The 57,671-nt window shown below is 47.4% G+C and carries 56 protein-coding genes and 1 tRNA gene (1 of these 57 only partly in view); 37 read left to right on the top strand and 20 right to left on the bottom strand.

Features of this window, described 5'->3' with window-relative positions:
• The 15 genes from CHK_RS01715 to CHK_RS01645 all read left to right on the top strand — a co-directional run.
• On the top strand, positions 1–100 hold the 3' end of the coding sequence (locus tag CHK_RS01715) for a DUF3290 family protein (RefSeq protein WP_046442266.1). The gene continues 395 nt to the left of window position 1, outside the view; only the last 100 of its 495 coding nucleotides appear in the window; its start codon lies beyond the left edge, outside the window; its stop codon occupies positions 98–100.
• A gap of 14 nt (positions 101–114) precedes the next feature.
• On the top strand, positions 115–744 hold the full coding sequence (locus tag CHK_RS01710; protein ID WP_046442265.1) for a YetF domain-containing protein: 630 nt from the start codon (positions 115–117) through the stop codon (positions 742–744).
• Positions 745–783: 39 nt separating this feature from the next.
• Positions 784–2,520: a GTPase HflX gene (gene hflX, locus CHK_RS01705; protein WP_046442264.1), complete on the top strand. Its 1,737-nt coding sequence runs from the start codon at positions 784–786 to the stop codon at positions 2,518–2,520.
• A gap of 176 nt (positions 2,521–2,696) precedes the next feature.
• Positions 2,697–3,170: a hypothetical protein gene (locus tag CHK_RS01700; RefSeq protein WP_046442263.1), complete on the top strand. Its 474-nt coding sequence runs from the start codon at positions 2,697–2,699 to the stop codon at positions 3,168–3,170.
• On the top strand, positions 3,167–4,582 hold the full coding sequence (locus tag CHK_RS01695) for an aminotransferase class I/II-fold pyridoxal phosphate-dependent enzyme (RefSeq protein WP_046442261.1): 1,416 nt from the start codon (positions 3,167–3,169) through the stop codon (positions 4,580–4,582). The genes CHK_RS01700 and CHK_RS01695 overlap by 4 nt, the downstream gene beginning before the upstream one ends.
• Positions 4,583–4,588: 6 nt before the next feature.
• Positions 4,589–5,251: a dTMP kinase gene (tmk, locus tag CHK_RS01690; protein ID WP_242844858.1), complete on the top strand. Its 663-nt coding sequence runs from the start codon at positions 4,589–4,591 to the stop codon at positions 5,249–5,251.
• Positions 5,244–6,188 (top strand): DNA polymerase III subunit, encoded by a 945-nt coding sequence (locus CHK_RS01685; protein WP_046442260.1) that lies wholly within the window; start codon positions 5,244–5,246, stop codon positions 6,186–6,188. Before tmk ends, CHK_RS01685 begins: the two co-directional genes overlap by 8 nt.
• Positions 6,185–7,069 carry a PSP1 domain-containing protein gene (locus tag CHK_RS01680; protein ID WP_046442259.1) on the top strand — a complete coding sequence of 295 codons (885 nt, stop codon included), beginning with the start codon at positions 6,185–6,187 and terminating at the stop codon, positions 7,067–7,069. The genes CHK_RS01685 and CHK_RS01680 overlap by 4 nt, the downstream gene beginning before the upstream one ends.
• A gap of 93 nt (positions 7,070–7,162) precedes the next feature.
• Positions 7,163–7,306 carry an indolepyruvate ferredoxin oxidoreductase subunit alpha gene (locus CHK_RS01675; RefSeq protein ID WP_242844860.1) on the top strand — a complete coding sequence of 48 codons (144 nt, stop codon included), beginning with the start codon at positions 7,163–7,165 and terminating at the stop codon, positions 7,304–7,306.
• Between the two features lie 106 nt (positions 7,307–7,412).
• Positions 7,413–8,162: a tRNA1(Val) (adenine(37)-N6)-methyltransferase gene (locus CHK_RS01670; protein WP_160295569.1), complete on the top strand. Its 750-nt coding sequence runs from the start codon at positions 7,413–7,415 to the stop codon at positions 8,160–8,162.
• Complete coding sequence (gene rsmI, locus CHK_RS01665) at positions 8,149–8,985, top strand: 16S rRNA (cytidine(1402)-2'-O)-methyltransferase (RefSeq protein WP_046442256.1); 837 nt, start codon at positions 8,149–8,151, stop codon at positions 8,983–8,985. Before CHK_RS01670 ends, rsmI begins: the two co-directional genes overlap by 14 nt.
• Before the next feature lie 129 nt (positions 8,986–9,114).
• Positions 9,115–9,831 carry a 2-phosphosulfolactate phosphatase gene (locus CHK_RS01660; protein WP_046442255.1) on the top strand — a complete coding sequence of 239 codons (717 nt, stop codon included), beginning with the start codon at positions 9,115–9,117 and terminating at the stop codon, positions 9,829–9,831.
• A 120-nt stretch (positions 9,832–9,951) separates the two neighbouring features.
• Positions 9,952–11,904: a methionine--tRNA ligase gene (metG, locus tag CHK_RS01655; protein ID WP_330379169.1), complete on the top strand. Its 1,953-nt coding sequence runs from the start codon at positions 9,952–9,954 to the stop codon at positions 11,902–11,904.
• A 4-nt stretch (positions 11,905–11,908) separates the two neighbouring features.
• Positions 11,909–12,685 (top strand): TatD family hydrolase, encoded by a 777-nt coding sequence (locus CHK_RS01650; protein WP_330379168.1) that lies wholly within the window; start codon positions 11,909–11,911, stop codon positions 12,683–12,685.
• A gap of 60 nt (positions 12,686–12,745) precedes the next feature.
• Positions 12,746–13,330, top strand: a complete 585-nt coding sequence (locus CHK_RS01645; RefSeq protein ID WP_046442253.1) for a TatD family nuclease-associated radical SAM protein — start codon at positions 12,746–12,748, stop codon at positions 13,328–13,330.
• A gap of 48 nt (positions 13,331–13,378) precedes the next feature.
• Here the strand turns inward: CHK_RS01645 and CHK_RS01640 are convergent, their stop codons facing one another.
• The 7 genes from CHK_RS01640 to CHK_RS01610 form a co-directional block, all read right to left on the bottom strand.
• Positions 13,379–14,386, bottom strand: a complete 1,008-nt coding sequence (locus CHK_RS01640; protein ID WP_046442252.1) for an aldo/keto reductase — start codon at positions 14,384–14,386, stop codon at positions 13,379–13,381.
• Positions 14,387–14,538: 152 nt separating this feature from the next.
• The gene (locus tag CHK_RS01635; protein WP_046442250.1) at positions 14,539–15,231 is read right to left on the bottom strand and encodes a hypothetical protein; all 693 of its coding nucleotides are present in this window, start codon (positions 15,229–15,231) and stop codon (positions 14,539–14,541) included.
• Between the two features lie 17 nt (positions 15,232–15,248).
• Positions 15,249–16,088: an ABC transporter ATP-binding protein gene (locus tag CHK_RS01630; RefSeq protein WP_046442249.1), complete on the bottom strand. Its 840-nt coding sequence runs from the start codon at positions 16,086–16,088 to the stop codon at positions 15,249–15,251.
• Positions 16,085–16,453, bottom strand: a complete 369-nt coding sequence (locus CHK_RS01625; RefSeq protein WP_046442248.1) for a GntR family transcriptional regulator — start codon at positions 16,451–16,453, stop codon at positions 16,085–16,087. Before CHK_RS01625 ends, CHK_RS01630 begins: the two co-directional genes overlap by 4 nt.
• A 143-nt stretch (positions 16,454–16,596) precedes the next feature.
• Positions 16,597–17,010: an EamA family transporter gene (locus CHK_RS01620; protein WP_046442301.1), complete on the bottom strand. Its 414-nt coding sequence runs from the start codon at positions 17,008–17,010 to the stop codon at positions 16,597–16,599.
• A gap of 94 nt (positions 17,011–17,104) precedes the next feature.
• On the bottom strand, positions 17,105–17,560 hold the full coding sequence (locus CHK_RS01615) for a GNAT family N-acetyltransferase (RefSeq protein ID WP_046442247.1): 456 nt from the start codon (positions 17,558–17,560) through the stop codon (positions 17,105–17,107).
• Between the two features lie 104 nt (positions 17,561–17,664).
• Entirely contained in the window at positions 17,665–18,450 is a 786-nt protein-coding gene (locus CHK_RS01610; RefSeq protein WP_235811554.1) for a JAB domain-containing protein, read from the bottom strand.
• Positions 18,451–18,602: 152 nt separating this feature from the next.
• Here CHK_RS01610 and pepV point away from each other — a divergent pair, with 152 nt between their 5' ends.
• On the top strand, positions 18,603–19,988 hold the full coding sequence (gene pepV / locus CHK_RS01605) for a dipeptidase PepV (protein WP_046442245.1): 1,386 nt from the start codon (positions 18,603–18,605) through the stop codon (positions 19,986–19,988).
• A 22-nt stretch (positions 19,989–20,010) separates the two neighbouring features.
• On the top strand, positions 20,011–21,807 hold the full coding sequence (locus CHK_RS01600; protein ID WP_046442243.1) for an alanine--tRNA ligase: 1,797 nt from the start codon (positions 20,011–20,013) through the stop codon (positions 21,805–21,807).
• A 59-nt stretch (positions 21,808–21,866) separates the two neighbouring features.
• Here the strand turns inward: CHK_RS01600 and CHK_RS01595 are convergent, their stop codons facing one another.
• From CHK_RS01595 to CHK_RS01585, 3 genes are all read right to left on the bottom strand, one after another.
• Positions 21,867–22,535, bottom strand: coding sequence for an HAD family hydrolase (locus CHK_RS01595; protein ID WP_046442242.1), 669 nt, complete (start codon positions 22,533–22,535; stop codon positions 21,867–21,869).
• 95 nt (positions 22,536–22,630) lie between these two features.
• Complete coding sequence (gene lepB, locus CHK_RS15440; protein WP_052740150.1) at positions 22,631–23,668, bottom strand: signal peptidase I; 1,038 nt, start codon at positions 23,666–23,668, stop codon at positions 22,631–22,633.
• Positions 23,649–23,849, bottom strand: a complete 201-nt coding sequence (locus CHK_RS01585; protein ID WP_046442241.1) for a DUF951 domain-containing protein — start codon at positions 23,847–23,849, stop codon at positions 23,649–23,651. The genes lepB and CHK_RS01585 overlap by 20 nt, the downstream gene beginning before the upstream one ends.
• A gap of 60 nt (positions 23,850–23,909) precedes the next feature.
• Between CHK_RS01585 and CHK_RS16465 the strand changes: the two genes are divergently transcribed.
• The 4 genes from CHK_RS16465 (at position 23,910) to CHK_RS01570 (ending at position 28,314) form a co-directional block, all read left to right on the top strand.
• The gene (locus tag CHK_RS16465) at positions 23,910–24,149 is read left to right on the top strand and encodes a hypothetical protein (protein WP_160295568.1); all 240 of its coding nucleotides are present in this window, start codon (positions 23,910–23,912) and stop codon (positions 24,147–24,149) included.
• The gene (locus tag CHK_RS01580) at positions 24,124–25,065 is read left to right on the top strand and encodes a magnesium transporter CorA family protein (protein ID WP_046442240.1); all 942 of its coding nucleotides are present in this window, start codon (positions 24,124–24,126) and stop codon (positions 25,063–25,065) included. Before CHK_RS16465 ends, CHK_RS01580 begins: the two co-directional genes overlap by 26 nt.
• Before the next feature lie 374 nt (positions 25,066–25,439).
• The gene (locus CHK_RS01575) at positions 25,440–26,729 is read left to right on the top strand and encodes a UDP-N-acetylglucosamine 1-carboxyvinyltransferase (RefSeq protein ID WP_046442238.1); all 1,290 of its coding nucleotides are present in this window, start codon (positions 25,440–25,442) and stop codon (positions 26,727–26,729) included.
• 229 nt (positions 26,730–26,958) lie between these two features.
• Positions 26,959–28,314: a hemolysin family protein gene (locus CHK_RS01570; protein ID WP_200896512.1), complete on the top strand. Its 1,356-nt coding sequence runs from the start codon at positions 26,959–26,961 to the stop codon at positions 28,312–28,314.
• A 198-nt stretch (positions 28,315–28,512) separates the two neighbouring features.
• On the opposite strand, the gene CHK_RS01565 is transcribed toward CHK_RS01570, so the two are convergent.
• The 3 genes from CHK_RS01565 to pdxR form a co-directional block, all read right to left on the bottom strand.
• Positions 28,513–28,962, bottom strand: a complete 450-nt coding sequence (locus tag CHK_RS01565; protein ID WP_046442236.1) for a MarR family winged helix-turn-helix transcriptional regulator — start codon at positions 28,960–28,962, stop codon at positions 28,513–28,515.
• Positions 28,949–30,241, bottom strand: coding sequence for an MATE family efflux transporter (locus tag CHK_RS01560; RefSeq protein WP_276324929.1), 1,293 nt, complete (start codon positions 30,239–30,241; stop codon positions 28,949–28,951). Before CHK_RS01560 ends, CHK_RS01565 begins: the two co-directional genes overlap by 14 nt.
• Positions 30,242–30,393: 152 nt before the next feature.
• Complete coding sequence (gene pdxR / locus CHK_RS01555) at positions 30,394–31,797, bottom strand: MocR-like pyridoxine biosynthesis transcription factor PdxR (protein ID WP_046442234.1); 1,404 nt, start codon at positions 31,795–31,797, stop codon at positions 30,394–30,396.
• Positions 31,798–31,912: 115 nt separating this feature from the next.
• Here pdxR and pdxS point away from each other — a divergent pair, with 115 nt between their 5' ends.
• The gene (pdxS, locus tag CHK_RS01550) at positions 31,913–32,788 is read left to right on the top strand and encodes a pyridoxal 5'-phosphate synthase lyase subunit PdxS (RefSeq protein ID WP_046442233.1); all 876 of its coding nucleotides are present in this window, start codon (positions 31,913–31,915) and stop codon (positions 32,786–32,788) included.
• Position 32,789: 1 nt separating this feature from the next.
• Positions 32,790–33,392: a pyridoxal 5'-phosphate synthase glutaminase subunit PdxT gene (gene pdxT / locus CHK_RS01545; RefSeq protein ID WP_046442232.1), complete on the top strand. Its 603-nt coding sequence runs from the start codon at positions 32,790–32,792 to the stop codon at positions 33,390–33,392.
• 81 nt (positions 33,393–33,473) lie between these two features.
• Here pdxT and CHK_RS01540 read toward each other — a convergent pair whose 3' ends face one another.
• Positions 33,474–34,385 carry a serine O-acetyltransferase gene (locus CHK_RS01540; RefSeq protein ID WP_046442231.1) on the bottom strand — a complete coding sequence of 304 codons (912 nt, stop codon included), beginning with the start codon at positions 34,383–34,385 and terminating at the stop codon, positions 33,474–33,476.
• 270 nt (positions 34,386–34,655) lie between these two features.
• Between CHK_RS01540 and metA the strand changes: the two genes are divergently transcribed.
• The 5 genes from metA to CHK_RS01515 are packed head-to-tail and all read left to right on the top strand — an operon-like array spanning position 34,656 to position 39,162.
• Positions 34,656–35,582, top strand: a complete 927-nt coding sequence (metA, locus tag CHK_RS01535) for a homoserine O-acetyltransferase MetA (protein ID WP_046442230.1) — start codon at positions 34,656–34,658, stop codon at positions 35,580–35,582.
• A 5-nt stretch (positions 35,583–35,587) separates the two neighbouring features.
• Positions 35,588–36,502, top strand: coding sequence for a cysteine synthase A (gene cysK / locus CHK_RS01530; RefSeq protein WP_046442228.1), 915 nt, complete (start codon positions 35,588–35,590; stop codon positions 36,500–36,502).
• 25 nt (positions 36,503–36,527) lie between these two features.
• Positions 36,528–36,959, top strand: coding sequence for an RbsD/FucU family protein (locus CHK_RS01525; protein WP_046442227.1), 432 nt, complete (start codon positions 36,528–36,530; stop codon positions 36,957–36,959).
• Positions 36,960–36,981: 22 nt separating this feature from the next.
• Entirely contained in the window at positions 36,982–38,067 is a 1,086-nt protein-coding gene (locus CHK_RS01520) for an iron-containing alcohol dehydrogenase family protein (RefSeq protein ID WP_046442226.1), read from the top strand.
• Positions 38,068–38,076: 9 nt separating this feature from the next.
• The gene (locus CHK_RS01515) at positions 38,077–39,162 is read left to right on the top strand and encodes a hypothetical protein (RefSeq protein ID WP_046442225.1); all 1,086 of its coding nucleotides are present in this window, start codon (positions 38,077–38,079) and stop codon (positions 39,160–39,162) included.
• 67 nt (positions 39,163–39,229) lie between these two features.
• Here the strand turns inward: CHK_RS01515 and CHK_RS01510 are convergent, their stop codons facing one another.
• Complete coding sequence (locus CHK_RS01510) at positions 39,230–40,399, bottom strand: iron-containing alcohol dehydrogenase (RefSeq protein WP_046442223.1); 1,170 nt, start codon at positions 40,397–40,399, stop codon at positions 39,230–39,232.
• A gap of 291 nt (positions 40,400–40,690) precedes the next feature.
• Between CHK_RS01510 and CHK_RS01505 the strand changes: the two genes are divergently transcribed.
• Both CHK_RS01505 and CHK_RS01500 read left to right on the top strand, forming a co-directional pair.
• The gene (locus CHK_RS01505) at positions 40,691–42,433 is read left to right on the top strand and encodes an ABC transporter ATP-binding protein (protein ID WP_046442222.1); all 1,743 of its coding nucleotides are present in this window, start codon (positions 40,691–40,693) and stop codon (positions 42,431–42,433) included.
• Entirely contained in the window at positions 42,426–44,171 is a 1,746-nt protein-coding gene (locus CHK_RS01500) for an ABC transporter ATP-binding protein (RefSeq protein ID WP_046442221.1), read from the top strand. Before CHK_RS01505 ends, CHK_RS01500 begins: the two co-directional genes overlap by 8 nt.
• Before the next feature lie 48 nt (positions 44,172–44,219).
• On the opposite strand, the gene CHK_RS01495 is transcribed toward CHK_RS01500, so the two are convergent.
• Positions 44,220–45,821, bottom strand: coding sequence for an ABC-F family ATP-binding cassette domain-containing protein (locus tag CHK_RS01495; RefSeq protein WP_046442219.1), 1,602 nt, complete (start codon positions 45,819–45,821; stop codon positions 44,220–44,222).
• A gap of 99 nt (positions 45,822–45,920) precedes the next feature.
• On the opposite strand from CHK_RS01495, the gene CHK_RS01490 reads away from it, so the two are divergent.
• The gene (locus CHK_RS01490) at positions 45,921–46,973 is read left to right on the top strand and encodes an FkbM family methyltransferase (protein ID WP_046442218.1); all 1,053 of its coding nucleotides are present in this window, start codon (positions 45,921–45,923) and stop codon (positions 46,971–46,973) included.
• 65 nt (positions 46,974–47,038) lie between these two features.
• Here CHK_RS01490 and CHK_RS01485 read toward each other — a convergent pair whose 3' ends face one another.
• The 3 genes from CHK_RS01485 to CHK_RS01475 are packed head-to-tail and all read right to left on the bottom strand — an operon-like array spanning position 47,039 to position 51,191.
• Entirely contained in the window at positions 47,039–48,205 is a 1,167-nt protein-coding gene (locus CHK_RS01485; protein ID WP_046442216.1) for an ABC transporter permease, read from the bottom strand.
• The gene (locus CHK_RS01480) at positions 48,196–48,876 is read right to left on the bottom strand and encodes an ABC transporter ATP-binding protein (RefSeq protein ID WP_046442215.1); all 681 of its coding nucleotides are present in this window, start codon (positions 48,874–48,876) and stop codon (positions 48,196–48,198) included. Before CHK_RS01480 ends, CHK_RS01485 begins: the two co-directional genes overlap by 10 nt.
• Positions 48,877–48,890: 14 nt before the next feature.
• Positions 48,891–51,191 carry an efflux RND transporter periplasmic adaptor subunit gene (locus CHK_RS01475; protein ID WP_046442214.1) on the bottom strand — a complete coding sequence of 767 codons (2,301 nt, stop codon included), beginning with the start codon at positions 51,189–51,191 and terminating at the stop codon, positions 48,891–48,893.
• Between the two features lie 179 nt (positions 51,192–51,370).
• Between CHK_RS01475 and CHK_RS01470 the strand changes: the two genes are divergently transcribed.
• The 6 genes from CHK_RS01470 (at position 51,371) to CHK_RS01440 (ending at position 56,671) form a co-directional block, all read left to right on the top strand.
• Positions 51,371–51,457 (top strand) — tRNA-Leu (locus CHK_RS01470).
• 412 nt (positions 51,458–51,869) lie between these two features.
• Positions 51,870–52,796: a tetratricopeptide repeat protein gene (locus CHK_RS01460; RefSeq protein WP_046442212.1), complete on the top strand. Its 927-nt coding sequence runs from the start codon at positions 51,870–51,872 to the stop codon at positions 52,794–52,796.
• Positions 52,793–53,719, top strand: coding sequence for a DUF4037 domain-containing protein (locus CHK_RS01455; RefSeq protein WP_046442210.1), 927 nt, complete (start codon positions 52,793–52,795; stop codon positions 53,717–53,719). The genes CHK_RS01460 and CHK_RS01455 overlap by 4 nt, the downstream gene beginning before the upstream one ends.
• Before the next feature lie 8 nt (positions 53,720–53,727).
• A complete protein-coding gene (locus CHK_RS01450) occupies positions 53,728–54,345 on the top strand; it encodes a DUF4125 family protein (protein WP_046442209.1) in 618 nt (205 codons plus the stop codon).
• Entirely contained in the window at positions 54,345–55,067 is a 723-nt protein-coding gene (locus CHK_RS01445; RefSeq protein WP_046442207.1) for a DUF5131 family protein, read from the top strand. Before CHK_RS01450 ends, CHK_RS01445 begins: the two co-directional genes overlap by 1 nt.
• 116 nt (positions 55,068–55,183) lie before the next feature.
• Positions 55,184–56,671, top strand: a complete 1,488-nt coding sequence (locus CHK_RS01440; RefSeq protein WP_046442206.1) for a hypothetical protein — start codon at positions 55,184–55,186, stop codon at positions 56,669–56,671.
• A gap of 149 nt (positions 56,672–56,820) precedes the next feature.
• Here CHK_RS01440 and CHK_RS01435 read toward each other — a convergent pair whose 3' ends face one another.
• Positions 56,821–57,669 (bottom strand): class II fructose-bisphosphate aldolase, encoded by an 849-nt coding sequence (locus CHK_RS01435; RefSeq protein ID WP_046442205.1) that lies wholly within the window; start codon positions 57,667–57,669, stop codon positions 56,821–56,823.
• Positions 57,670–57,671: the final 2 nt, after the last annotated feature.

Below are 57,671 nucleotides of genomic sequence, written 5' to 3'. Positions count from 1 at the left end.
CGATTATTATACCTTGTATTGGTCGGATGATAAGCAGTCTTTTATTGCTGTGAAGCTGGATGCGCTCGTAATCGATCCAATCAATATCATCAACGAGTAAGGGGGGAATGACAGGTGCTTTCTTATGTTGATATTGCAATTAAGCTGACGATTGGTTTTATCTGCCTGATTATTATCATCAATCTGTCGGGAAAAGGACAGCTTGCGCCACTTTCGGCAATGGACCAGGTTGGTAACTATGTACTTGGCGGTATCATCGGCGGCGTGATTTACAATCCGGATATTACAGTACTGCAATTTGTAATCGTTCTGTTGATATGGGGACTTCTGATTTTTGTCACGCGGTTTATCAAAAACCATAATGCTGAAGCAAAAAGGATGATTGACGGGGAGCCGATCCAGATTATGCGCAATGGTGAGCTGCTGACGGATAATTTTAAGCGGATCAATCTCACAGCGCATGATTTTTCAACCCTGCTGCGTATGCAAAATGTGCATAAAATAAGCGAATTGAGCGACGCTCAATTTGAGCCAAACGGGCATTTGACGCTTGTGAAAAAAGGCGAAAAGCTTTTGTCGCTGATGATCATTGAGGATGGTCAGGTTAATCAAAATAATCTGGAGAATATTGGGAAGGATGAACAATGGCTTGAACAACAGCTGCGTGAAAAGGGAGTGGAGGATATTTCAAAGGTATTCTGTGCGGAGCTTTCCGGCGATCATCTGAATATTTATCTTTATTGAGCGGCTTGCAAGGAGCGGGCGATCTGATATACTGTTAGTATGGAAATACATGGAAATTTAAATGGAATCAGGGATTCTATAAAGGAAGAACTGAACGAATTATATGACTATAAGATGCAGACGCAGGAATTTGCGTCCGTTTCTTTGATTGAGGAAATGGCGCGGCTAACGGATATTCTTGGAAAAGAAATTTCCGTGTTCCTGTCGCGCGGCGGAAAAGTACTCGATGTTTCGGTTGGCGACGATAAAAGCGTAAAGATGCCTTACATGCGTATGCGGCGAGGCTTTGAGGGCGTTTCAGGCGTGCGGTCGTTGCATACGCATCCAAACGGGAGCCCGATGCTCTCAGAGGTGGATATTGGTACGCTTATTTCTACGCGGTTCGACGCGATGGCGGCAATTTCTGTCCGCAACGGAAAAGCGGCGATGATGTGCGTCGGCTTTTTGGGGGATGCACTTGACCAGGTAAAAATCGCAGGCCCGTTTCGTGCGGGGCGGATACCGCAGCAGGCGCTGATGCAGGAAATTGCCTTTGCGACGGAACGTGTGAGCAGGCTTGTCCGTATGCACGATACGCAGGGAGAGGCAGAGCGCGTGCTGCTGGTAGGTTTAAACGCGCCGGAAGAGAGCATGGAAGAGCTGCGGCGTCTGGCGCAAACCGCCGATGCGGAGGTAGTTGGCGTTGTAACGCAAAGCAGGGAGCGGGACCGGGCATACTATATCGGAAAGGGGAAAGCGCAGGAGCTTTCGTTGCAGCTTGCGGCGGCAGATGCCGACGCCGTTATTTTTAACGACGAGCTGACGCCTCTTGAAACGAAAAATCTTGAGGAGCTGCTGGGAGTGAAGGTGATTGACCGGACAATGCTGATCCTCGATATTTTTGCAAAGCGTGCGCGTACGCGGGAAGGTCGGCTTCAGGTAGAGCTTGCGCAGTTGCAGTATACATTGCCAAGGCTGCAAGGGGAAGGAACGGCGCTTTCGCGTCTGGGCGGCGGCATCGGCACGCGCGGCCCGGGTGAAAAAAAGATCGAAGTAGACCGCCGCAGGATTCGCCGAAGGATATTTGAGCTAACACAGGATATTGAAAAAGTAAAACAGCAACGTGACCTGCGCCGCAGCGCACGGCGTGAAAATGAAGTAAAGGAAGTTGCGCTTGTTGGGTATACCAACGCAGGAAAATCGAGCCTGCTGAATGCCCTTACGGATGCGGGCGTGCTTGCGGAGGACAAGCTTTTTGCAACGCTTGATCCGGTGACAAGGAAGGTAATGCTTCCTGACGTGGGAGAGACTGTCTTTACGGACACGGTAGGGTTTATTGAAAAGCTTCCGCACGACCTGGTGAGCGCTTTTCGCTCGACGCTTGAGGAAGTCACGCATGCAGACCTGCTTTTGTGCGTAACGGATGCGGCGAATCCAAATGCACAGAAACAGATGGACGTGGTTGATGGGCTGCTTGAATCGCTCGGCGCTGCTGAAAAGCCTAAAATAACAGTGATGAACAAGGCAGACCTGCTGGCGGTGGTTCCGCCGGATGAAGCTGACACCATATATATATCAACGCGCAGCGGTTATGGGATGGAAGCGCTCCTTGCGAAGGCGGCGGAAAAGCTCGCGCCGCAGATGATGTCTTACGAGGGAAGAATCGGGTACGACAAGGGTGATCTTCTGGCTCTGGTTAACCGTCACGGAAAAGAAATAGAGCTTGAATACCTTCCGGAAGGGATCGAAATAAAAGCAAAACTTCCGGTCGAAACGATCAAAAAACTGAAATCTTAAAAAAGCGCCTGCACTGCAATGCAGGCGTTTTTTGGCGCTGTTTTGCAAAGGAGAGGCAACGCTCTGCTCCTTGCGGAAAAAGTGTTTTTTTGATATGATATATCATAAGATAGTTTTGCTATTATCAGGTGGATGATTAAAAATTATGCAGCTTGAAAGAGGAAATGAGGGCAGGCATGTATCGGGAAGAACTGGCACATAAAAAAGTGGGCGCTGTAGCCGGAATTTTTATTACCGTCGGGATTGTACTTGCAATTCTGGCGGTGATGTTCATCATGTCCTTTCTGAGCTTTTGGACGGGAATTGGCTGGATCCAGTTTCTTGCGCTTATTATCGTGGCGCTTGGAGCATTTTTCTTCGTAAGGTATTTTTTGACGGATTATATCTATTTGGTGGAGGATGGAGCAATCCTTTTCGGAAGAAGGATTGGAAGGCGCGAAAAGGCGCTGTCTACCATACCGCTTCGCAATATCAAAAAAGCGGGAAGCTTTGAAGATATGGCGCAGGGGCTTTCGGGCCGGAAAAAGTATAAGTATACCTATAAGAAGAAAAAAGATGCGTTTGTAGTCGATTGCGGCGATATCGCAATTATTTTCTCGCCGACGGATGAGCTGGTGAAGAAAATCGGCAAGGGAGGACGTACGAGGTGAATACGCCTGTCGCGGATATGCTTACGCGTGTAGCGCAGGCTTCAAAATCCCGCTTTTGTATGCCGGGCCACAAAGGCAAGGGCGGTTTTTTGCCGATTGAGGTAAGCCGGCTGGATATAACAGAGCTTCCTGATGCGGATAACCTGTATGCGCCGCAGGGCGTGATCAGAGAGGCACAGGAGCTTCACGCGAAGCACATTGGCGCGCGGGAAAGCTATTTTCTGGTGAATGGGAGCTCGTGTGGCGTGCATGCAGCGGTATTATCTGTCCTCGAACCGAAGGATACGGTGATTGTTGCGCGGGATATCCACCTGAGCGCTGTAAACGCATTTTGCATGGCGGGGGTTCAGCCTGTATTTGTATGCCCGGAGACGGAGGCGGCAGGTGTGCCGGGCGTTGTAACGGCAAAGGAAATTGCGCGGGCGGTGGAAAATCATCCCCACGCAAAGGCAGTTTACCTGACTTATCCAAATTATTATGGCCTGTGTGCAGATATCAATGAGATATGTGCGATAGCCCACAAGGCGGGGATGAAGGTGATTTGCGATGCGGCCCATGCCGCGGCGTTTGATTTCTCGGAACTGCTGCCGGTTTCGCCGGCACAGGCAGGATGCGATATTTGGGTAACAAGCCTGCATAAAACACTGTGTGCGATGAACCAATGCGCGGTGCTTAACATCGGGGCAAATGCAGCGATACAGCCGGAGGTCGTGCGTTCAAGGCTCAATATGCTTCAAACCACAAGTCCTTCCTATTTGTTGCTTGCCTCGTGTGATTATTCGCTTGCAATGATGCGCGAGGAGGGGGAAGTCCGCTTGAGGGCGGCGGTAAACCTTGTGGAGGACAATATGCGCCGTATCGAAGCGATCAGCGGCTACCGGTGTGTTTTACAGGATATCCCAAAAGCCTCGGGCGCATTTGACAGAGATATTTTAAAACTGGTAATCGACGTGACGGATCGTGGGATCAGCGGTTTTGGGGCGGCAAAAGAGCTGCACAAATGCGGTATCGACGTGGAAACAGCGGATGTCTCAAATATTGTGCTGATCTGCACGATAGCAGATGGGATTGAGGATTTTGAAAACCTCAGGGACGCGCTGAAGCAAATCAGGGGCGCTAACTACCATATTGCAAATACGTTCGCGCAGGAGGAAATTAATGAGGTATACCGCACGCAGTTGGAACGATCAATGCGGGATGCTTTTTTTGCTGAAAGACGTATTGTAGCCGTGGAAGACAGCGTAGGCTGCATTGCGGTGGCGAGCGCAGGCGCGTATCCCCCGGGAGTTCCCGTCATTATGCCCGGGCAGAGGATTACGAAACAGATGATAGATTATCTGAGGCATTTACAGGGCAGCGGATATGGACTTTTTGGAATGCAGGACGGCGGGATTGAGATCGCCTGTTTATAAATACAGTTGAGGAAAGGACCAAAGGAAGTGAAGGGATTATTCATTACGTTCGAGGGTGTGGATGGCTGTGGCAAAAGCACTCAAATGCGTTTTTTATCAGAATATTTGATGGAAAACGGGATCACGCCCGTTTTGACAAGGGAGCCGGGAGGCACTGTAGTTTCAGAGAAGATCAGGGATTTGGTGCTCGATATCGAAAATACAGAGATGGGAGACCGGACGGAGGCGCTTCTTTACGCTGCGGCGCGTGCGCAGCACGTTGAGCAGGTGATCTCGCCCGCTGTTGAGCGGGGTGAAGTTGTTCTGTGCGACAGGTTTATTGATTCGTCGCTTGCCTATCAGGGCGTGGGACGCGGGCTTGGCGTGGAAGCCGTCATGAATATAAACCAGTTTGCAATGGGCAGTATGATGCCGGATAAGACCTTTTTCCTGGATTTCCCGCCGCATCTGGCGTTTGAACGCATGAGCAAAAAACGTGTGCACGACCGGCTGGAAACGCAGGAGGAAGAGTTTTATATCCTGCTTTATAACGGCTTTGTAAAGCTTTCTGAGATGTATCCGGAGCGGATTGTTCGTATCGATGCGTCCGGTGACAAATATACGACGCAGGATATTGTGCGTGAAAAAATGACTGAAATTCTAAAAGCGGGCGGCGTTTGGAATGAATGAAATTTTTGAGAACGCTGTAAAAACTGGCAATATTGCAGGTGCATACCTGATTTCAGGCGTATCGCCGGAAACGACAAGACAACAGATTGATGAATTTTTACTGCACGTTTTTTGCGATCAGGGAACTGCCTGCGGAAAATGTCCGGGTTGCTTGAAATACCTGCACAAAAGCCATGTGGATATTGTGACGGTGGAAGCGGCAAAAAGCACGATCAAAATCGACGATGTGCGGGAAATACCATCCCTTGTGTCGAAAAAATCTTATGAAGGCGGGTATAAGGCGGTAGTGATCGCACAGGCTGACGTAATGACGCCTCAGGCACAGAACGCTCTTTTAAAGGTGATTGAAGAACCGCCGGAAAATACTGTGTTTGTTATGGGGGCGCAGAACACCAAAAATATATTGCCTACCATACTTTCGCGGTGTATAATTTTAAAGACGTCTCTTTCCCGCGAACAGGCAGAGCAAGAGCTGTGCAGGGAACAAAAAATTCCTACGTTGCGCGCGCGTGTGCTGAGCAATGCGGCAAAGGGAGACTACCATCTGGCTGTTTCCTATCTGCAGGACGGCTTTTTTGAAATCAGGGACGATATGATCCTTGCTTTAAACCGGCTTTGGACTTCAAAAAATATGGCGACGAGCGCTACGCTGGCGTTGTTTTTGAAGCATGATGCAAAGATTGATTTGTGTCTTACGGTGGCGTTACAGTATATTGCGGATGTGTTGCTTTACAAACATACAGGCGAAGAGAGCGGATTGGTAAACGAGGATAAGCTGCGGGAAATCAGAGAACACGCCAAGCTGCGGGATTATGTTCTCTGCAATACGCAGATACAATTATTTGAGTGCATGGTAAAGCGTGCGCAATGCGCCGGATTAAACACAAAGTTGGCGCTGGAAAGTATGCTTTTTCATATATTGGAGGTTATTTTATGAATTCAATCATTGGGGTGAGGTTTTCGGAGATCGGAAAGATTTACTATTTTGATCCCGGCGATCTTGCAATACAATTAAACGATAAGGTTATTGTGGAAACAGCGCGCGGAGTCGAATTCGGCGAGGTTGTGCTCGCTCCACGGCAGGTTGCGGATAAGCAAATCGTAAAACCGCTGAAAAAGGTGATACGCAAGGCGGAGACGAAGGATTTCAAAAAAGTGGAATCCAACAAAAAGAAAGAAAAAGAAGCGTTTGGCGTTTGTGTGGAACGGATCGCCAAGCATAAAATGGATATGAAGCTGATCGATGTAGAGTATACGTTCGACAGCGGAAAAATTATTTTTTATTTTACAGCGGAGGGAAGGGTTGATTTCCGTGAACTGGTGAAGGACCTTGCATCCGTATTCAAAACGAGGATCGAGCTGCGGCAGATCGGCGTGCGCGACGAGGCAAAGAAGATTGGCGGCCTTGGGCCGTGCGGGAGACCTTGCTGTTGTAGCGCGTTTTTGGGGGACTTCCAGCCGGTGTCAATCAAGATGGCCAAGGAACAAAGTTTATCGCTTTCTCCAACCAAGATCAGCGGGTTGTGCGGAAGGCTGATGTGCTGTTTGAATTATGAGCATGAGCATTACCACGATATGCGCCGCAGGCTTCCAAGACATGGAAGTATTGTAAAAACACCGGACGGGGAAGCTGAGGTAATTGATACCAACGCATTGACTGAGATGGTAAAGGTCAGGATTACTTTAAAAGACGGGACCTTCGACATCGAGGAATATGACCTTAAGGAAATCACGGTAAAAAGCCGTAAAAAAGAGGCTCCTGTGAAGGAAGAAGAAATAATCGTGGACGACGAAATAAAATCCTTGTTAGATAACTAAAAAAAGGTTGCATTTTCGTCAATGAATGGTAGAATATAACTGTATTAAGTATGGAGGTGAACGAACATGGCATACAAAATTTCAGACGCTTGCATTTCTTGTGGTGCTTGTGCTGCAGATTGCCCTGTAGATGCAATTTCTGATGGCGGCGATCAGTATGTAATCGACGCTGATACGTGCATCGACTGCGGTTCCTGTGCATCAACGTGCCCCGTAGAAGCAATTTCTGAGGGTTAATCAGCAAGAAGAGTAAATTAACATGGTTTTTTAAAAGAAATCTGCATATGCAGGTTTCTTTTTTTTACCGTTATTTGTCATGTGGATATGGTATAATAAAGAACATATGGAACGGATAGACGATCTGCAATTAAAAGGGCTTAAAATTATACAGGATACGGATCTGTTTTGCTTTGGAACGGATGCGGTACTGCTGGCCGACTTTGTGAAACTGAAAAAGAACAGCAGGGTTGCGGACCTTGGAACGGGAATGGGAATCCTGCCGCTCTTACTTTTCGGGCGCAGGCAGGATATCACCGTAAAAGGGCTCGAGCTGCAAAAAGCATTGTATGACCTTGCGTGCCGGAGCGTAGAGCTCAATGGGCTTGAAGCAAATATAGAAATGATAAACGGCGATATTTGCAGTGCTGCAAAGCTTCTTGGGACGGGGTTTGATATTGTGGTGTCAAATCCTCCGTATGAAAAGAAAACGGCGGGAGTCGGGAGCGAATGCGAATCCCACCGTATTGCACGGTTTGAGGTTGCAGTTACGCTGCGCGGGCTGTGTGCAGCTGCGGGAAGCCTATTGCAGACCGGCGGACGGTTTTATATGATCCACCGCGCTTCGCGTCTTGCGGAGATTTTCGAAGAGCTGAAGGGATGCCGGTTGCAGCCAAAGGAGGTACGCTTTATTCACAGCTATGTGACAAGCGAGCCGGCGCGCGTTCTGCTTTCAGCAATGAAGGATGGAGGGGAAGGGCTGCGTATACTTCCGCCGCTCATCGTACACGAACGTGACGGCAGCGAGACGGAAGAAGTCCGGCGTATTTATTGCAGGGACGGGCAGCAGACGGGAGACGGAAATGGAACAGGGTAAGCTTTTTTTGGTAGCAACGCCAATCGGCAATTTAAAGGATATTACGCTGCGCGCGCTTGAAACGCTCCGTGAGGCCGATGTAATTGCGGCTGAGGATACAAGGCATACAATAAAACTGCTCAATCATTATGAAATCAAAGGAAAGCTCATGAGCTTTCATGAATACAGCAGGGAATCGCGTTTTGAAGAGCTGCTTGAAATTCTGCACGATGGAAAAAAAGTGGCGCTCGTATCGGATGCTGGCACACCGGTGATTTCTGATCCGGGATTTGCGCTTGTGGCGCGGTGCGTACAGGAGGGGATATGCGTGGAAAGCATTCCTGGTGCGTGTGCTGCAGTGACAGCAGTTACACTGTGTGCAATGGATTGTTCCCATTTTATTTTCTGGGGATTTTTAAGCCAGAAGCAGAACGCGCGCAGGAAGGAATTGGAGCGTATTGTGCAAATGCAAATGCCCTGCGTTGTATATGAAAGCCCGAACCGGATTGTGAAAATGCTGGAGGATGTCTGCACTGTGTGCGGAGAAGATACTCCTGTCTGCATTTGCAGGGAGCTGACGAAGCTTCATGAAGAAGTCCTGCGCGGCACGGCAAAGCAGGCGTTTGAGAGCTTTGCAGGGAGGGACGCAGTGAAAGGGGAGTTTGCAGTCGTTTTTTATCCGCAGGAGAAAACGCAGATAATGGACGAAGCGGAAATCGCGGCGGCGCTTAAACTGTATCTGGAAAAAGGCATGACAAAAAAATCGGCAGTGAGCCAGGTGGCGGAGCAGGCTGGTATCCCAAAGAACCGGGTTTATCAAATAATGCTACAGCTCGGGGAATGAAGAATTTCAATCTGGAATAGACAGGTATTGTTAAAAAAACCGTTATATAGCCATTTTCAAAGGTTGAATTTTGGCTCTGGATGTAGTAAAATAAGGAATCGAGTCAGTAAAAGCACAAAGAGGTAACATATGAAAATTATTAGTTCAGCAGTATTTTGCGATTTACCAAAAAACGAATTACAGGACAAGACAGCAATCATGGTAGACGCGCTACGTGCGTCGGCAACGATTATTACCGCAATCTCCAACGGGTGCGACAGGATCGTTCCCACAGGAGAGGCGAATGAAGCGGCAGCCATCAAAAAGATTTCCGAAGGAAATGTTCTTTTGTGTGGTGAAATGGCAGCAAAGAAGGTCAGCGGATTTGATCTGGGGAACTCCCCGCTTGAATATACGCAGGATATTGTGGAAGAGCGGATTATTATTTTTTCAACGACAAACGGTACGGTTGCGATCAAAACGCTTGCGCCGGCAGAAGATGTATTGATTGGCACGTTTATCAATGCAGAAGCGGTCGCAAAGAAGGCGATTTCGCTTGAGCGCGACGTTGTGATGGTTGGAGCAGGAACAAAAGGGAAATTTTCGACGGACGATATGATGGCGATTGGCTGTATTATAGACCGGATGCTTAAAATCGACGATGAGATTGAGCTTGACGATATGGGCAGGGTGGCATTGAAGCTGTACCATGACGCAAACCACGACATCTTAGGGGCGCTTGAGGGCAGCACGCATTTTGAATATCTGAGGCAGCTAAAGCTCTATGATGACTTGGAATATTGCACGCGTGAGGATATGTTTGACGTGGTGCCGGTCTATCAGGAAGGCGTTATTATCAAAGGATAGCCTGACAGGCAAAATGAAAACATTAAGACGCAGCGTTTGCTGTGTCTTTTCTTTTTTGATGGGGACGGTTCGTGCTATTGAAAAAATAGGTGCAAAACGGTATAATAAAAGTTATGCCAGATAAAAAGGAGCCTTGAAAAGATGAGCGAAAAATTCTATATTACAACACCAATCTACTACCCGAGTGATAAGCTTCACATTGGGCATGCTTACTGTACAACTGCGGCAGACAGCATTGCGAGATTTAAACGCCTGACAGGATACGACGTAATGTTTCTCACAGGGACGGACGAGCACGGACAGAAGATTGAAAAGGTTGCTATGGAAAAGGGCATGGAGCCTAAGGAGTATGTGGACGGAGTTGTGGCGCAGATCAAAGATTTGTGGAAACTGATGGACATCACAAACGATGATTTCATCCGCACCACAGATAAACGGCACGAGGAATGCGTACAAAAGATTTTTCAAAAGCTTTATGATCAGGGCGATATCTATAAAAGTGAATATGAAAGCTGGTATTGCACGCCGTGCGAAGCCTTCTGGACAGAGCGCCAGCTTGTGGACGGAAAGTGCCCGGACTGCGGACGCGAGGTGCATAAGGTAAAAGAAGAAAGCTACTTTTTCCGTGCGTCAAAATATGCCGACAGGCTTATCCAGTATATTGAAGACCATCCTGAATTTATCCAGCCGGAATCGCGCAAAAATGAAATGCTCAATAATTTTCTGCTTCCAGGTCTGGAAGATTTGTGCGTGTCGCGTTCATCCTTTAAATGGGGCATCCCTGTTCCATTTGACAAAGACCATGTGATGTATGTGTGGATCGACGCGCTTTCCAACTATATTTCAGCACTGGGATATCTATCAGACGACGACAGCAAATTCAGGCGTTATTGGCCTGCGGACCTGCATCTTGTCGGCAAAGAAATCATCAGGTTCCATACGATCACATGGCCGACGATCCTGATGGCATTAGGACTGCCATTGCCGAAGCGTGTATATGGCCATGGCTGGCTGACGTTGCAGGGCGGAAAAATGAGTAAAAGCCGTGGAAACGTCGTTGATCCGGTTGTGCTTGTCGGGCGTTATGGAGTTGATGCGATCCGCTATTTCCTGATGCGGGAAGCGCCGCTCGGAAGCGACCTGATGTTTTCAAACGAGTTATTGCTGAGCCGGATCAATGCGGATTTGGCAAACGATCTTGGCAACCTTTTGTCGCGGACAGTAGCAATGATCGGAAAATATTTTGACGGTGAAATTCCGGCGATGGGAGAGAAAAAACCTGAGGATAAAGAGCTGATTGCCTTTGCGGAAAAGCTTCCGGCACATATGGATGCACTGATGAACGACTGGAAGGTCTCTGAGGCTTTGACGGAGATATGGCAATATATCGGCATGCTTAATAAGTATATTGATGTGACGATGCCCTGGGCGCTTGCAAAGGATGAGGCGCAAAAAGAACGGCTTGGCAGTGTGATGTACCACCTTGCGGAAGGGCTGCGCTTTGTGAGTGTGCTGATTGAAGCTGTGATGCCGGAAACTGCGGTCAAAATCAGGACACAGCTCGGGATCGGTGGCCGCGGGGAGTTATGCAGCTGGGAAAGCATCGGTTCTTATGGAAAACTTGGTGAAGGAATCAGAGTCAGCAAGGGAGAAGCGATTTTCCCGCGCATTGATATTCCAAAAGAGCTCGACGCACTTGACCAGTTGATGAAAGCAGCGCAGGAACAGGCTGCCCAAAAGAGCGAAGAAAAGACAGAGCAAATAACAATCGACGATTTTAAAAAGGTACAGCTTAAAACTGCAAAGGTCACGGCCTGTGAGAATCTGGAAGGCTCGGATAAATTGCTGAAGCTGACAGTAAAATGCGGAGGCGAAACGCGCACGATTGTTTCCGGTATCAGGGAAAGCTTTACAGCGGAAGAAATGATAGGTAAGATGGTCATCATCGTAGCGAACCTGAAGCCCGCCAAATTGCGCGGCACGCTCTCTGAGGGCATGATACTGGCGGTAGGGGATAATCCGGATATTGCGCTTGTAACAGCCGATGCAAAGGATGGGATGATCGTTGGATAACCAAATGATGCTTTTTGACACGCACGCGCATTTATTGGACGAGCGTTTCGACGAAGATCGGGAGGAGCTCATCGGACGCTTGCCACTCGAGGGTGTGGAATATGTCGTGGAGGCTTCCTCAGATCTTGCGGACAGCATTCGCGCCGCGGCGCTTGCAAAAGAGCATAGGATGATCTACAGCGCGGTAGGCGTTCATCCCCATAGCGCGGGTGAATGGGATCAAAAGACTGCGGTCGCTCTGCGCTCGCTTGCAAAGGAAGAGAAAGTTGTGGCGATTGGTGAAATAGGACTCGATTACCATTACGATTTTTCTCCCCGCGAAACGCAAAAAAAAGCGTTTGAGCAACAGGTAGAGCTGGCACTTGAGGTGAATCTTCCCATTGTGGTGCACAGCAGGGAAGCGACTGCCGATACGTTGGAAATCCTGCGTAAATTTCCGCAGGTGCGTGGGGAACTGCATTGTTTTTCAGGCAGTGCTGAAACTGCGCGGGAGCTTGTGAAAATGGGCTTTTATATTGCCTTTGGCGGAGCACTCACCTTTAAGAACGCGAGAAAGACGTTGGAGGCTGCGCAGGCTGTGCCGATGGAACGGTTGCTGATTGAGACGGACTGCCCGTATATGACACCGGTGCCTTTCCGCGGCAAACGGAACGAGCCCGCATATGTGCGCTATGTTGCACAGCGGCTCGCAGAAGTAAAGAATGTTGATGAGGCGGAAATTGCACGTGTTACCATGAAGAATGCAAAACGGTTTTTCGATATCGAATCCGGTTTAGAATAATAACAGCAAGGAAAATAAATTGTATGCCTGCGGGCATACGGGAAACGCAGGAAAGACGGTTTGAATACTTTTACTTACAAAATAGGAAACGATACTTATATCAACCTGACCAACAAATGCACGAATGATTGCGAATTTTGTGTCAGGAGAAACGGAAAAGGCGTTGCGGGTTACGACCTGTGGCTCGAAAGGGAGCCAAGCGCGGCTGAAATTATAGATGAATTGGAAAAAGATCCGACTGACGTTGTGTTTTGCGGGTTTGGGGAACCAACGATAAAGATAGACGAGCTTAAGGAGATTGCAGCCTATGTAAAGCGTTACGGCGGACATACGCGCATCAATACAAACGGGCATGCAAGCGCATTCCACGGTCGTGATATTGCGGCGGAACTTCAGGGAATCATTGACGAGGTGTCGATCAGCCTTAACGAAGCGGACGCGAAGAAATATGAAGCCGTAGTCCACAGCCGGTACGGCGAAGACGGATTTCGTTATATGCTCGACTTTGCGCGGGACTGCGTGAAATATGGAATCAAGGTGACGCTTTCTGTTGTAGATGTGATCAGCAAAGAAGATATTGAGACGTGCAGGAAGATAGCAGAGGATATTGGAGCGCACTTCCGGGTACGTACTTATATTTCCTGACGGATAGAATAAAAAACCGTATTGCTTTAGCAATACGGTTTTTTTAGTTTAATGTTTTTCCAGTCCGCAAATCAAATCGATCCTGTCAAGTTCTTCCTGTGTCAACGGTGAACGGTTTACGATTTGAAGGTTGTCGGTAAGTTGTTCCGGTCTGGATGCCCCGACCAGTACGCTTGTGATGTCAGAATCCTTAAGCACCCAGCCGAGTGCGAGCTGTGCAAGCGACTCATTTCGCTGCGCAGCCAGATCGTTTAAGGCGTTGATTTGCGCAAGCCTGTCACGCGTAAGGTCATCTTCATGCAAAAAGCGTCCGTCTGTCTTGATGCGGCTGTCCTGCGGGATACCGCCAAGGTAACGGTTGGTGAGCATACCCTGCGCAAGCGGGCTGAAGGCAATAATCCCTTTTCCATGCCGTTTTGCAGCATTTTTCAAGCCGTTTTTTTCAATCGTCCGGTCAAAGATGGAATATCTGTTCTGATTGATGATGAAAGGGCAGCGCAGGCTGCTGAGGATTTCGGAAGCCTCCTCCATATGAGGCCCGTCATAATTTGAGATGCCTGCATATAAGGCCTTGCCGCTCTTTACAGCCTGGTCGAGCGCTAGCATCGTTTCTTCAAGCGGCGTTTCAGGATCCATGCGGTGATGGTAAAATATATCGACGTATTCAAGCCCCATACGCTTGAGGCTTTGATCGAGACTGGAAAGCAGGTATTTACGGCTGCCCCAGTTTCCATAAGGCCCTTCCCACATATCGTAACCGGCCTTGGTACTGATTATGAGCTCGTCGCGGTAACGTGATAATTCGTTTCTCAGGATACGGCCACAGTTCACTTCCGCGCTGCCGGGCGGAGGACCGTAATTGTTGGCAAGATCAAAATGCGTGATGCCGCCGTCAAAGGCAGTAAAGCACATGGCTTTCATATTTTCATAATTGCCATTGGCGCTGAAGTTATGCCAGAAGCCAAGCGAAATTTCAGGAAGCTTCAGCCCGCTGCTTCCGCAGCGGTTATAATTCATGGTTTTGTAACGTTCCGGAGATGCAGAATATTTGTTCATACGGAAGGGCCTCCTTGTATTATAATCATTATTGCTATTATAGCACCGAATAACCATCCATGACGAAAAATCTGGAAAAAGGAGGGATACAATCGGTTTTATTATGAAAAAAGGAAGGCGAAGCCTTCCTTTGTACTGCGCAGATTGAAAATCTAATGGGGCTTGATCTCTATACGATGTGTCACGAGCCAACCCAGCAGTGCAAAAATCGCGGCAAGAATGAGCCATACACAAGCCGAATAGAGCAAACTGGCGGACATCCATGTATATAGAGCGAGAAAAGCCTGCTGCATGGGCCAAAATGCGGCGCCGGGTTCTGCCAAGACCGTATTGGCGATCAACAGGATCAGCAGGATAGGAACAAGCACAGATACAAGCGTTTTTGCAAGCTTGCCCATTTTGTAATAGCCGCTGCTGATAAAATATCCCAGTGTGGTAAGGAACAGAAAAAGAGCAAATCCGAATATAAATTCATCAAATAAAGAGCTGTGAATGAGCGCCATTTCCGCAGGCAGGGATGAATAGGTTATTGCATCTACAGCAGCACAAAATATGGAGGTAAGCGCACACAGCACCAGTGAAGTAATCAAAAAGCTCACATAATGCGTGCGGCGGGAGACGCCGTTTGCAAGGGCAAAACGAAGGTTCTCAGAGAAGCTGGCAAGACCAAAAACCAACATAAAAATACTGGCGTAGGCGATTGAGGTCGTACTGAAGGTAACGCCGGAAGTAAGCGAGACCGTGATGGTTGCACAAGCGGTCAGTACGGCAACAATCAGATAAAAAAGTAAAAAGGCAAACCGGTTCGTCATAAGCTGCCATTGAATCATTTGTTTGATTTTCATTCGTGTTTCCTCGCTTTCTACGCGTTTGTCAGGTGTATAAACAGCTGCTGCAGGTCAAGGGGCGTTACCGTTAGCCCTGTGGGGATTTCATCTTTTTCTCCAAGCACAAACGCTATCTTAAGCCCGCCTAACTGCTGCACGCCTAAAATATTTTTGCCCGCACACCAACTGTCCACATCTTCCGATTTTCCGGATATGGTATAGCCCATACTGTGCATTTCTTCAGTGGGACGTTCCAATAAAAGCCGTCCTTCTTTTATGATTACAACATGCTCGATAAGCGAAGCAACTTCTTCGATCAGATGCGTTGAAAGCACAATCGTACATGGATAATCGCTGTAGCGGGCAATCAATTCTTCATAAAAAAGCTGCCTGTGATTTGCGTCAAGGCCCAAAACCGGTTCGTCGAACAGCAGATAGTCGGCGCCGGATGCGAGAGTCAGAATGAGCTTTAGAATAGACTGGTAGCCAGTTGAAAGTTGCCCGACCTTTTGCTTCATTGCCAGGCCAAACTTTTTACTCAGGGAATCGGCGTAATCCATATCAAACTTTGGATAAAAAAGACTCGTCCAGTAAAAAAGCTTGCTTAAGCGGACGGAAGGTTCATAGAGCATATTTTCGCTCATGTAAAAAATTTTTCCGAGCGCCACATCATTTTCAAAGCAGGGCCGGCCGTCTACAAGAACGGTTCCTGCAGTAGGGAAGATACGGTTTGTGATCAGGTTCAAAAGCGTGGATTTGCCTGCGCCGTTCCGTCCTAAAAGTCCATAAATATGCTTTTCCTGGAAAGTAAGGTTCATATGTTCGAGCGCAGTAATATTTTTAAACTGTTTGGTTACATTTTTTATTTCTATCATGACTGGTCTCCTTTCGTGATCATGCGAATGATGTCCTGCTCCTTGATATCCAGTTTTTTTGCTTCTGCCAAAAGTTTTACAATATAGTCCTCATAAAATGACTGCCTGTGCTTTTCACGTATTTTTTTGACAGCCCCTGCCTTTACAAACATGCCGACTCCGCGTTTTTTGTAAAGGATATCCTGGCTGGCAAGGATATTGACGCCTTTCAGGACTGTAGCGGGATTGATTTTGTATACGGTAGAGATTTCCGTAGTGGAAGGTATCTGCGTCTCCTCCGCGAATGCACCGGAAAGGATTGAATCCTCAATTTGGCTGGCGATCTGGATATAGATTGGGATATCGATATCAAAATCAATTTGCATAATGGAACTCCTTTTAAAAACTTAAGTGGTTAACTACTTATGTAACTAACTATAGAACGAGATGGAAAATTTGTCAATGTTTTTTTAAAAAGAACAAAAACAGGAGTGTATCTACACTCCTGCCAAAAATTGTAAAATAATTACTAAAGGATCATTACCAGCGTGCCCAGCGTGATTAAAATGCCACCCGCGATGGTTTTGGCAGTGACTGCTTCCTTGAGGATGATGAAGGCGAGCACCATACTGATTACAACGCTGAATTTATCAACGGGAACAACCTTTGAAGCGTCGCCGAGCTGGAGCGCTTTGAAATAGAACAACCATGAAAGGCCGGTGGCAATACCGGAAAGAATAAGGAAAATCCAGGATTTTGCAGTAATATTTGGGATTTCAAACTGGGTTCCGGTCATAAAGACTATGCCCCACGCCATGATCAGCACGACAACCGTGCGGATTGCCGTCGCAAGGTTCGAATTCATGTCCTGTATGCCGATCTTTGCAAGTATGGCGGTAGCAGCCGCAAATACAGCCGATAGGAGAGCAAATATAACCCACATCTTTTTTCCTCCCCGAAGCGTATTCATAAAGCCTCACTCCTTTGATGACAGGAAACGAAAAAAGCCGCAGAACCTGCGGCTAAATGATGTAAAATTAAAGCTCCTTTTGCAGCATCAGGATTTCTTCACCGTTGAGAATTTCGCTTTGCATACTGTCGCTGGCGACAAATCCCAGTTGCTCCCGATAAATTTTGAGCGCGCGGTAATTGGCAGGATCGACATTCACCTCGACGATCTTGATGCCAAAGGTCCGCATATCCGCAAAGGCAATATTCAACAGGGAAATTCCAAGGTTGGGATACGTCTGGGGATCAATGATATTGATGCTGTGAAGGAATACCTTGTCCGGATTGTCAAAATTCCGCATGAAATAAACAGCACCAAGGATTTCGTCGTATTCCACGGCAACATAAACACGTGCGTGACGAAGCATCGCAATGAGGTCAAAAACGTCAAGCGCGCCGCCTTCATAGGATGAATTTTCAATCTGGATCAGTTGTTCCACCAAATCAAAATCACGTTCTTTTATATGAAAATATTCAATAGCCATAATAAGTCCTCCAATATTTAGAAATACAGTAAACTTGTAATTCCAAAAAAATTATACCTAAAAATACTGGTTATTGCAAGTAAAAGCACTAAAATAGGACGGCGTCAAATGAGGGGAGGAAAGGAAAACAGCTTTGCTGCGTCCTGCATAACACGTCCGGAATATTGCGCAGCGCGCGCTTCCTTGGGTGTAAGCTTATTGTCCTCATCCTGCAAGAGCAGTCTCTCTGAAAAGCTGAACGCATCGTCCGTGCCAATGATGATATGGTCGAGAAAAGAAATTGATAGCGCGTGCATTGCATTGAATATATGCGATGTTGTTTCGATATCGCTGACGCTTGCAAGACAGCTGCCTCCCGGATGATTGTGGGCGACCATCACTTTTTCCGTGCCGGTACGAATCACAACTTCCGTGATATGCCGGATATAAACCGGTGCTTCTGTTGCGGTACCGCGGCTTAGCCGTTCGGTGTGCCTGACACGGAAATGCGCGTCAAGGCAAATAACATAAAATTCCTCCTGCAACTTTCCGCGAAACAAATGTTTGACATATTCGATTGCCGATTCAATCGATGTGATTTTTGTCCCTTCAGCGAGATCGTTGAGCCAGTACTTTCGCGACAACTCAGATTGCAATTTAATCAATGCGGCGGCGCTTTCGCCTATGCCTTCCACAAGGGCAAGGTCTGCCGCGTTGGCATCGAAAACATGCTTCAGGCTGCCAAATTTATGCAGCAACCTATGTGCCAGCTCATTGGTATCCCTGCGCGGAATTGCATAAAACAAAAGAAGCTCAAGCGCTTCGTGTTCTTCAAAGGAATCAAGCCCGTCGCGCAGGAACCGTTTTTTGAGCCGCTGCCTGTGTCCGTCGTGTATTGAAATAATAGTCACCTTTACTTTCCGCAAACATTTACAGTTAATTAATTCGCCATATGCTGCAAGGAATCCTTTTCCTGCCAAAATGCTAAAAAAACAATGTATTTCAAGCTGAAATCTGATATAATAAGAACGATTTGTTCTGGAAAAATAAAGGAGAAAAGAAAATGTTGGATTTTTCGCTTGCGTCGCGTAAAGATGAAATGATTGACGCGCTGTGCAGGATATTGAAAATTGAGAGCGTAAAAAGCCCGGCGCAGGGAAATATGCCATATGGCAAGGGCGTATTCGACGCGTTGATTAAAACATTGGGGATTGCGGAAAAGCTTGACTTTGACAGTGTGAATTTTTATTCGCATTTGGGATATGTGGAATACGGCGACGGAGACGAGATGTTTGCGATTGTAACGCATCTTGACGTCGTACCTGCAGGAGATGGATGGACAGTCCCGCCCTTTGACGGCACGGTTAAGGATGGCAGAATTTACGGCAGGGGAGCGATTGACGATAAGGGGCCTGCGATTGCGGCGCTGTTTGCACTATCGGCAATCAAAGAAAACTGTATTAGTCTCAATAAGCGCGTGCGCCTTATTTTTGGTTGCGATGAAGAGAGCGGCTGGTCTGATATGGATTTTTATAAGAAAAACGGGGGAGAAATCCCGACAATGGCGATATCGCCCGACGCGGAATTCCCAATCATCAATGCGGAAAAGGGATTGTTGCATCTTGTCGCAAAAAAGAAAGCATACCCGATCAACGAGCAAAGCGGCGGTTTGATCGTTCGTTCTCTCGCGGCGGGAGAGCGTGTGAACGTCGTTCCGGCTGTATGTACCTGTGAAATTTCTGGAAACGCACAGGCGGTTATACAGATGATGGATATTTTTAACGAGGATTCTCCGGTCAAGGTTACTGCGGAAGAAATAAACGCTGGAGTCAGACTTACCGCGCATGGTTTTTCCGCGCATGGCTCGAAACCGGATGCGGGAAAAAATGCGTTGACGTATATGATGCAGTTCCTCAATATGCTGCCTTTGCGCAAAAATGCTATTAGTGATGCGATTTATGAATTGGCTGAGCAAATTGGCCTGCAAACGGACGGAACAAATCTGGGGATTGCGGCGCAGGACGAGTCCGGAGCACTGACGCTTAACCTTGGATATTTTAAAACGACGGAGGAAGGAGTGGAAGCGGGAATTGATATCCGCTATCCAATCCATAGCGATAAGGAAACGATCCTGTCAAAAATAAACGGCAGATTTAAAGAGCTTACCATTCGAGAGGAATTTTCCCGCGCGCCTCATTTTGTGCCGGAGGATTCCCCGCTGGTGCAGGGCCTGAAACAGGCGTATGAAGAAGTAACGGGAGATAAGGCCTATTGTATGACGATGGGCGGTGCAACTTTTGCGCGCGCATTTCCAAACTCGGTTGCGTTTGGGGCGTTGTTTCCGGGGCAGGAGGGAACGGAGCATCAGCCGGATGAATATATTGAAATCGATTCACTGGTCAAAGTAGCGGATATTATTGCAAACGCCATATTGGTGTTGTGTAAATAGGAAGAGAACAAAGGAGTTTGGAATGAAGAACTTAACGAGCGACGATTTAAGGCAAATGTATTTGGATTTTTTTAAAAGCAAGGGACATACGGTAATCAGGAGCGCATCCCTGATACCTGAAAACGATCCTACCGTGCTTTTTACGACTGCGGGTATGCACCCGTTAGTTCCTTATCTGCTGGGTGAAAAGCATCCGGCGGGAACGCGTCTGGTGGACGTACAAAAGTGTGTGCGTACCGGCGATATCGATGAAGTGGGCGACGAATCACACTGCACATTTTTTGAAATGCTTGGGAACTGGTCGCTTGGCGATTACTTTAAGAAGGAAGCAATCTCGTGGAGTTATGAATTTTTAACCGATGAAAAGTGGCTGGGAATCGATAAAGACAAGCTTTATTTTACCTGTTTTGCAGGCGACGAGCACGCACCGCGTGATATGGCGGCTTTTGAGACCTGGCGTTCTATGGGCGTAGATGAAGATCACATTTTTTTCCTTCCCAAGGAGAATAACTGGTGGGGGCCGGCAGGGATTACCGGGCCGTGCGGGCCGGATACCGAGATGTTTATCGATACCGGAAAACCGGCTTGCGGGCCGGATTGCAGCCCTGCCTGCGATTGTGGGAAGTATCTTGAAATATGGAACGACGTATTCATGGAATACAACAAACAGGCGGATGGCTCTTTCTTGCCGCTGGAGCATAAAAACGTAGATACAGGAATGGGCCTTGACCGCACGATTGCGATTTTGCAGGGTAAAAGCTCCGTATATGAGACGGACGTATTTGCGCCGATCATTGCAAAGATTGAAGAGCTGTCCGGCAAAAAATATGAGGGTGCGGACGATGAAACGAAAAAAGCGTTCCGTATCGTAGCGGATCACATACGCTGTTCGACCTTCATGATTGGCGATGAAAAGGGTATTACTCCTTCCAATGTGGACCAGGGTTATGTTTTGCGTCGTTTATTACGCCGTGCGATTCGGTTTGCGGGCAAGCTGGGGATTGCGGAAGGGAACCTTTCAAAAATCTCAAAGGTTGTGATCGATAAATATGCGCACGCATATGATGAGCTTCATACGAATGAAAAGAAGATATTGGCAGAGATCGAAAAGGAAGAAGAACGTTTCCAGAAAACAATTTCACAGGGCCTGAAGGAATTTGAAAAGACTGTGGAAAAGATGCAGGGAGATATCATCGATGGGAAAAGTGCATTCCGTCTTTATGATACCTTCGGATTTCCGATTGAATTTACATTGGAGCTTGCGGAAGAACGTGGGCTGAAGGTTGATAAAGAGGGGTTTGATAAGGCTTTTGAGCATCATCAGGAGCTTTCGCACGCAGGAGCGGAGCAACGCTTTAAAGGCGGCCTTGCAGATACAAGCGAGCAGACGGCGAGGCTGCACACGGCGACGCATTTGCTGAATGCCGCACTCAGGAAGCACCTCGGGGAGGACATCACGCAAAAAGGTTCCAATATCACCGCGGAGCGCTTGCGGTTTGACTTTAATTTTGACCGTAAGGTTGAGCGTGATGAGCTTGACCAGTTAGAAGAATATGTAAATGAGGCGATTGCGGCAGGGCTTGACGTCGTGGAAGAAGAAATGAGCGTAGACGAAGCCAAAAAGCAGGGAGCAATGGGCGTATTTGATTCTAAGTACGGCGAGATCGTGAAGGTATATACGATTCCCGGATACTCCAAAGAAATTTGCGGTGGACCTCATGCAAAGAATACTGCGGAGCTTGGTCATTTTAAGATCAAAAAAGAGCAGAGCAGCAGTGCGGGTGTGCGCAGGATAAAGGCAGTGCTTGAAAACGACTGACAATAAAAGTAAAAAAGCTCCGGGGTTTTAAATCCCGGAGCTTTTTTGATTTGGTTTCATCAGCGGCCCTGAAAGCGGGAAAGCAGGGGAAGGAAATCTGAAATCACATGATCCACATAAGTGAGGTCGCCGAATGCACCCGGCGTTTTTTCGATTGCATATACTGTGCTCACCCCGGCCCTCTTTGCCGATTCCGCGCCATGGGGAGAATCTTCCACTACAATACAATTTTCCGCGGGGACGCCAATATTTTGAGCGGCCTTGATGTAAAGGTCGGGCTCAGGTTTGCCACGCATCGTACCATCGATGTATGTAATTTTATCTACGTCGAACCAATTTGCCAGATGAAATTCGCGGATGTAAAAATCCAGATTCGAACGTTCGGATGCTGTCGCGATGTTTCTGGGAATATCCTTTTCTTTCAGGAAATCAAGAAATTCGTTCAGGCCATCCACAAAGCAGAAGCTTTTGGGATCTTCCAGGCAAAGCTGCCGATAAATACTTTCCTTTTCTTCAGAAAGCTCAAAAATTTTTTCGGCTGGTAGTTCGTTGCCAAGAAAATGCTTGATAATGGCTTCATTGCTGCGGCCGTGCGGGTTATACTCCAGAAGCGTTTCCAGCGAAACGTCGCCTCGGCCGTATTTGGGCAGAAATATTTGCCACGCTTTGTCGTGTTTGTCAGAGTCAAAAAACATGGTGCCATTGAAGTCAAATAAAATTGCTTGCATCGTTGTTCCTCCAAATCTATTTACAAAAATATAATACCGGTGTATTGGCAAGAAAAAACGCGCCCGCCGGATAAGGCCGCGCGTTCTCATTACCGTTATTGAACCGAATGTATCTTATCAAGAGGCCAGATCACGGACATCGCATGACCGACAATCTGGTCTGTCGCAATCGGGCCGATATAATCCGTACGGCTGTCAAGCGAATGGGCGCGGTTGTCTCCCATGACAAAAACAGTATCCTCGGGAACGGTAACCGCCTCCATATCCATATATGGTTCAGTGCTGTTGATGTAAGACTCAGTAAGTGGCTGGCCATTGACATAAACAGTGCTGTCTTTTATCTCAATGGTATCCCCGGGCAGGCCAATCACACGTTTAACATAGGTACCTTCCATATTGGGGTAGTGCACGATGATAATATCGCCGCGTTCGGGAAGGCCAAAATATCTGCTGACCTTCTCAACGGCAAGCTTCTCATCGTTTTGCAGCGTAGGAACCATCGAGTCGCCGTCCACCATTATGATCTCAAACAGGAAGGAACGCACAAGCAGCGCGATTATGATTGCGGCTATGATTGAAAATATCCAACCCCATACAATACGCGATTTTGTGACAAGCTTCTCTTCCTTAATACGTTTCTTCTTTCGTTTGCGCCCAAACTCGTCATAGGTTATAAGGTCGTCATCCAGAGGTTCGATTTCATCGTCCTTTTCTTCACGCAGGGAACGCTGAACACGATAGGGGCGTTCGAGACTTCCGTCCGGCCTGGGATCGTTATTGGAATACGCCTCGTCAAACGGAATGGTATCCTCATAAAAAGTCTGCTCGGCATCGTATTCTTCCACGCCGTCATCATAAAAATCATCGCGGGGGGCTTCGTGAAACCGTTCGGTAATCAGCTCAGGCTCTTCACCAATCTGCATATCCTCAAGGTACGGATTACGCATATGGTGGGGGCGGGATAAATCTTCCGAAGGGTTCTTTACAGGCTCCTGAATATTTTCGTTTTCGTAAGGGTTTACGAGCCTGCGTCCGTAATGCTTTTTGTTCTCCTGCTGTCCGGAGTTCCGGGCGTTTTCGTTTTCTATTCCAATCCGCCGCGGTCCCCTATATCTATTGTTGTTTTCTTCCATTCGTAATAACCTTTTTCATTCGTTTCATAAATGTCCCGTAATCGAGCATAACAATATGCCCGCATGTGAGACACTTTATCTTGATATCAGCTCCGGTACGCAGGATTTGCCACTCGTAGCCACCGCAGGGATGTTTTTTTTGCATAACGACAACATCGTTACATTCAAATTTCTGTGCCATTTTGCTCCCGCCCCGGCAAGCCGAAAAATATCATCATAATGTTTTTATTATACTATATCCATGGTAAAAATCCTAGCAGAAAATGAAGTGCTTGCATATCAATTTGAATGGGGCTATAATTATGATTGGACTTTTAACGGAGCGATTATTTCGGGAGGTGAAAAACACGTGGACGCAGACCCTAAACGAACGAGTGTAGGATTGATAAACGGCGGTGTGCGTGAGGTGTTTTCTATCTGCTGCGCCGCCTGCTTAATGGGAGTAGGTGATTTTAATGATAAGGATTTTCAGCTCCGCTGAGAATAATGTATTCAAAGAAATAGACAGAATAGAGCCGGGTGCGTGGGTTCATTTACTTGATCCTACGGAGGAGGAACTTGTTTTTGTGAGGGATACCCTGCACATTGAAGATGAGTTTATTCGTGCCGCGCTCGATGAAGAGGAAACAGTCCGTATCGATGCGGAGGAGGACCAGACGCTCGTTTTGGTGGATATCCCGATTGTCAGCGCGGAGAGAAGTTCCTTTATGTATACGACGCTGCCAATGGGAATCATCATAACGGCGGATAACATTATAACGGTGTGCCTCGAGGAAACATCTATTCTTGAGGATTTCTGGAACAAAAATGTTCGCGGTGGTTTTGATACCTGCAAAAAAACACGTTTTTTACTTCAGATTTTATATAAGAATGCAGGAAAATACCTGCAATATCTGCGTCAAATCGATAAAGCATCCACGCAGGTGGAAAACGCATTGCATAAATCGATGAAAAACAGTGAGCTGATCCAGATGCTCAAGCTTGAAAAGTCATTGGTGTATTTTTCGACCTCCCTCAAGTCAAACGAGGTGGTGCTGGAAAAAATGCTTAAGTCAAAAGTAATACAGAATTATCCGGACGATCTGGACCTGCTGGAGGACGTTATTATAGAAAATAAGCAGGCGATTGAAATGGGAACAATCTACCGGGACATTCTTTCTGGGACAATGGATGCGTTTGCAAGCGTGATATCAAATAACCTGAATATTGTCATGAAGGTTTTAACTTCCCTTACAATTATTCTGGCCATACCGACGGTATTTGCCAGCCTGTGGGGTATGAACGTAGGCGGGATTCCGTTTGCAGATAATCCAATCGGCTTTATGTGGGTTACCGTGATTGCCCTTGGAAGCACGGGCATTGCAGTTTGGTTTCTCTGGAAAAAGAAAATGTTTTAGCTGTGTTTTCAGAGGCTTAAAGTATTGATATAATATTGGTTGCGGCAATTACAAATTGCCGCTTTTCTGTTTTAATACCTTTTCTACAGTCAGGAAAATGTAATCCACTTGTTTCTCGTTTTTTTATGAGATATCATGAAAAAATCAAAACGAATCGATTTTGTACCGATTCATTCATTTTACAGAATGCAGATCAATATACGTTGCCATTTGTTAATATGCTGAATATCATTTTCCTTCTTTAGGATTTTTGTTGCAGAAAAAAACGCTGCCTGACCGTCCTTGATGAAGGGCAAAATAGTTTGCTTGAAAAAATAACTTGCAGATGTTACAATAAATTGAATAATAAAACTATAAGGAAGTATCCTGATAATATGTTAGAAAAAATTGTAATAAACGGCGGAATACCGCTTAAAGGCACCATAGAAGTTACGGGGGCCAAGAATGCGGCGGTAGCGATTTTGCCTGCGACGATTTTGGCGCGTGGAATATGCGTGATAGAGAACCTTCCAAGGATTGCCGATGTGCTGATCATCAAACGCATTCTGGCTGAAATCGGCGCGGAAGTGGAATTTGACGAGAACGGTACCATGACGGTGGATACCACCAATATTAATACAAGTAAAGTAACGATGAACCTCGTAAAAAGGATGCGTGCATCTTATTATATGCTGGGGGCGCTGCTTTCACGCTTCGGCGACGCAGAAATCAGCCTGCCGGGCGGCTGCACGATTGGTGAACGGCCCATAGACCTTCACATCAAAGGTATGGAAGCGCTTGGCGCTAATGTCAAGACGGAATACGGCAGGGTTGTGGCGACTGCTCCGGAAGGCCTGAAGGGCTGCGATATCTATATGGACAAGGTTTCGGTGGGCGCTACGATCAATATTATGCTTGCATCGGTATGCGCCAATGGGCAGACATCCATTATCAATGCGGCAAAAGAACCGCACGTTGTAGATGTTGCGAACTTTCTTGTGTGTATGGGTGCGAAAATCAAGGGAGCGGGCACGGATGTCATCCGTATCATTGGCGTGGAAAAGCTGCATGGCTGTAATTATTCGATCATTCCGGATCAGATTGAAACAGGGACGTTTATGATTGCCGCCGCTGCGACGCGTGGCGATGTGACGATCAAAAATGTAATTCCAACCCACATGGAGGCGCTTACTGCCAAAATGCAGGAAATGGGAGTTGAAATTCATGAGGGTGCGGATTTTATACGCGTTACCTGTGATAAACGTCCGAGATCGGTCAAGATTAATACGATGCCATATCCAGGATTTCCAACGGACCTTCAGCAGCCGGCGACGGTGCTTCTTTCCACGGCGGAGGGTACCAGTATGATTACAGAAACGATTTTTGAATCTCGTTTTAAGCATATCAAGGAAATTCGGCGTATGGGCGCGCAGATCACGACGGAAGACCGCGTGGCGGTTGTCGAAGGCGTTGACAGGCTAACGGGCGCGCCGGTAAGCGCAACAGACCTTAGGGCGGGCGCAGCGCTCATTGTCGCGGGATTGATGGCGGACGGAACGACTGAAATCCAAAATGTAAAGTATATTGATCGCGGTTATGACCACATTGAGGATAAACTGAAAAAGCTGGGAGCCGATATCCGGCGTGAAGAAGTGGTATACACTGAGGATGAAGATATTTTTTAAAGGAAAAAGTAGCAGGGCTGCGGCAGGGGAAGATGCCGCAGCTTTTTTATTGGATTACGTTGTATGTCCTTGCTAACGTATAAAGCAAGTGGAAGTTGTTATTTGCTTAAGTATATGGGATATAAAAGATCGTGATTCTATTTGTTAGAAAAAGTTTATTAAATAATGCAAAGAATATGCTATAATATCATGTAATATCTAATTGATTACCACAGGGAGGTATGAATTTGTGGAAATAGACCCATTGGTGTGGCAGCTTTTATTGCAGGTAGTTTTGATTGCAATCAATGCTTTTTTTGCCTCTACCGAAATTGCAGTCATTTCGCTGAATGCGAATAAGGTTCGTAAGCAGGCCGAAGAAGGGGACAAGAAAGCAAAGCAAATGCTCAAAATGGTAGAAATTCCGGCTGGCTTCTTATCAACAATCCAGATTGGGATTACGCTCGCCGGCTTTTTGGGTAGCGCCTTTGCGGCAGATAATTTCGCAAGCCGCCTTGTAGACTGGATGGTAAACGTGCAGGGAGTGACGTCGATCTCGCCCGATACGCTCAATACCATTGCCGTCATCATCATAACGCTGATCTTATCGTATTTTACGCTTGTATTTGGAGAACTTGTTCCAAAACGTATTGCAATGCAAAAACCCGATAGGGTTGCGCGCAAGTCGGCAGGTGTGATCACTGCGCTTTCTATTGTGATGAAGCCGATCGTCTGGCTGCTTTCCGTTTCCACAAACGGTATCCTGCGGCTTTTGCGGATGAATCCCAATGAAGAGGAGGAGGCCGTGACCGAGGAGGAGATTCGGCTGATGGTTGACGTCGGAGAAGAACGCGGCACCATCGAAGCAGCGGAACGGGAGATGATTGAGAACATTTTTGAGTTCAACAATACGACTGCGAAAGATGTAATGATGCACCGCACGAACGTGACGGCAATCTGGAAGGAAGATACGCCGGAGGAAATCCTGAAGGTAATCAGGGAAAGCGGGCTTTCGCGGTTTCCGGTATATGACGAGGATATTGACGATGTGGTTGGCGTGCTTAGCACGCGGGCATATTTGCTCAACGAAAAGAGCGCGCATCCAAAGCCGCTGATGGATATTATATATCCGGCCTATTGCGTTCCGGAATCAGTCCATACGGATGTGCTTTTCAGAGAAATGCAGCGGCAGAAAATTCATATTGCTATCGTGGTGGACGAGTACGGCGGAATGAGCGGTATCGTTACAATGGAGGATCTTCTCGAGGAGATCGTAGGAAATATTTACGACGAATTTGATCCGCAGGACGAACAGGAGATTATCGCGGTCAAAGATAACCTGTGGCGTATCTCAGGCTCGGCGGAAATCAGAAATATCGCGGAGGTGTTAGAAATAGAACTTCCGGAGGACGAGGATTTCGATACGCTTGGCGGCCTTGTGTTCAGCAGGTTGAATACGATCCCGGAAGACGGAAGCCATCCGAGTGTGGATGCCTTTGGGCTCCATATCCATGTTGAGAAGATTGAAGACCGGCGCGTCGAATGGGCGCTTGTATCCAAGCTCGATCAAATGAGCGGGAGCGAAGGGAAAGAGGAAAAGAAATAGAATAAAAATGCAGCCTGGTGGCTGCATTTTTTATGAAAAAAGGAATGGAATCTTCCTTTTGATATTCAGAAAAATTCTACATAATTATCACACAGCAATCACAAACAGGGATTAAGATAAAACCATAGATTTTTTCTTCATAAATTCCTTCTCAGTGTTAGTACAAAAAACCTTTCCTCCTTCACAGGGAAAGGTTTTTTACTTTGGACATAGCTGCTCTGAAAGCGCGTCTGCAAGCATACGAAGTCCTTGTGTTACTGCCTTGCGCTGCGCGGTAGTCATGCTCTGGTAAGCCTTTATTTCAGCCTGCTCCAGTTTTGTGAGTACATCATCAGCATATGCTTTTCCTTCTTCAGTTAAAAACACGAGCTTATTACGCCTGTCGCCCGGATTTTCTTTGCGGAATAAAAATCCCTGTTTTTCGAGCTTGTGAAGAATAAAAGAAATGGTTTGCTTAGGCAGGAGAAGCTTGCGGCACAGGCTCTGTTGCGTACAACCATCCTTGGCACTGGCAATTTCATAAAGCGACAATATCATATTTTCCGAAGTGCCGTGACTTTGCGCCCAGCTGGAATAAGCATAATTGATTTTGAACCAGTTTTCGTAATAAAGATCGATTTCCTTTCTGATTTCTTCATTTTGTTTCATAAGAATACTCCAATCGATTTATTTTATGAAAATGGCGATATTTCCTGAACAGAAACGCCACAATGACGACAAGTGCAAGCTGGGCCGCAGGCATCGCGAGCCATATTCCCGTCACGTCAAACAGCAGAGGAAGCGTAAACAGGAAAAGCGGCGTAAGGACAAGCGGATCGATATAGATAATAATTGCAGAAAACCGCGTATTCTGTGTTGCGTAGAAAAATGAGGAAGCAAGCCTTGTAATGCCAACCAGTGGAAAGGCGAAGGATGAAATAACGAGCGCCTGAGAGACAAGCGCCGCAGTTTCGCTGGAAGCGCCAAAGATTGCAGGGATTCCTGTACGGCATAGGATTCCTACGCAAAGAAGCGCACCACTCAAAATCAGTACCATGGCAAAGGCCCGTTTCAGGATGGAATCTACATGCTGCTGTTGTTTTGCACCGTTAAAATAACTGACAAGGGGCTGTATTCCTTCGCCAACGCCATATAAAAGCTGCTGCACTGAGGTCACAAAATACATCAGTACAGAATACGCCGCAACCACAACGCCGCCGCCATAAGCAAGACACTGCCAGTTTGCGAGAATAATAACGATCGAGGGCGCGAAGGAAATACCAAAGGGTGAAAATCCGATTTTAAGGAGTTTCCCAATGGTACGGATATCAGGGCTCATCGTTTTGTATGAAAGACGGTTTTCCTTTTTGGAAAGCAGCATAATAAGGCTGACGACAGCGACGATTGCCTGTGCAATTACGGTTGCGAGTGCTGCTCCGAACATTCCCCAGCCAAAGCCCATGATAAACAGGGCATCGAGCACAATATTGGTTCCAAGGCCGCTGATCATAGCGATCATGGCGGAAATCGTCTTTCCCTTGTTGCGCAGGAGAGGAACAATCCCCGTCCCTAAAATCTGGCAGGCGCTGCCTGCGGCAACGATCTGAGTATATTCGGCTGCCGCCTGTAATAACTCGCCCTCAGCTCCGAGGAAGCTTAAGATTGGGACATAGAATAATGAGAGGATTACCGTCATTGCGATGCTGAAGAAAATCAGCACAAAAAAGGTGTTCCCGTAAGCCCGGCGGGATTCCTCAAGACGGCCTTCGCCGAGACGTGTAGACATCACGACCGAGCCTCCCGCGCCAATTCCGGTGCCCGCAGCAAGAAGAAAAGCCGCGATAGGCCAGGAAAGATTGATTGCGGCAAGACCGGTATCGCCGATTGCATGGCCAACGAAAAATCCGTCTATGATCGCATAGAAACCCATAAGAAGCATGGTTAGCATGGATGGGATAACGTATCTGAAAAATTGTTTTTCGCTTGGTTGCGTTTGCATGGTTCACCTCATTCTATAAAATAGAGCAAATTAAAATTAGTACGATATTGGACATTTTACAGAATGGAAAACGATATGTCAAGCATTCGTCGAAATTTATTTTAAAACCATGCTGTCTGTAGTAAATGTGCCACTTCCGTAAGCTCGTCCGGTTGGTAACCGGAGTAACCAACCACTATGGCAGGAAAAACAGGTGATGCGTAGGAGTTATGATAGTAGGATGAAAGCCCGTAAACCCGTACTCCTTTTTTTTGTGCTGAAGAGACCAGTAACTGCTCGTCCATTCCGTTTTCTACCGTAAGCAAGAGATGAAGGCCGGAATCCTGGCCGCTGATTTTAATAAGTGATTTTGGTATGTTTTTTGTCAGGTGTGAAATAAAAGTATCGCGGCAGAACTTATAGCGGCCGCGCATGCGGCTTAGATGCCGTTCAAAATAACCGCGGCTGAGGAATTTATTCAGCGTTTCCTGTTCAAAGCTTGGTATGGTACAGGAGTAAAAGTATAATTCCTGATGGAAACGCCGTACAAGATGCGGAGGTAAAACCATATAGCTGATACGCAGGGAAGGGGCAAGCGTTTTTGCAAAGGTATTCATATAGATGACACGCTCATTTGTGTCAAGGCTTTGCAGCGCGGGTATTGGCCTTCCGGAAAAACGAAATTCGCTGTCATAATCGTCTTCAATGATGTAGCGTTTTTCTCCTTTGCCTGCCCAGTCCAGAAGGGATTGCCGGCGGCCAATGGGAGTAACGATGCCAAGAGGAAAATGGTGCGAGGGCGTTACATGAAGAACATTGGCGGAGCAGGAAGAGAGCACGTCGATATCTATACCGTTGTGATCCAGGGGTATAAATACTGTCTTGAGGCCGTTTGCATTCAGGATACGGGCTGTTTTTGGGTACCCCGGGTTTTCCACTGCATACGTACTGTCGCGGCCCAGAAGCTGCGTAATGAGACCAAGGAGATACTCTGAACCCGCGCCCAAAACGATTTGGGACGGCTGGGCGTCAATTCCGCGAAAGTCGTGGAGATACCGTACGATTTCCTGGCGAAGTGATAAATTGCCCTGCGGAACGGCGGCACGCAGCAGCTCCTGGCTGTTTTCGTTGAGGCATTCACGCATCAGCTTTGCCCAAACCGAGAAGGGGAAGTGCTGTGTATCCACAGAATTGGTCCTGAGATCAAATTGAATGGACGGCGGCGTATGGGGAGGTTCAAAGCTTTCATGCGGAACAGACGGAGAAGAATTTATATGGTAACCGGAAAATTCGTTGACGAAATAACCGCGCTTGGGCAGAGAATAGATATAACCCTCAGCGCTAAGCTGTGCATACGCATTTTCGATTGTACTTTGGCTGATTTTCAAGTGCACGGAAAATTTACGCTTGGATGGGAGCCGTTGCCCTTTTATAAGGTTTCCGCATTCTATTTCACTGCGGATATAGCGGTATAATTGTTCGTAAACGGGTATTTTATCATGATGTTTTAAAATAGGCGTTAACATGGAAACCTCCAATCTGGCATGCTAAAAAAGAATAAAACTGGCGATTGAATACAGATCAGTTGTGGTTATAATCATAGTCGTAAACAATAACAATGTCAAGAAAGGAACTTGAAAAATGGCAGAAGAACGATATGAACTGAACAAGAATTTAGCACAGATGCTCAAAGGCGGCGTTATTATGGATGTAACGACGCCGCAGCAGGCAAAAATTGCGGAGGATGCGGGCGCGTGTGCAGTCATGGCCCTGGAACGCATACCTGCCGATATTCGCGCGGCAGGGGGCGTTTCCCGCATGAGCGATCCGGGTATGATCCGCGGGATACAGGAAGCTGTAAGCATTCCGGTCATGGCGAAGGTGAGGATAGGTCATTTCGCGGAAGCACAGATACTTCAGGCAATCCAGATCGATTATATCGATGAAAGCGAAGTGCTTTCCCCAGCGGATGATGTTTACCACATTGACAAAACACAATTTAAGGTGCCGTTCGTATGCGGCGCAAAGGATCTGTCGGAGGCGCTTCGCAGAATTGCGGAAGGCGCCTCCATGATCCGAACAAAAGGCGAACCCGGAACGGGAGATATTGTTCAGGCGGTGCGGCATATGCGTATGCTGACAAGTGAAATGAGAAGAATTTCATCACTTGCGGAGGACGAATTATTTGAATCGGCAAAAAAATTGGGCGTACCATATGAGTTGTTGCGCTATGTGCATGGAAACGGAAAACTGCCGGTTGTAAATTTTGCGGCGGGCGGAATCGCAACTCCGGCTGATGCGGCATTGATGATGCAGCTTGGCGCGGAAGGCGTTTTTGTTGGCTCAGGTATCTTTAAGTCGGGAAATCCGGAAAAACGCGCCGCTGCAATCGTCGCGGCAGTAACGAACTATCACGATGCGGATATGCTCGCGCGGCTTTCCGAGGATCTTGGAGAAGCGATGGTTGGAATCAACGAACAGGAGATTGAGATCCTGATGGCGGAACGGGGAAAATAAGATGAACATAGGAGTATTGGCTCTTCAAGGCGCTTTTGCCGAGCACATTGGCATTTTGGAGGATGAGGGAATCACATGCTTTGAAATACGAAAAAAGAGCGACATACCGGGACAAAAAATGGATGGGCTGATTTTGCCGGGCGGGGAGAGTACTGTGATGAGAAAGCTTCTGGTAAGACTGGATTTGCTGGAACCGCTTCAGGAGATGATTCGAAACGGCCTGCCGGTGCTGGGGACGTGTGCGGGGCTGATTCTCCTTGCAAAAAGGATTACGGGCGGTGATCAGCCATGCTTTGCCTGCATGGATACGACAGTCAGGCGTAACGCATATGGCAGGCAGCTTGGCAGTTTTGAGGTGATAGAGGAATTTGTGGGGATTGGGCTGATCCCAATGACGTTTATCCGCGGACCATATATTGAATCGGCAGGGAAAAATGTGGATATTCTTGCAAGAGTAGATGAGAAGATTGTAGCGGCCAGGCAGGGAAATATGCTGGTAACCGCATTTCATCCGGAGCTGACTGATAACCGCAGCGTACATCGATATTTTTTGGATATTGTGCGAAACAATTACAGGGAGGCTCCGGCAGGAAGAAGCGCGTGAAAAGCATCAATGAATGGAATAGACCGGCGTAGACAGAACTAATAAAAAAGCAGGCATGGCGCCTGCTTTTTACGATCAATTTTATTTTCCGATAATTGGCGAGGGCGTTGAGTTATAAACAGTCGTGCCGGGATCGATTGAATGTGTAAGCCAGACATTACCGCCGATCACACAGTTTTCGCCAATCACCGTATCGCCGCCCAGAATGGTTGCTCCGGAATAAATAACAACGTTGTCCCTGATATCAGGATGACGTTTTACCCCTTTCACAGGATGACCTTTTTCGTCCAGTTCAAAGCTCTTTGCGCCAAGCGTTACGCCCTGATATATTTTCACATGTTTGCCAATGGTACAGGTTTCTCCAATAACAACGCCTGTGCCATGGTCAATAAAGAAATATTCGCCGATCGTTGCGCCGGGATGGATATCAATTCCGGTTTTGCTGTGGGCCTGTTCCGTCATAATACGAGGTAAGAGAGGTATATGCCGTCTCTGAAGCGCGTGGGCGAGCCTGTAAATGCTGACGGCCTCAAAGCCGGGATAAGCAAGGAGTATCTCTTCATTGGAAATTGCAGCCGGATCGCCGCAGTACGCCGCCTCGATATCGGTATTCAGCAAGCGGGCAATTTCAGGCAGCTGGTCCATAAAGTGCAGGGTAATGCGCCGCGCGTTTTTCCTGCATTTATCGCAATCCAGACGTTCGCGTTTTTGAAGGTGGCACTGGTTTACCATAACCTCTGCTACAATACAGTCAAGAAGGATCGCCGCTTCTTTCAGGCGGGAAGTAACATTTTTATGCAGGTCCGCCTCCTTTACAACTGCCGTATCATAAATATTTGGAAACATGGCGCTGCGGATCAAATTTATAAATGCGGCGACTTTTTGTTTCATTCCAAAGCCACTGATTGTATCGCCGTTGATATTATGCGCGTTGATGCCAATGATTTTATCTGCGATCTCAGGCGCGGTTTTTTTGGTCCATTCTTCCAGCATGATCGTCCTCCAAACGCTGCATTTTTATAAATAGCTCCAGATGCTTTTCGCGTAATGTGCGAGGTTGCCCGGACAAAAAGAGATTACTATTTTATAAAAAAGTGTACTTATATTATATAGTTATTGTATAATAGATGTCAAAGAAACTTTTATAGCGGAGTCATTGAAGAATAGGGGGCATATCTTTCTGGAATTCTTTATTGACAGAGCATGCAGCGTGCGTGATTGTGGTATTTGTCATGGCAGGGCTGCAGAAAGGGGAATGCAAGTATGCCTATTAATATCAACAGCAAATTGCCGGCAGCAAAAGTATTGGCGCAGGAGGGCATATTTACGATGCCCTTTGAGCGTGCCGAGGAGCAGGATATCCGTCCGCTCCGAATTGCGATTCTCAACATCATGCCCACCAAGGAACAAACGGAGACACAGCTGATGCGGCTGCTGGCGAATTCGCCGTTGCAGGTGGAGATCGTTTTGCTGCACCCGGCGACTCATGTATCCAAAAATACGCCGATTGAACATCTGAACACGTTTTATAATACATTTGACGATGTAAAAAACCAGAAGTTTGACGGGCTGATTATTACAGGCGCGCCTGTGGAACAAATACCCTTCGAGCAGGTGACCTACTGGAAGGAGCTCGAGGAGATTATGGACTGGAGCCTGCAAAACGTTTATTCAACACTCCATATTTGCTGGGCGGCGCAGGCTGGGCTTTATTATCATTATGGGATTCCAAAGTACCCTTTGGAGCAAAAGCTTTCCGGCATATACCTTCATAAACGTACGGATGACAATAGTCCGTTGATGCGCGGGTTTGACGATGTTTTCTGGGCGCCGCACTCGCGGCATAGCTATATCAAAAAAGCGGATGTGGAAAAGAAAAGTCAGCTTCATATCCTGTGCGAGTTTGGCGAAGAGGGCCTTTATATGGTCAGTGCGAAACGCGGACGGCAGATATTTGTTACAGGTCATCCGGAATATGACGCAAATACGCTGAAAACAGAATATATAAGGGATCTTACAAAAGGGATGGAAGTGCCGATGCCTGTCAACTACTTTACGGATAACGATCCCAAAAAGCCGCCGCTCGTTCGTTGGCGCGGACATGCAAACCTGTTGTTTAATAACTGGCTCAATTATTATGTATATCAGGAAACGCCGTATGACTTACAGGCGATTAAAAATGAGGAGTGATTGGTATGAAACTTGCGAAAAAATTGACAGACCTGATCGGCGATACACCGCTGCTTCAGCTTAACAACATCAACCCTGCAATCTGGGCAAAGCTCGAATATTTTAATCCGCAGGGGAGCGTGAAAGACAGGGCGGCCTATTATATGATCAAAGACGGAATCGACCGCGGCCTTATTAAGGACGATACGGTAATTGTGGAATCGACAAGTGGAAATACGGGGATTGCGCTTGCCTATATCTGTACCTGCCTTGGTTTGCGCCTGGTGCTTACCATGCCGGAATCCATGAGTATCGAGCGCAGGAACCTTCTTGCAGCTCTTGGCGCGGAACTGGTGCTTACGCCGGCTGCAAAAGGAATGCGCGGCGCGATCGAGCAGGCGAAAGAAATTTGTGCCAAAGAAAACGGATATATGCCAAACCAGTTTGAAAGCTTGGCGAACGTGCAGGCCCACAAAGAAACAACCGCGCCTGAAATCCTGCGCGATCTGGTAGACGATGTGGATATTTTTGTCGCGGGCGTGGGAACGGGAGGAACGATCACAGGCTGCGGAGAAGTATTTAAGGAACGGCTTTCGGATGTGCAGATTGTGGCGGTTGAGCCCGCCGAGAGCCCGGTGCTGTCCGGAGGAAAAGCGGCTCCGCACAAAATACAGGGAATTGGTGCGGGCTTCGTACCAAAGATTTTAAACAGGGACGTGATTGACGAAGTGATGCAGATCAGCGCGGAAGAGGCGTATGAAATGGCCCGCACACTGGCGCACAAGGAAGGCGTATTGTGCGGTGTGTCGTCGGGAGCGGCGCTTGCTGCGGCTGTTAAGCTTGCAGAGAGGCCGGAAAACGCAGGTAAGAAAGTTGTCGTAGTACTGCCGGATACCGGAGAACGGTATTTGTCTACGGATCTATTCAGTAACAATCAATAATTGAAAAGGATAAGGGGTGTTTATTATGTTAAAGAATATACCATCTATTATTTCTCCTGAGCTGATGTATGCGCTCATGAATATGGGGCATGGAGACGAAATTTGTTTTGGAGACGCTAATTTTCCGGCGGATTCCATGGGGCAGAGAGTGATCCGTGCGGATGGGCACAAAATTACAGAGCTTCTGGAAGCGGTGCTCGAGCTGATGCCACTGGATATTTTTGTGGATCAACCGGCAGTCCTTATGGACGCGCCTGCCGGAGATGAGCCGGGCGTATGGAAAAAGTATGATGAAATTATCAGGAATAAGGACTTTTCAGGCGGTTACAAGAACGGATTTGAAAAGATGGAGAGGTTTGCCTTTTATGACCGTGCACGCGAATGCTATGCAGTAGTCGCGACCGGGGAAAGCGAAGGCTATGCAAACATAATTTTAAAGAAAGGCGTTATCTTGTAACAGCGGTAAAGAGGGCATAAGAATGGAATTTACGTTTCAAATTCCCACTAAAATCATAGTGGGCGAAGATTGTGTGAAAAAAAATGCGTCGCTTCTTTCCTCATTTGGAAAACGTGCTGTGATCGTAAAATCGGGTTCCGCAGGTAAAAATGGCGCGCTCAGTGATCTGTGTGCGGCTCTTGAGCAGGAGGACGTTTGTTACCATGTATGTGAAAATGTGCCGCCGAATCCTTCGCCGGAAGATGTCGCAAAGTTATTGGGTTATGCGCCGAATTTTGATTTTATAGTCACTGTGGGCGGCGGAAGCGCGATGGACGCGGCTAAAGGCGTTGCGGTGCTTGCAACGAACGATATGCCGGCGGAAGGACTCTACGAAAAATCTTATCAAAACGCGCCGCTGCCAGTAATTGCCATACCAACGACATGCGGTACGGGCAGTGAAGTGACCGCTGTTTCTGTATTGACCGTCGGGGAGACAAAAAAATCGTTTGCGAAGCCGGAGCTTTTTCCCGCAGTTGCATTACTTGACGCAAAGTATCTTAAAACGCTGCCGGATCACGTGATGATCGACACGGCGCTTGACGCATTGGCGCATTGCGTAGAAGGATACCTGATCTTTGAATCGTGGGCGACGCAGATGCTCGCGGAGGAGGCGTTCCGTAATTTTGCTCAGTATAAGGAAGCGCTCAAAGCCTGTAAGTTTACGCCGGAACAGCTTCAATTAATGCTTTATACTTCCACCTTGGGAGGAATTGTGATCAGCATGGCGGGAACGTCCGCCGTACATACAATCGGTTATCCGCTTACCGTGCAAAAAGACATTCCACATGGACGTGCGTGCGCCCTGACGCTGGGCAGGTACGTTGAATTTGTATACGATGCAAATAAGGAAAAGGTCGATAAACTTTGCAGCCTGCTGCAGGTGGACGGCGTACAGGGATTCATTGGCATGATCGACGAAATTTTAGGGGAAAAACCACGTGTAACGAAGGAAGAACTGGAACGTTTCACAGAAATTTCTGCGGCTGACGCGATCCGGAAAAAGAATGCAAAACCGGTTACAAAGGCTGATATCATGAAAATTTATCTTGCATCGCTGCTTGGATAGGAGGAAGGCATGAATAAATCACTGGGAGAGGTATTCCGTTCTGCCTGGAATACGACAAGTCATAATTTCAAAACGCTTTTTACGGGGCTTCTTGCCTATACGGTGCCAACCTTGCTTCTTTCGATTTGCTCTTCGGCAATTTCGCAAAATCCGCGTATGGTATCATTGGGAGGGACGATTTCAATTTTATCGATCCTCTACATGGTATTTGCTTCACCGCTGTTTATGGCTTATATGGTCAGCATACTGCGTTCTTATCACCTGACGGGCGTTCCAGCGACCTTTGCAAACGCCTGGGGAGCGGCAAAGGCAAACTATGTCAGATACCTGACGACGCTACTGGCGGGGATTGTAATTACGTTTGCCGCAGTGATCATCATCATGCTTATTTATATGCTGGTAGCGGCAGGGACGATCGTTTCCTCGATCGGAATGTTTTCAGGTGTGAACAGTATAACCGACGTTATGGCTGTGATCGCCGTGATCCTTCCGGCGATTATCGTGCTTGTCGTATTACTGATGCTCTACATGTTCTGCATCAGCTTCGTACAGTTTATTCCGGGAATGGAGGCGACCAGCGGGTTTGGCGCTGTGTTTAAATCTTTCCGCTATATTTTCCGCGGCAATTTCTGGAAGAGTCTCGGACACGTCTTACTGATTGGCATTATTGTTTCAGTCATTGAAATGGCTGTCATGCTTCCGTGGCTGATACCGTATTTCTCAATGCTTTTTGCAATACCTTATGGGATTTCAACAGACATGCTTACTACAGCAAGCTCGACTCTCATGTTTTGGACGCCGCTTGCAACAGCAGTCAGCACGGTGATTGGGATTTTACTGCAAACGTTTACCACACCGTATATGTTTGAGGTATACCTGAATGCAAAGAGTGTGAGCGATGGAAAGGATTCGCAGGGCGTTATGAATACGGCGCCGTTTAATCCTTATACCAACCCGGCGGGGAACGGCGGGCAGACATGGCAGCAGCCACAGCAGCAAACGCAGCAAATACCTCCGGCCGCTGCTCCCACAACACCGCCGGAAGCGCAACAGCAGCAGAACGAAAACAACGGGAACGATCAGAACAATCAATAAAGAATATAAATGAAAAACCGTTCATCCAACTATGGGTGAACGGTTTTTCTATAAGTAAGGAATCGAATTAGAATTCTACATCTCTGCCATAGTACGCGCAATCGAGGATTTTCCTCATGGATGCAACGTCTGTTTCACGCGGGTTGCTTCCCGTACACGGATCGGCAACCGCATTTTCTGCGATGAAATCCGCGACCTTGAGGTAGTTCTCCTCAGTTACGCCGTTTTCGCAATAACTTTGTTTGATGCTAAGCTTTTTATTGAGCTCCTTTATTGCGTCAACCAGCGAATTAACCAACTGCTTTGTCGTTGCGCCGGGAAGTCCCAGGGCACGTGCGATTTCCGCAAGCTGTTCGCTGCTTGTCTTTTCGTTGTATTCAATTACATAGGGCAACAAAATCGCGTTGCAACGGCCGTGAGGGATGTCAAACTGTGCGCCCGTTTTATGCGCCAGCGAATGGGCAATCCCCAGCAGGGCATTTGAGAACGCCATACCTGCCATACACTGCGCTACGTGCATTGCGCCTCTTGCTTCCACATTGCCTTCAACGGAAGCAACGAGGTTTTCATAGATCATTTGGATTGCCTTTAATGCAAGCGCGTCAGAGAAGGGGCTGCGCAGGGCTGCCACATATGCTTCAATCGCGTGTGTAAGAGCGTCCATTCCTGTATCTGCGGTTAGGGACTTTGGCATTGTCAGAGGAATATTATTGTCGAGTATCGCAATGTCCGGCGTGATTTCAAAATCTGCCAGCGGATACTTGATCAGCGTATTGTAATCTGTAATGACTGAAAAAGCGGTTACCTCGGTGGCTGTGCCGGATGTAGACGGGATAGCCACGAAAATTGCTTTCTGGCGTAATTTTGGCATAGTAAACGGATCCTTGATATCGTCAAAGGTCTTTTCCGGATATTCATAGAACACCCACATTGCCTTTGCCGCATCAATCGGCGAACCACCGCCGATTGCGACGATTACGTCCGGTTCAAAGTCGCGCATTGCCTGGGCGCCGCGGTAAACGGTCTCAACAGAAGGATCGGGCTCGACTCCTTCAAAAAGCTTCGTTTCAAGTCCGGCTTCATGAAGAACATTTTCCAGCTTTTCAAGGAAACCGAATTTCTGCATGGAGGAACCGCCGGTCACGATGATCGCGCGTTTATAACCTTTCAGGCAGGAAAGCTCATTGATTGCGTCAGGACCAAAATACAGGTCGCGGGGTAAAGTAAATCTTGCCATAATAAAAACTTCCTTTCATAATTTTTCTTACACTTCATAATTTTTCTTACACTTTATTGATAACCAATTAAGTGATTCAGTACTCTTTATACTGCTCATTTTCACACATTGTTAAATATATATCAAACTATATTTTCTAAATCAAAAATGATATAACGACAAAAATTATTATTAATATGGTAATTTGTAATGCCTGATAAAACGCCTGAAATGGGAATAAATAGAAAGCTATCACAAAACAGTGTGATTGTGCTAATATAGTAATGGTTAAATACAAGATAGGAAAAGCGTATGTGGAAATTAGCAAGGTATTTAAAAAACTACAAAAAAGAAGTCGTTTTGGGGCCGATCTTTAAGTTGATTGAAGCGATCCTCGAGTTGATTGCGCCCCTTATTATGGCGAATATCATTGATCTGGGAATCAAAAATGCCGACAGGGATTATATCTTCCGTATGGGGGGAGTAATGATTCTTATTGCTGCGGTAGGTCTTTGCTGTGCGCTTGTTTGCCAGTATTTTGCCGCAAAAGCATCCCAGGGATTTGGAACCGACCTGCGCAATCAAATGTTTGCGCATATTGGGAGGCTTAGCCATGCGGAAATTGATGACATTGGTACGCCATCGCTGATCACGCGTATCACAAACGACGTAAACCAGCTCCAGGTGGCAGTGGCGATGCTCATACGCCTTGTGATCCGTGCACCGTTTCTGGTGATTGGCGCTACCGTAATGGCAATGATTATAGATTTGAAAATGTCGGTCATTTTTCTTGTCGCGGCTGTGGGAATTGCGGTTGTGCTTTACCTTATCATGACAAAATCAGTGCCGTTTTACCGTGCGATCCAAAAGATGCTGGATCGGATTTCACTTGTGACGAGGGAGAATCTTTCAGGCGTGCGCGTCATCCGCGCATTTTCCAAACAGGAAAAAGAACAGGAGCGGTTTCAGGAAGCTACAGGAGAGTTGCAGGATGCGGCAATCCGCGTTGGGAAAATATCCGCGCTTTTGAATCCTCTTACCTATTTGATCGTGAACCTTGCGATTATTGCCATCATTTGGTTTGGCGGAAATGCCGTTAATATGGACGCTTTAGAGCAAGGGCAAATCGTGGCCCTGGTGCAGTATATGACGCAGATATTGCTTGCGCTTATCGTCGTCGCAAATCTTGTGGTTATTTTTACAAAAGCCTCGGCTTCGGCTGTCAGGGTTAATGAGGTATTGGAGCAGCAGCCGGGCATTGAGGATAAAGGGAATGAGAATATCAAAGCGGACGGCTCAACAAGTACACCAAAAATAGAGTTTGATAACGTTTCTTTTTCCTATGGAAGCGGAGACGATGCGCTGACGGACGTCTCGGTCAGGATCATGCGGGGGCAGACAATCGGTGTGATCGGAGGTACTGGTTCCGGAAAATCGACCTTTGTCAACCTGATTCCCAGGTTTTACGACGTGGAAAAGGGAAGGGTGCTTTTTGACGGGATCGATGTGAGAGAATATCGTTTTTCGGATTTGCGCGGACAGATTGGTATGGTTCCTCAAAAAGCGGTGCTTTTTACGGGCACTGTGCGTGAAAATATGCTTTGGCGTGATGAAAATGCGACGGATCAGGAAATTTGGGATGCGCTGCGGGTGGCGCAGGCAGATGAATTTGTGGGCCGGATGCCCCAAAAGCTGGATACCCAAATTTTACAGGGGGGTAAAAATCTATCAGGGGGCCAAAAGCAAAGGCTTACCATAGCACGCGCGCTTGTTGGCGGGCCTGATGTGCTGATTCTGGATGACAGCGCGTCCGCGCTTGATTTTGCCACGGACGCTGCGCTCAGACGGGCAATCAGGGAATACAGCAGGGATATCACGGTAATTATGGTTTCCCAGCGGGCGACGACGTTAAAAAATGCAGATAAGATCATTGTCTTTGACGACGGCAGGGTAATGGGTGTGGGAACGCATGACGAACTGTTTGAAACCAATGAAATATATCGCGAGATATGCCTTTCCCAGCTCAGCGAAAGCGAGGTGAAAGGCAATGCTTAAAAACAAGGATGTGATCAAAAGGCTCGTTGGTTTTCTGGCACGTTATAAAGGATATCTGGTAATTGCTTTGGTCAGTGCCGCTCTCAGCGTTGCGATGTCTTTATGGACACCCGTTTTAATTGGTAACGCGGTGGATTTGATTGTTGGGCCGGGCAACGTTGCCTTCGCAAAGATCGTCCCGATTTTGCTGACTATTGGCGTTGCAATCGGTCTTTCGGCGCTTTTCCAATGGATTATGACAAGATGCACCAACCATGTGACATATCATGCAGTGCGCGATTTGCGTGTCGCGGTATTTGAGCGGCTGAAAAATATCCCGTTAAAGTACATCGACGGACATTCCCATGGAGACCTGATCAGCAGGGTTGTAAACGACATCGACCAGATTTCCGATGGACTGTTGCAGGGGTTTGCGCAGCTTTTTACCGGGGTTGTAACCATTGTAGGCACGCTTCTCTTTATGTTGTCTATTAATATGACGATCACGCTTGTGGTGGTATTGATTACGCCTTTATCGCTTTTTGTTGCTGCCTTTATCGCAAAAAGATCATTCCATCTGTTTCGCGAGCAGGCTGCGGTACGAGGGGAGCTCAGCGGATATATCGAGGAAATGGTCGGAAACCAGAAGATTGTAAAAGCCTTTGGCTATGAGCAGAGGGCGCAGGATGCTTTCGAAGAGATCAACGGCAGATTATATACAAGTGGAGTTAAATCGCAGTTTGCCTCATCGCTTACCAATCCAAGTACGCGTTTTGTGAATGCGATTGTTTATGCGGTGGTAGGAATTGTAGGAGCGGTTTCCGCGGTGAACGGCGGTATTTCAATCGGACAACTATCCAGTTTTTTAATTTATGCAAATCAGTATACCAAGCCCTTTAACGAGATATCCGGCGTCGTAACGGAGCTGCAAACCGCCCTCGCTTCGGCGCGCAGGGTGTTTGAGGTGTTGGACGAGCCGCTTGAAGCGCCGGACAGTCCGGATGCTGTAGTCGTAGAGACAAGCAATGGAAACGTAAGCATGGAAAATGTGTCCTTCTCCTATGTTCCGGACAGGAAGCTGATCGAAGGACTTACCGTGCATACAAGATCAGGCGAACGTGTGGCAATCGTAGGACCAACAGGAAGCGGAAAAACTACGATCATCAATTTGTTGATGCGTTTTTACGATGTAGACAGCGGCACAATCAGTATTGACGGTAGGCAGATCAAAGCGATGACGCGCAATTCCATGCGTGCGCTTTATGGCATGGTGTTGCAGGAAACGTGGCTGTTTGCGGGCAGTGTGCGCGATAATATTGCTTACGGCAAACCGGATGCTACGGAGGAAGAGATCGTAGAAGCCGCAAAAGCGGCGCATGCGCATAGTTTTATTAAACGCCTGCCGGATGGTTATGACACGATTATTTCGGAAGACGGCGGAAACATATCCCAAGGGCAAAAGCAGCTTTTGTGCATTGCACGGGTGATGCTGGTTCAGCCGCCGATGCTGATTCTTGACGAAGCGACAAGCAGCATTGACACGCGCACGGAAATGCAAATACAGCGGGCCTTTGAAAAGCTGATGAAAGGGCGCACCAGCTTTGTTGTGGCACACAGGCTTTCCACCATACGCGAGGCGGATTGTATCCTTGTAATGAATGAGGGGAGCATCGTAGAGCAGGGAACACATCGTGAATTGATCGAAAAAGGCGGCTTTTATGCCGGACTTTACAACAGCCAGTTTGAACAGGCTGAATAAGAAAGCAAATAAAAAAGCTGTCCTGGAAACAAGACAGCTTTTTCCATATCAGTAGATATTGCCGCCGCCGTATTGCTCGATAAATTCTTCGTAGGTTCCCTGCTTGTCAAGCAAGCCGTCCGGGGTAAAGCGGATAATGCGGTTTGCAACCGTATCGATAAATTCGTGGTCATGCGATGCAAACAACACCGCGCCCTTAAAATCAACAAGACCATTATTTACCGCTGTGATCGACTCAAGGTCCAGATGGTTGGTAGGCTGGTCCAGAACAAGGACATTCGAACCAAACATCATCATACGCGAAAGCATGCAACGGACTTTTTCGCCGCCGGAAAGCACGTTTACCTTTTTGAAAACATCCTCGCCGGAGAAAAGCATACGTCCGCAAAAACCACGCAGGTATGTTTCTGTCGTATCCTTTGAATATTGACGAAGCCAATCGAGAATATTCAGGTCGCACTCGTCAAAGAACGACGAATTATCTTTGGGGAAGTAAGACTGGGACGTTGTACCGCCCCATTTAAACGTTCCTTCGTCCGGCTCCATCTCTCCCATCAATATCTGGAAAAGCGTGGTCGCAGCGATTTCAGTATCTCCAAGGAAAGCAATCTTGTCTTCACGGCCCATCACAAAGCTTACATTGCTCAGTACCTTTTCGCCGTCAATCGTTTTGGAAAGGTTTTCAACGGTCAATACTTCCTTTCCGATCTCGCGGTCAGGCGTAAAACCGACAAACGGATACCGGCGCGAAGAGGCGGGCATTTCCTCAAACTCCAGCTTATCCAAAAGCTTTTTACGCGAGGTTGCCTGCCGTGACTTTGATTTGTTTGCGGAAAAGCGCTGGATAAACGCCTGCAATTCCTTTGCCTTTTCTTCATTCTTTTTGTTCTGGTCGCGCATCATCTTCTGTATCAGCTGGCTTGATTCGTACCAGAATTCGTAGTTGCCCACATACATTTTGATTTTGCTGTAATCGATGTCCACCATGTGCGTACATACTGTGTTGAGAAAGTGGCGGTCATGCGATACGATGATGAGGGTTCCTTCATAATCCATCAGGAAATCTTCCAGCCAGTGCACGCTTGCAACGTCTAAATGGTTAGTCGGCTCGTCAAGCAGGATTATGTCCGGCTTGCCAAACAGCGCCTGTGCGAGCAATACCTTGATTTTTTCATTGTCCGGCAGGGAAGACATGGTTTGATAAAGGATGTCTTCAGAAAGCCCAAGCCCCTGTATCAGTTTGGATGCGTCGGATTCTGCTTCCCAGCCGTTGAGCTCCGCAAATTCGCCTTCCAGCTCGCCGGCACGAATGCCGTCCTCATCCGAAAAATCCGGTTTTGCATACAGCGCATCCTTTTCTTTTGTGATTTCCGCAAGACGCGGATTGCCCATCATAATTGTTTCCAATACCGTATACTCATCAAATGCAAAGTGATCCTGCTTCAGTACGGACATACGAGTGTTTTCCTGAATGTGTACGTCTCCTGTGGTTGATTCCAGATCGCCGGACAGGATACGCAGGAAAGTCGATTTGCCCGCACCGTTTGCACCGATAATACCATAACAGTTTCCGGGCGTGAATTTAAGGTTCACCCCCGAAAAAAGATTTGTTCCGCTAAAATTAAGACTCAAATTCGTTACTGTAATCATTTTTTACTCCATTTACTGTTTTTTACCCAAGTTTGTTCATTATACCATAAAACGGGGATTTGTGGTAAAATAGTCATATTATTTTAACAGGGGAAACGAATGGATCTGAAGGAAACAATTTCTTTATGGAATAAGCTTGAGGATACGAAAAAGCCGATTGTGCTTTATGGAATGGGAAACGGCGCGGATAAAATTCTTGATGAGCTGGAACGCCGCAATATTTCAGCCGCAGGGGTGTTTGCAAGCGATGAATTTTGCAGGGGGCAGCAATTTCGCGGATTTCAGGTCGTAAACTATGCGCAGGCAAAGGAGCGGTTTGCGGAGATGGTCGTTCTGGTTGCGTTTGGAACGCAGCTTCCAGAGGTAATGTCGCGTGTCAAACGTATTGCAGAAGAGCAGGAATTGTACGTTCCGGATGTGCCGGTGGTCGGCGGACGCGTATTCGACAGCGATTTTCTGGATGAAAATATAAAACAATTTGAAGAAGCGTACGGGATGCTGGAAGATGATTTTTCACGAAGAACCTTCTGCGATATGGTTGATTACAAAATAAGCGGCAAGCCGGAGTATTTGTTTGATTGTGAATGCAGCGTTGATTCTGTGTACAGTGAGGTTTTGTCCTTAACTGAGCATGAGACGTATGTGGACGTAGGCGCATACACAGGCGACACCGTAAGGGAATTTATCGGGTATGCAGGGGGATACGATTACATTTATGCGATTGAACCCGACCAAAAAAACTTTGCGAAGCTGCTGAAAAATACGCAGGCGTATGACCGCATAGACTGCTTTCATCTGGCCGCGCATGAAAAGCAGGGGAATCTTGGGTTTTCGCAGCGGGCAGGCCGCAATTCTGCTTGCTGCGGGGATTGCGGCGGGCAGGTAGAGGCAAACAGCCTGGACAGCTTGCTATCCGGGCAAAGGATCACTTATATTAAGCTGGACGTGGAAGGGCAGGAACTAGCAGTTCTAAAGGGAGCAGGTCAAATCATCCGGCAGCAAAAACCAAAACTTCTTGTTTCCGCGTATCACAGAAACGAGGACCTTTTCGAGATTCCGCAGTTGCTGAAACGGCTGCGGGAGGATTACAGGGTTTATTTGCGTCATTACCCTTATATACCCGCGTGGGACACCAATTATTATTTTGTATGAAATAAAAAGACCGGAAAAATCCGGTCTTTTTATATAGCAGTTTTTATCATTAAAAAGCGATGGCGTTACTCTGTCCTGAGCGCTTCAATCGGGTGCATCTTCGCGGCCTTATTCGCCGGATTGATTCCGAAGATAATGCCAATCGCCATGGAGAACAGAACCGCGAGCAGTGCGACGTCGCCGGACATCACATAAGAAGTGCCGAGCGCCGCAGACAGAATTGCGAGCAGTCCCCACGAAGCGGCAAGGCCAATCAGCCCGCCAATCGTGCTCACAACCAGCGATTCAATCAGGAATTGAAGCAGGATGCGCTTTCTGCCCGCACCAATGGCTTTGCGAATACCAATCTCCCTCGTGCGTTCGGCAACAGACACGAGCATGATGTTCATGATGCCGATTCCGCCGACGAGAAGGGAAATACCTGCGATTCCGCCAAACATGAGCGACATCGTATCGGTGATGGAATCCATTGACTCGAGAATCGAGGATTGATTCATAACGGAAAACGCATCTTCATCCTTGAAACGTTGCATCAGGGCGGTGGTTACATCTGCTTCCGCCTGATCCACAAGCTCGCTGCTGCCCGCGGTGATCGTAAAGGAAGTTACGCCCGACACATAAAACATACGCTGCGCCGTTGTGTAGGGAATGATAATGTTGCTGTTCTCCGAACCGATGATCGACTCTCCCGCGTCCGCAAGCACACCAACGACAAGAAAGCTGCGCCCATCTACAGATATTGTCTCCCCGACAATATCTGTCCTGCCAAACAAGTCGTCCGCAATATCTGTTCCAACGACGGCTACTGCGGAATTGTTATCCACATCCGGCGATTTTATGAATCGCCCGTATTGTACGGAGAGGTCGTTGATGTCCGCGTAAGAAGAAGTTGTCCCCACAACAGATGCGGTTGTTGAGGTGTCGCCTGCTTTTAGCGTTGCGCTTTGCGTCAGGGAAGGCGCGGCAAGGGATATGCTGTCATATTCCTCCGGTAGGGCGGCGACGTCGCTTAGCGTCATCGGCTGGTAACGCGTGTTGGTGATGGAAACAGACAATTTATCTGCGCCAAGCGTTTGAAGCGTATCGGTCACCGAGCTTGTGGTACTGCTCACGATTGATACCAGTACCACAACGGCCATAATTCCGATAATGATACCCAGCATCGTGAGGAAAGAGCGCATTTTGCTGGCCCATACGGATGAAAATGCCATGCGGAAGGATTCTAACAACATACGTCATGATCCTCCATTACTTTGCCGTCTAAGATGCGAATGCGCCGCTGCGCCTGCCGTGCGATTGCATCATCATGCGTAATCAGTACGATGGTATTTCCATTTGCATGCAGCTTCGAAAAAAGCTGCAGTATTTCCACACCGGTTTTGTGGTCCAGGTTTCCCGTCGGTTCATCCGCCAGGATGAGGGAAGGAGAAGTAACAAGCGCACGGGCGATTGCAACCCGCTGCTGTTGCCCGCCGGAAAGCTCCGTTGGCTTGTGGTAAATACGTTCTGAAAGGCCCATGCGGTCCAGTGCCTCTATTGCACGCCTTCTGGCCGCTTTTCGTGGTACTCCCTGGTAAAGCAGCGGAAGCTCGACGTTTTCAAGGGCGTTGTTTTTGGTCAACAGGTTAAAGTTCTGGAAAACAAATCCTATCTTAAAGTTGCGAATACGCGTCAGTTCGTCCTCCGTATAGTCGTCGATTGGCTGACCGTCCAGAATATATTCTCCGTCGTCCGCAACGTCAAGACAGCCGATGATGTTCATCAAAGTAGATTTTCCACTGCCTGATGGACCGATGATTGCTACAAATTCACCGTCGTTTATAGTAAGCGATGCCTTATCCAGGGCGTACAGCTCTTCATTTCCTATTGTATATATTTTTGAAACGTCTTTCATTTGAATCATACTGTCGTCTCCTTTCAGTTGCCGGGAGCGCTACCCGGGCCACCACCGTTGCCGCCGCTCGGCGGTTCTCCCATTGCGCTGCCCATATCCGAGCTGCCCCCGGGCATACCGCCGCCCATGCCTCCCTGGAACATGGTATTCACTGAAGATTCGGTGGAGGATGTGTCTGTATAAACGACCTGCTCTCCTTCCGAGAGGCCGGATGTAATTTCGACATTGGTACCGTCGGAAAGTCCCGTTTCTACAGTGCGGCGTTCTCCGAGGAGGCCTTCTTCACTGGTGCCGCCCGCGATGTAAACAAACTGTCCCTCTGCGGATTCCTGCAGTGCGTCAAGAGGAATCAGAAGCACGTTTTCGCTGGTAGCAATCGAAATCGTGGCAGTTGCGTTCATCCCGGCTTTGATTCCGGAAGCTGCCGTATCTGCCAGCGTGATAGTGACGGGGTAAGTAGTAACGCCGGATTGCGCCGTTCCCGCATCTGATATTTTGGTCACAGTACCCTCAAAAACCTGATCTGGAAGAGCATCCAGTACAACGGTTGCCGTCTGGCCATCCTCAATGCTCAGTATATCGAGTTCGTCGATATCGACGGAAAGCGTGTCTGCGGTTCCTGTCGATATCGTAAAGGCTGTTGAGGTGAGGGAATCATCACTGTCACTGGTGGAAGAGGACGTTGCAGCCGATGTTGCGGCAACCGACGAGGAAGAGCCTGAGCTGGAGGCCGACATTCCTGAGCTGCCGGTGTTACCGCCTGGCATAGATCCAGAACCGGATGTTTCCGTGCCAGAAGCAGCAGACGGAGCCTCGACGGAATTTTCTGTCTGGGTACCTTCTGCCGTAGCAGGGAATACCGCGTCAAATGTCAGTGTGTTTCCTTCCGATTCACCGCTGACCACAATATTTTGCACCTGCGCGCCGGAAACGTTTACCTGCGCGTCGTTCTCAAAGTGGTAGCCGGAGGTTGCCGTCAATGTTACAGTTGCCATATAGGCTGTGCCGGATGAAAACTTTGGCTCAGAAGGCGTCCATGTGATTTTTCCGGTGTAGCCAACGCCCGGCATAATCGTCGTCTGCGGCGTATTTTGCTCAACCGGATTGTTGATAAAGATTTCTACGACGCCACTGATCGGCATTACAGACGTTACCTGTGTATCCGCGAGAAGCATAATACTATCGCTGCTGTCTTCTGCTGCAGCCGAAAGAAGCGAAACGTCATTCGTTTCATCCTGATCGGTCGAAAGGAGCGACGAGGTTTTCATCGCCTGTGCGCCGGTTGCGGCCGACTGTGAAGATGAACCGGAAGAGGAGGAATCGGTTGAAGTACTGCCGGAAATAGAGACCGCGCTTATGCTGCCGTCAATATCTGCAACAATGCTGTTTGTCGCGGAGTATTTGACCAACAGGCGAAGCAATTCTTCATATTGAACCCGTTCCGCCAGAAGGGATTCATATTCCGCAGATGCGGCGGCTTCCTGCAGCGTGATCAGCGTATCGCCACTGCTGACGCTTTCATTCAGGGAAACGTCAACGCTGCTCACCACGCCGCTGCCTCCGAGGATTTCGAGTGGAGTGTTGATTTCAAGCGTTCCGCTGCCAAGTACTGTGCCGTCCTCGGACGAGATGCTGACGGTATCGCCAAGAGAAGGACCGTTATCGGTCAATGTGACCGTGCACGAAGAGCTGGAAAGCACAGAAACGGTTCCGGTTACTGTGCTGCCGTCAGACAGTGTAACTGTTACGCTGTCCCCATAGGAGACACCTTCTGTTGTGGCAGGGGTAAAGGTCGTCTTCATTTTCCCGTCGATTGAGAGCACGAGGAGCGATCCGTTTTGGGTAATGACGTCATAGGTGCTTGTGTTTTCAGATGCGTAAATTTGTTTGACGCGCCCGCTGACGGAAGAGGTAATATATTTCGATTCCGTATCGTCTTTTGTGCTGCTGATTTCAGAGTCGATGGAGGAAAGCTTTTCCTGCGCGCTTAAAACAGCACTTTGCAGGGAGGCTGGTTCAAGCGTTGCTAACGTATCGCCGGCCTTTACAGTGTCTCCGGCCTCAACCAATACAGAATCCACTGTGACACCCGCAGGAATTTTGACGTCGGTTGTAGTGCTTGATTCCAAATTGCCGGAGCCTACAACGGTGGTTTCGATCGTACCTGTAGATACGGTAGCGGTTTTCGTCAAAGCGCCCGCTGCCTGTGTATTTCCACGCATAAACTGCGGCAGTAAAAAAACGGCAAGCAATACGACTGCTGCCGTAACCGCACTTATAATAATCCATTTTTTCTTTTTTGATTTTTGCCTTTTTTTGTTCATGAGTTCCTCCTGGATATTTGTTTGTCAATCAAAAAATAAATCTGGAATCAGTGTAAGCCTTACGTGTGAAGTATACATGAACGCAGCGTGAAAGACAGCTTAAGCTTTTACAAAGAGGAGGCATTGTTTCATTGACTTTTTCTGCCGGTTATGCTATCATTTTTGAGTCGGTAATTTGAGCCGAAGTGGTGGAACTGGCAGACGCGCTGGACTCAAAATCCTGTGGTAGTGATACCGTGTGGGTTCGATTCCCACCTTCGGCACCACGTCGCGGCAAGTTCCGCGATTCCAAAGCCCTCGCAAAAGCGAGGGCTTTTTCATGCTCCGCTGCCGCTCCTTTTCCCCACGCGACCCGCTTCGCTGGGCTCGCGCGGGGCCCCGTTTTTAGCTGCATCTATTTTGTATCAGCGGCACCAAAAAGAAAAGTTCATGCGGCAGCATAGGCTTTTCTTTTTTTCTATCGTACGGGAACCGAACCCACCTTGGGTTCCTGCGATGCAAGCCCGCAAGGGCGCGGCGAGCTTTCCCACCTTCGGTACCAATAGAAACATCCATCTGAAGATGGATGTTTTTCTTTTGTCAAATGCAATATGATTATTTCCTGAAAAAAGCAAGATTGTGATTTACGCATCGTGGAAGGCCTAGTATAATGGAAAGAAAAACGCGAGGTGCAGTACAGTGCTAAAAGATTTTTATAAGGAGCTCGACGAGCTCTATGTGCAGGGCGATCAGGAAAAGGTAGAACGCTTTTTGCTTCAAAATGCAAGCGCCACCTGTCCATGTTGCGGCAAATTCAATGAGACTTATCTTGCCTGCATGAGTGAGCTTGGGGCTTTTTATCGCGGAGCAAGTAAATATGAAGCGTCGATTGAAGCGTTTATGGCGGCTGAAAATATGATCGTCACATATCTGGGAGAAAACACGCCGGAGTATGCCACAAATACAAATAATATGGCTGGCACTTACCGGCTCAAAGGCGACTATGAAAAGGCACGGAAGTTTTTTATGAAGGCAAAAACCATCTATGAGGGTACGATTGGAAAACAGAATTACGAGTATGCAAGCGTTCTGAATAACGTTTCATTGCTGTTCCAGTCCACAAAAGAATACGATAAAGCAATCGACTATTTACAGCAGGCGATTGAAGCGATGAAAGAGATTCCGGACGCCGTGGAAGAACTTGCCACAGGTTATTCCAACCTTGCGACACTGCTGCTGCAAAAGGGCGAACCGGATGAAGCGCGTTCTGCCATTGATGAATCGCTGCGTTTGATGCCCGAAGACAGTTTCCACTATCCGGCTGTGCTCAATACGATAGCGGCCCTTGAATACAGCGCAGGAAATTATAACGAGGCATTGAAATACTATCTGCAAACACTGGAGAAGGTGCAGGCGTTTTTCCAGAAAAATGTGGAATACGCCATTACCTGCGAAAATATCAAAAAGGTTTATGAAACGATTGGCGAATATGAAAAAGCGATGTCGTATATGCGCGAAGCGCATGACGTATATCTAAAGATATATGGAGAAGGACATGAGGTTGTACGACGTGCTGCTGAAGAGATGAACGTGCTTGGAAAAAAGACGGGGCAGAAAGAAAAATGAAGGGGCTTGAGCTTGCACAGAAGTATTATGAGACATATGGCGCAGAGATGATCCGCCAAAAATTTTCTGCATATGAAAACCGGATTGCCTGCGGACTCGTGGGAGAGGGTTCGGAGTGCTTCGGTTTTGATGACGAATATTCGCGGGATCACGATTGGGGGCCTTCTTTTTGCATGTGGCTCACGGATGAAGATTATGAGGAGACAGGCCTTGCGCTGGAGCGGGAATACCGTGCGCTCCCACAGTGCTTTGGGGGATTCGCAGGAAGGGTTGAAGAAAAATACGCAGAACATCGAATCGGTGCGCTGCGTACTTCTGTATTCTATTTTAACTATACGGGATTAAAGAAGGCGCCGGAAACGATTGCAGAATGGCGAAGGATACCCGAGGAATTTTTAGCGGTTGCGACAAACGGACGTATTTTCAGGGATGACCTTGGGGAGTTTTCAAAACGCAGAGAGCTTTTACTTGATTATTATCCTGAGGATATCAGGCTGAAAAAAATTGCGGCGCGCGCCGCGGTGATGGCACAGTCAGGGCAGTATAATTATGCGCGCTGTATGAAACGCGGGGAAGCGGTTGCCGCGCAATGCGCGCTTTCAGAATTTATCAAAGCGGCATGTTCCATGGTCTATTTGCTGAATAAAAAATATGTTCCATACTATAAATGGGCCCATCGGGGGATGAGGGAGTTATCCATACTGAATTGCGTGTACGGTCTATTGTCAGAGTTGTGCGAAGAAGGGAAAAGCGCAACACAAAAAACAAATATTATTGAGAATATATGCCGGGATGTCGCGGAAGAACTCCGAAAGCAGGGGCTATCGGACAGCAATGACGACTTTTTACTTGCGCAGGGGGAAAGCGTGCTTTGCCGAATTAAAGACGATATGCTCAGCAAGCTGCATATCATGGCGGAATAGGAGATACAATGGAGAAAAAAGCAGTGATCGAAAAAATTATTTCGATTGAATGGACTATGTTTGACGCGGTTGAAAATATTTCAGGAAGGGCTTCCTGTCAGGATGATTACGATACCTTCCGCATTATGCGGAAAAGCCAACTGGAAGCGTGGAATGCCGAAACACTGGAAAGCTACCTGAACGATCTTAAAACCGCGCAGGAAAACGGCAGGAATCTTCTGAGTGAAAAATACGCGTTTATGATGGAATATACGTCTCCTGATGAATTTGAACAAATCAGGGATCGGCTTCCAGACATAACGGAGGATAAAAAGAGATTGATTGAAGCGATCGTACCTGAGCATGTAAAGTGGCTGGAACAGCTCGCGCCGGAATATCCCATGCTCGTAGGCGGGGGCAGGCCCATCCACTCCAGTGAGGACGAAAAATATGATACCTCGTTCGAGACATACCTGCGCGGAGAGCTTTCTACTTACTCCATCGAGACGCTCAAAAAGTACCGGCGGTTTCAGGAACACCTGTTAGAGCAGGGAAAGAACATGAATCTGGATATTTTGAAAAATATGGCGAGGGAATATGGCTACGCTTCACTGGAACAGGCGGAAGAGCGAATGAGCAGGAATTGATGAAAGCGTGGAATCCGTGGCATGGATGCCATAAAATAAGTACGGGATGTAAAAATTGCTATATGCACCGCAGGGATGAATCCATAGGGAAAGATCCCGATACTGTATATCGTACGACAATGTTTGACCTGCCCCTGAAAAAGAAAAGGGACGGCAATTTTCGTTTGCAGCAAAAGGGCGATGTATTCACCTGCGGCACTTCGGATTTTTTTCTGGAGGAGGCCGATGAATGGAGAACGGAAGCCTGGAGCATGATCAGGCAGAGACAGGATTTGAGCTTTTTGATCATTACTAAGCGCATTCACAGGTTTTATGAAAAGCTCCCGCCTGATTGGGGCGAGGGCTATCCTAACGTAAAAATAGGTTGTACTGTAGAGAATCAGGAACAGGCAAATTACCGTATTCCCATTTTTCTAAAAACGCCAATCCGTCACAAGATTATTATCTGCGAACCGATCCTGGAAAGAATAGATTTGACGCCGTTTTTGAGCGGGCAAATTGAGATGGTGGTTGCGGGAGGCGAATCCGGTTATTATGCGAGGATCTGTGAATTTGACTGGATTTTGGAGATAGAACGTGAATGCAGAAAGCGCAATATATCCTTTTGGTTTAAGCAGACGGGCACGCATTTCAAAAAAGACGGAAAAAGGTATGTCATTCGCAAACGGTTTCAGCACTCACAGGCGCGCAAGGCGGGAATCAATTACTCTGCAACAAAATAGTCTTGTTCCACTTAAATTATGATTAAAATATTCACGAAATGTTTATAATTAAAATTAGAGTTTATTCATAAAGATTATCAAAACTCAAAAGATATCATTTGAAAAGAGGAATAGGGATGCCAAAACAGTCTGTTACGCCGCTTGCATATTTAATGGATATGCTTTATATCCAGGGGACACAACTTGCAAAAATGGTACATGTTGACAGGACGATCATCAGCCGTTGGAAAAACGGACGTGCTGAATTGAACATGAAATCAGCATATTTTGAGGATGTTGTGGAGGCAATTCTTGATATCAATGAGGAGCAGGGAATCCAAACGCTGGAACGTTTTTTTTCATCAATCAACCATTCAAAGGTGGAAGAACGCGAGACACTGAAAAAGGGAGTATCGGCATGGCTTGTTTCCAAAGATTTTAAGAAAAAGTATGTCGAGGAAGACAACGGAAATTGTCTTTATAGCGCGGCCTATAAAATATATAAAGGGCCGTCCGGAAAGAAAGACGCGCTTCAGCATATTTTAAGTATCGCAAATTCTCTTCCGCCGGGTGATATCCTGTGGGGCTATGATGCCGATTCACACATTTTTTATACGAAATCCAAAGAGGCGCCTATGTCTCAGCGGCAGTTTATTAACGCTGCAAAGCGGGGCGACGAGATTATTACAATGTTGTATATGAACCGGCCTGCCGAGCAAATTGAAAATATGTTCGAGTATTGGCTGCCGGTTTTTCTGTCGCCGAAGTCTCAGGCATATTACACGTATGATACGGATATTCCTTTTTACGAATATGTTTATGGAATTAAGGGAAAATATGTTATGATCGGCGCAAATCATGATAATGTGAGAGCTAATTTATATAGCGCGGTTTATGACGATCCAATGACAGTAACGCAGTTTGACCATTTTTTGGAACAGCATCTCCAAAAATTCGAACCGCTGATGAGCCATATGCAGGATAAAGACCTGTGTGAAGATTTTAAAAAAGATGAAATAGCGGAATATCTTAAAAAAGACATGAACCAGTATGTTATTGTGGATTCTTCGCCATTTTTGACTTACAGTAAGGAAACGATTGAACAGGTTATTTTCAACTACGAGCTAAACTCGTCGGAAGAACGTAAAATCATGCGGTTTTACAAAAATTGTATGGCCAGCAATAAGCGTTTTTTAACAGAAAAAAGTATGACGCGCGTCATATTCAGTATGGACCATATTCAGGAACTGATCACAACCGATACGGTTGACGCGCCTGTATTCGCTTCTCTTCTTGGAAGACCGATACGGATTGACAGCAAATGTATCGCGCGGGACTTAAGGGCGTTTTTTCTTGCAGTCAAAGAAAATCCTAACGTGGAGATCGCGGTGCGCCCGTTTGGGAATACTTCCTTTATACCAAATCTGAATCTATGGACAAAGGAAAATACGGTTGCTTATTTCTATCCGTCGGACGACGCGAGCGTACGTGTGATGACAAATGAATTTTCCAGTGTCAATGCGTTCTATTCTATGGTGGATAAATATTGGAACCAGCTGCCGTACGAATGTAAGCAGAGAGACTGGGTATACGATCAGGTCAAACGGCTGGTAGAAAAAGTATAGTGCGTGCAATGTTATGTTTAAAAACCTGCTGCATTTGTCCGTGGGGCTCATAAGCTGCATGACAAAAATTAGTTGCAGTCGGTAGAAGATTAACAAAAAATAAAAAGCTGCGAATTTGTTCGCAGCTTTTTTGTAATCAACAAGGGGGTTCATGCTTTGCCGTCGCATCCGCAAACGAGGATACGGGCCTTCACAGCTTCCACCACATATTCGCGGCCGACCTTGCCGTACTTTTTGGGATCAAATACATCAGGCGTATCCCTGATAACCTGCTTTACGCCATTGCTGTAGGCAATGCGAAGCTCGGTAGCGAAGTTTACCTTGCAGATGCCGGCCTTCACGCATTCGATGATATCCTTGTCAAGCAAACCGGACGCGCCGTGCAGGACGAGCGGAATATCTACTACTTTTTCAATCGCCTTCAGGCGATCTACATCAAGGACGGGCGTTCCGGAGTAAATTCCATGCGCTGTTCCGATTGCCACGGCAAGGGAAGCGATGCCTGTGCGCTCTGCAAATTCCTTTGCCTCCATTGGATCCGTATATCCGCCGCTTCCGCCGTCAAGATCGTCTTCTTTTCCACCGACTTTGCCAAGCTCTGCTTCCACGGGGATATTTTTGAGCTTTGCCTGTTCGACAACGCTTTTGGTAAGCGCAATATTTTCTTCAAAGCCTTCGTGGGAACCGTCAATCATGACGGAAGTATAGCCCGCTTCAAGCGCACCTACGGCAAGATCGTAGCTGTCTCCGTGATCCAGATGAATTACAACCGGCACAGCGGCTTTTGCCGCAAGCGTAGCGACGATAGCGCGATACATATCAAGGCTTGCATAGCGTACGGTTGAGGGAGTAGTCTGCAAAATAACGGGAGCATGCAGCTCCTCGGCGGCAGCAACGATTGCCTGGCCCATTTCCATATTTTCAACATTAAACGCGCCTACGGCGTAACCGTTTTTTTGGGCGTCGAGCATTAATTCCTTTGATGTTACCAGTGGCATAT

The organism is Christensenella hongkongensis (genome assembly GCF_000981035.1).
GTDB classification, from domain to species: domain Bacteria; phylum Bacillota; class Clostridia; order Christensenellales; family Christensenellaceae; genus Christensenella; species Christensenella hongkongensis.
This window is presented reverse-complemented; position numbering and strand designations above follow the sequence as displayed.

What these genes read in the sequence shown, in the direction of transcription:
- hflX (WP_046442264.1), top strand. Translation starts at nt 784, where the DNA reads ATGGAAATACATGGAAATTTAAATGGAATCAGGGATTCTATAAAGGAA.
- CHK_RS01700 (WP_046442263.1), top strand. Translation starts at nt 2,697, where the DNA reads ATGTATCGGGAAGAACTGGCACATAAAAAAGTGGGCGCTGTAGCCGGA.
- CHK_RS01685 (WP_046442260.1), top strand. Translation starts at nt 5,244, where the DNA reads ATGAATGAAATTTTTGAGAACGCTGTAAAAACTGGCAATATTGCAGGT.
- CHK_RS01680 (WP_046442259.1), top strand. Translation starts at nt 6,185, where the DNA reads ATGAATTCAATCATTGGGGTGAGGTTTTCGGAGATCGGAAAGATTTAC.
- CHK_RS01670 (WP_160295569.1), top strand. Translation starts at nt 7,413, where the DNA reads ATGGAACGGATAGACGATCTGCAATTAAAAGGGCTTAAAATTATACAG.
- rsmI (WP_046442256.1), top strand. Translation starts at nt 8,149, where the DNA reads ATGGAACAGGGTAAGCTTTTTTTGGTAGCAACGCCAATCGGCAATTTA.
- CHK_RS01660 (WP_046442255.1), top strand. Translation starts at nt 9,115, where the DNA reads ATGAAAATTATTAGTTCAGCAGTATTTTGCGATTTACCAAAAAACGAA.
- CHK_RS01650 (WP_330379168.1), top strand. Translation starts at nt 11,909, where the DNA reads ATGATGCTTTTTGACACGCACGCGCATTTATTGGACGAGCGTTTCGAC.
- CHK_RS01640 (WP_046442252.1), bottom strand. Translation starts at nt 14,386, where the DNA reads ATGAACAAATATTCTGCATCTCCGGAACGTTACAAAACCATGAATTAT.
- CHK_RS01635 (WP_046442250.1), bottom strand. Translation starts at nt 15,231, where the DNA reads ATGAAAATCAAACAAATGATTCAATGGCAGCTTATGACGAACCGGTTT.
- CHK_RS01630 (WP_046442249.1), bottom strand. Translation starts at nt 16,088, where the DNA reads ATGATAGAAATAAAAAATGTAACCAAACAGTTTAAAAATATTACTGCG.
- CHK_RS01625 (WP_046442248.1), bottom strand. Translation starts at nt 16,453, where the DNA reads ATGCAAATTGATTTTGATATCGATATCCCAATCTATATCCAGATCGCC.
- CHK_RS01620 (WP_046442301.1), bottom strand. Translation starts at nt 17,010, where the DNA reads ATGTGGGTTATATTTGCTCTCCTATCGGCTGTATTTGCGGCTGCTACC.
- CHK_RS01615 (WP_046442247.1), bottom strand. Translation starts at nt 17,560, where the DNA reads ATGGCTATTGAATATTTTCATATAAAAGAACGTGATTTTGATTTGGTG.
- pepV (WP_046442245.1), top strand. Translation starts at nt 18,603, where the DNA reads ATGTTGGATTTTTCGCTTGCGTCGCGTAAAGATGAAATGATTGACGCG.
- CHK_RS01600 (WP_046442243.1), top strand. Translation starts at nt 20,011, where the DNA reads ATGAAGAACTTAACGAGCGACGATTTAAGGCAAATGTATTTGGATTTT.
- CHK_RS01595 (WP_046442242.1), bottom strand. Translation starts at nt 22,535, where the DNA reads ATGCAAGCAATTTTATTTGACTTCAATGGCACCATGTTTTTTGACTCT.
- lepB (WP_052740150.1), bottom strand. Translation starts at nt 23,668, where the DNA reads ATGGAAGAAAACAACAATAGATATAGGGGACCGCGGCGGATTGGAATA.
- CHK_RS01585 (WP_046442241.1), bottom strand. Translation starts at nt 23,849, where the DNA reads ATGGCACAGAAATTTGAATGTAACGATGTTGTCGTTATGCAAAAAAAA.
- CHK_RS16465 (WP_160295568.1), top strand. Translation starts at nt 23,910, where the DNA reads ATGGTAAAAATCCTAGCAGAAAATGAAGTGCTTGCATATCAATTTGAA.
- CHK_RS01580 (WP_046442240.1), top strand. Translation starts at nt 24,124, where the DNA reads ATGATAAGGATTTTCAGCTCCGCTGAGAATAATGTATTCAAAGAAATA.
- CHK_RS01575 (WP_046442238.1), top strand. Translation starts at nt 25,440, where the DNA reads ATGTTAGAAAAAATTGTAATAAACGGCGGAATACCGCTTAAAGGCACC.
- CHK_RS01565 (WP_046442236.1), bottom strand. Translation starts at nt 28,962, where the DNA reads ATGAAACAAAATGAAGAAATCAGAAAGGAAATCGATCTTTATTACGAA.
- CHK_RS01560 (WP_276324929.1), bottom strand. Translation starts at nt 30,241, where the DNA reads ATGCTAACCATGCTTCTTATGGGTTTCTATGCGATCATAGACGGATTT.
- pdxR (WP_046442234.1), bottom strand. Translation starts at nt 31,797, where the DNA reads ATGTTAACGCCTATTTTAAAACATCATGATAAAATACCCGTTTACGAA.
- pdxS (WP_046442233.1), top strand. Translation starts at nt 31,913, where the DNA reads ATGGCAGAAGAACGATATGAACTGAACAAGAATTTAGCACAGATGCTC.
- pdxT (WP_046442232.1), top strand. Translation starts at nt 32,790, where the DNA reads ATGAACATAGGAGTATTGGCTCTTCAAGGCGCTTTTGCCGAGCACATT.
- CHK_RS01540 (WP_046442231.1), bottom strand. Translation starts at nt 34,385, where the DNA reads ATGCTGGAAGAATGGACCAAAAAAACCGCGCCTGAGATCGCAGATAAA.
- metA (WP_046442230.1), top strand. Translation starts at nt 34,656, where the DNA reads ATGCCTATTAATATCAACAGCAAATTGCCGGCAGCAAAAGTATTGGCG.
- cysK (WP_046442228.1), top strand. Translation starts at nt 35,588, where the DNA reads ATGAAACTTGCGAAAAAATTGACAGACCTGATCGGCGATACACCGCTG.
- CHK_RS01525 (WP_046442227.1), top strand. Translation starts at nt 36,528, where the DNA reads ATGTTAAAGAATATACCATCTATTATTTCTCCTGAGCTGATGTATGCG.
- CHK_RS01520 (WP_046442226.1), top strand. Translation starts at nt 36,982, where the DNA reads ATGGAATTTACGTTTCAAATTCCCACTAAAATCATAGTGGGCGAAGAT.
- CHK_RS01515 (WP_046442225.1), top strand. Translation starts at nt 38,077, where the DNA reads ATGAATAAATCACTGGGAGAGGTATTCCGTTCTGCCTGGAATACGACA.
- CHK_RS01510 (WP_046442223.1), bottom strand. Translation starts at nt 40,399, where the DNA reads ATGGCAAGATTTACTTTACCCCGCGACCTGTATTTTGGTCCTGACGCA.
- CHK_RS01505 (WP_046442222.1), top strand. Translation starts at nt 40,691, where the DNA reads ATGTGGAAATTAGCAAGGTATTTAAAAAACTACAAAAAAGAAGTCGTT.
- CHK_RS01500 (WP_046442221.1), top strand. Translation starts at nt 42,426, where the DNA reads ATGCTTAAAAACAAGGATGTGATCAAAAGGCTCGTTGGTTTTCTGGCA.
- CHK_RS01495 (WP_046442219.1), bottom strand. Translation starts at nt 45,821, where the DNA reads ATGATTACAGTAACGAATTTGAGTCTTAATTTTAGCGGAACAAATCTT.
- CHK_RS01490 (WP_046442218.1), top strand. Translation starts at nt 45,921, where the DNA reads ATGGATCTGAAGGAAACAATTTCTTTATGGAATAAGCTTGAGGATACG.
- CHK_RS01485 (WP_046442216.1), bottom strand. Translation starts at nt 48,205, where the DNA reads ATGTTGTTAGAATCCTTCCGCATGGCATTTTCATCCGTATGGGCCAGC.
- CHK_RS01480 (WP_046442215.1), bottom strand. Translation starts at nt 48,876, where the DNA reads ATGATTCAAATGAAAGACGTTTCAAAAATATATACAATAGGAAATGAA.
- CHK_RS01475 (WP_046442214.1), bottom strand. Translation starts at nt 51,191, where the DNA reads ATGAACAAAAAAAGGCAAAAATCAAAAAAGAAAAAATGGATTATTATA.
- CHK_RS01455 (WP_046442210.1), top strand. Translation starts at nt 52,793, where the DNA reads ATGAAGGGGCTTGAGCTTGCACAGAAGTATTATGAGACATATGGCGCA.
- CHK_RS01450 (WP_046442209.1), top strand. Translation starts at nt 53,728, where the DNA reads ATGGAGAAAAAAGCAGTGATCGAAAAAATTATTTCGATTGAATGGACT.
- CHK_RS01445 (WP_046442207.1), top strand. Translation starts at nt 54,345, where the DNA reads ATGAAAGCGTGGAATCCGTGGCATGGATGCCATAAAATAAGTACGGGA.
- CHK_RS01440 (WP_046442206.1), top strand. Translation starts at nt 55,184, where the DNA reads ATGCCAAAACAGTCTGTTACGCCGCTTGCATATTTAATGGATATGCTT.
- CHK_RS01435 (WP_046442205.1), bottom strand. Translation starts at nt 57,669, where the DNA reads ATGCCACTGGTAACATCAAAGGAATTAATGCTCGACGCCCAAAAAAAC.